This window comes from Acinetobacter sp. CAU_H_S139_7, from assembly GCF_058599305.1.
In genome coordinates, this window is record NZ_CM178651.1 from 173015 (window position 1) to 230685 (window position 57671).

Consider the following 57671-nt stretch of genomic DNA (forward strand, 5'->3'; position numbering starts at 1 on the left):
GCGTTAATCCAAGCTGTTCGTTATAGCTTACCGCAAGCTCAAATTCATGAAACAGCCGCAGTAAACGAGTTTTATGAACGCCTTGAAAAAGGTCCTGAACCTGATTTGGTGCTATTGGACTTAAACTTACCAGGTGCTTCAGGTTTTTCTGCATTGGTACACGTTCGTGCCCAGTATCCATCATTACCGATCATTGTCGTTTCAGCGCATGAAGAGACGTCGATCATTCAGCGTTCAATTGCGCATGGAGCGATGGGGTATATTCCAAAGTCGGCACATCCAAGTCATATTGGCGAAGCAATTCGCGAAGTCTTAGATGGTGAAATTTGGTTGCCACCAAATTTACCCGCTAACATGAACTTTGACCCACGTGCTGCCGATGAAACTGCACTGGCTGAGCGAATTCAATCCTTAACACCGCAGCAGTTCCGTGTTTTGATGATGGTGGCAGAAGGTTTGCTGAATAAGCAGATTGCTTATGAACTTGATGTTTCAGAAGCGACGATTAAAGCGCACGTGACTGCGATTTTCCGTAAGCTTGGAGTACAGAACCGAACTCAAGCGGTCCTTGCGATCAATGCTTTAAATATTGAAGAAAAACGCATGTAAGCTGATCTATTGAATTAAAAAAGCGCTGAATCATCAGCGCTTTTTTTCAGTCTTAAGTTTAAGCCAAGCAGTTTTGTTTGCTGGTGACATCGGTACAAAATAAAGGATTTAAAGCGCATTGCAAGTCATCAATTTGCTCTTCAGAGACATAGCCCTGTTGTTTCAAATAAGCGGCAACGCGGTCATCGCGCAGACTTAAAAAGGCCGCATCATACACGCCAAGATCGACAAATAAAGCCGCCGTTTCCAAGCTGTTGAAACGGTCTAAGTAGATTTCGTTGTCATACATGAGGAAAATATGGTCTTGTGTTCCTTGCGCATCAATACTTAAGCGATCCGCCAAGACTTGCGGTGGTGTTTTAATAAAGAGCAGATCCGACAATTGGTCAAACTGGGTGGCGTCGAGTTGATCCTGATCGGTTTTGACTTTACCGAGCCATGCTTTAAACACCAAAACTGCACCGCCGCGAAGGAGCATGCTCCAAATTTGATGGCGCACATCTTCACTGAGTCCGCTGGATTCGGCTTCCAATGCCAGCAAGAACGGGTCTTCTTGTTGCTGAAGTTTTTCAAATAGACCTAAACCTTGCGGTTGGTAAGCCGCGGGGCGAAACACATCAAAGTCGAGTTGTTCAAACACTTGTAATGCGAGGGGAATAGCGGTGTGATACAGCGTATCTAAGGCCTGAACATGAGTCTCGTTGAGTCTACTTTGTTTAAAGAGTTCGACCCAGTCAATACTGGGTAAAAAGGCATTGGCACTATACTGGCGCAAAAATTGTTGTGATTGATCTGAGCCATGTGGCATTGCTTTAGAAATGTTCATCATAAAACTCCAAGAGAAGGATGATCAGTTTCTTTAGCGAAGGAAGAGGTATATAGGTAGAAAAACTGATCTTTTCTTAGTCCTAGTTATCTGCCAATCCCCTGTGGAGATGAATGCGACTAAAGTCGTAGTTTGTGTTTTTATGCATATTTAGTTTAAATAAAACAAATACTTGAAAAATTGTAACTAAGTATACAAGTGTTCACTAATGTAAGTGGTGTATTTTGCCATAGTAAAAATGGATGTGTAATTTTTAGTCAATATTATTGGGCTTCAAAGAGCTGGAAATGAGCACTTTGGTCGAAACCGTTAAAACTTTAGTCAGTTTGCCATATATACAGGGCCTAAAAAAGACAAAACCCAAGTCAGATGACTTGGGTTTTGTGAGCGAATGTAGTGAATTTATTCAGGATTTGAAATTTTTAAACCCGATAACCATGCTCGTAAAGAGGCTGGTTTTAACGGTTTTTTCAACAGTACGATATTCATATCTTTGACTCGTTGTGGCAGTTCAGGATCTGAGTCAGCGGTAATCAAAGCGACAGGTACATTTTCTTGGCGATTGGCCAAAATAAAGTCCAAACCAATTTTGTCATGATTTAAGTGCTGATCGACCAACCAGACCTGAATGTTTTCTTGTTGAATCATCTCAAAAGCCTGTTCAGGTTCAGTTGCCTTAAACACTTGATAGCCCCATTTGGTCAGTAAAGTCGACATCCCTTCTAAAATGGTTTCGTCATTGTCCAAGCACAAAATCTTATAGGCTTTGGTTTTGAGTGGAACCGCTTGTACAGGCGCTGCCACGACTTTTGGTGGGTCAATGATTTGTACTTCAATCATAAAGCATGAACCTTTGCCATACTCCGAATAGACATGTACCGGGTAGTCGAGCAGGCTGGTCATCCGTTGTACGATGGCCAAACCCAAGCCAAGCCCTTGCTCACCCCACGGTGAGGTATGGCCACAGCGCTCAAACTCTTGGAATAGTTTGATTCGTTGTTCTTCTGCAATCCCGGGTCCTGTATCCCAAACTCCAATTCGAATATGGCGTGGTCTGTCCGTGGAGCGGAGTACACCCACCACCACTTTGCCTTTGGCAGTATAGCGTAGGGCATTACTGACAAAGTTCTGAATAATACGGCGAATCCACTGTGGGTCGGTATCTATCCAGAACTGAGCATCATGTACGCTGAAACGAATACCGCGCTGTGCGGCAATGGATTTAAACTGCAATTCGAGGTCACTGAGTAAATCATGCAGCGGATAAGCCTGACGGTTCGGTTGAATAGTGCCACCTTCCAGACGGGCAATATCCAACAGGGCAGATAGCATGCTTTCTGCACCGTGTAAGGCACGATCAAGCTGTTGTAGCGTTTTACGGTCTTCTTCACTTTGTACACTTTGTTCTAAAGCCGTACTGAACAGACGCGCGGCATGCATCGGTTGCAATAAGTCATGACTGGCCGCGGCAATAAAGCGGCTTTTCGACATATTGGCTTTATCTGCTTGCTCACGTGCCAGTTGTTGTTCAGTTAATGCATCTGCTAACTGTTGAGTTCGGTCTTGGACACGCGCCTCCAGCATGGCTTCATTTTCACGGAAGGCGGTAATGTCGGCAAAGGTGGTGACAAAGCCGCCGCCTTCAATTGGGTTGCCACGCATTTGAATGACACGACCATCTTTACGAATTCGTTCAAATTCATGTGCGCTACCGACTTGCATCCAGTGCATCCGTTTACGCACATGTTCTTCGACCGAACCCGGGCCACATTCGCCGCGCTCTGCGTTATACCGAATCAAATCGGAAATCGGACAACCGACATAGACAATGTCTTTTGGATAATCAAACAGTTTTAAATATTGGTTATTCCATGCCACCAAACACATATTTTCATCGACCACACTCACCCCTTGGGTCATGTGGTCAATCATGGTCATGATCAGGTTTTGATTAAAACGTTGCCACTGTGAGGCTTGGTCTAGAATATTTGCCACTTGACCTAGGGCGAGGCCATTGTTGACCATTGCGGTGGTGAGCAGGGTACGTGCCGATGCAGCACCAATAGTGCCTGCCAAATATTGTTCGGTAAAACGCCACCACATGCCGTTGGCATTGCTGTTTTCATTCAGCACTACATTGTTCTGGGCACAGAACTGTTGAAAAGCGCGCATAGTTGCGCCATCGCCAGTAATCCGTTTGGCTAAGGTGATTAAATCACCAACTTTTAAACGTGCAACATCGTGATGAATGTAGTTGATGTCTGTAGACGTGCTCTGTGTCGGCAGTGGCTTGGTTTCATAATAGAAAAAGCTTTCTGCTTGAATTTGTTCGGCCACGCTGGGACGGAAAATTCGGGAAATCCAAATGTATAAAATAATATTCAGACCGAGTGCCCATACCACCCCATGGGTAAGTGCGGCAAAGGATTCAAAACCGAGCAGAGCTTCAGGACGTAACCAGTTAATGCCCATTGGCCCGAAATTGAGAAAGCTTTCGGTAAAATGTGAATATTCAGCAGGTAAACTGCGCAGTACAGTGGGTAACAGCAGGGTGTAGGCCCACATACCAAAACCCGCCAATAAACCTGCATAGACACCTTGTTTACTGCCGCCACGCCAGTACAGACCACCAATGAGGGCTGGTGAGAACTGAGCCACCGCACTAAAGGCCAACAAGCCAAAGACTGAGAGTTGGTCAATATCATTGAAAAAATGGAAGAACAAAAAACCCAGGAGCATTACGGCTAAAATACAGACCCGACGGGTAAATTTAAGCACCAAGGGTAAGCGCTTATCGTGGCGGGACAGTAAATTGGTACGCCATAAGGCAGGCATGATCAAGTCATTACTGAGCATGATCGACAGCGCCACTGAAGACACCAACAGCATACCCGTAGAGGCAGAGAAGCCGCCTAAAAAGGCTAATAAGGTTAACCAGTCTTGGCCATAACTTAAGGGCAAAGACAAAACCGCTACATCGGGGATCGCTAAGTAACCTGGCGTTGCATGCAGCGCCCAACTGGCAATCGGAATAATGGCAATGATGGTTAAAACTAAATAAACTGCGAACCAGCGGCGTGCCCCGCGAATATGCTTTTCATCACGCAATTCGACCACAGCGACGTGGAACTGACGCGGTAAGCAAATGATCGCGAGTCCAGCCAACAAGGTTTGAATCCAAAATGTATCGGGTACACCAATGAGTTGTACTTGATGGAAAGTCTCCGCGACATCTTTGGAGATTTGATGAATGTTTTCAGGTGCAGCAAACACGAAAAAGAGCGCGACACACAGCAAAGCAAACAGTTTGACAAAAGACTCGAAGGCAACCGCCAACATCAGACCGCCATGCTGTTCTGTATTGGCAATCTGCCTCGTCCCGAAAATCATGGCTAAAATAGCCAAGATACCAGTGAGGAACAGCACACCGTTGGTGGTTGAGGCGATGCTGCCTGCGGTGGGCTCTAAAATCACCGCAGCACTGAGTGCAATAGCGCGTAACTGCAGGGCTAAGTAAGGAATAATCGCAATGACGGCAAGGATGGTCACCATCGAGGCCAAAGGCCCACTTTTACCATAGCGTGCAGCGACAAAATCGGCAATCGATGAAATAGCATGGTGCTGACGGACGCGGCCTAAACGACGCCAAATGTCATAGCCCAGTGCGACGAAAAGTAGTGGGCCAAGGTAGATCGGCAGAAAGATAATGCCTTCACGAACTGCTGCACCTGTTGCGCCATAAAAGGTCCAAGATGAACAGTAGACCCCTAAAGTTAAACTAAACAATAGCATGCGCCCACGCGTGCTCAGGCGGCTGGCGTGTTTCTCACCAAAAAAGGCGCAGATAAAGAGTAAGACGATATAGAGGGCCAATACCCCGATAATGAGCCAGCTGTTCATTTTACCTAAATTTTTTCCATCATCTTGTCCATCATAGCGCATCTCGGATAGAGGCTGCTGGGCTTGTTTAAAATTTACAGACCAAAGTCTAAATTACAACCAATACAGAAGCTTGCTACTTTAGCAAATGTAATAATTCGAATTAAAAAATTGTATCTACGGTTGGATACACACAGGAGTATGGTTATGGATGAGAGACAAGTAGAACAGATTCTACAAAATCCCAAATTCAAGGAAATGGTTAGTCGTAAAAGTAAACTGAGCTGGACACTGACAACTATTATGTTGGTTGTATACGTTGGTTTCATGTTGTTGGTCGGCTACAACAAAGAATTTTTAATGACTTCAGTCAGTGGTGGGGTGACCACGATTGGCATGCCATTGGGTCTAAGCATTATTGTATTGTCTTTTGTTTTGTGTGGTGTGTATTCGTATATCTCGAATAACAAACTCGACGCATTAAATGAAGAAGCAATGCGTGAAGTTGAAGCCATTGCGCAAGAGAAAGGACAGCACTAATGAAATGGAATTCATTGAAAGCGCTTACAGTCGCTGCTACAGCACTGTTGGCTTCGAGCCTAGCACTTGCAGGCCCAGATTTGGGTGAGGCTCAACAGCAAGCGACAAACTGGCATGCCATTATCATGTTCGGTATTTTTGTCGGATTTACTTTGCTCATCACCAAATGGGCAGCAAAACAAACCACCAACACTGCTGACTTCTACACAGCAGGTGGCGGGATCTCAGGTTTCCAAAATGGTTTAGCGATTGCGGGTGACTATATGTCCGCAGCATCATTCTTGGGTATTTCCGCAATGGTTTTCAGTTCAGGCTTCGACGGCTTGCTGTATTCATTGGGTTTCATGGTGGGTTGGCCAATCGTATTGTTCTTGGTGGCTGAACGTCTACGTAACTTAGGTAAGTTCAACTTATCTGACGTAGTGTCATTCCGTTTAGCAGAAAAACCAGTACGTACGCTTGCAGCAGTAAGTTCATTGGTTGTCGTTGCATTTTATCTGATCGCTCAGATGGTGGGTGCAGGTCAGCTGATCAAACTGTTATTTGGTTTGAACTATAACATTGCTGTAGTAATTGTTGGTCTTCTGATGATGGCTTACGTGATCTTCGGTGGAATGTTGGCAACAACTTGGGTACAGATTATTAAAGCTGTAATGCTTTTGTCTGGCGCGACATTCATGGCTTTCATGGTGATGAAAGGCGTAGGCTTCAGCTTCTCTGAAATGTTCACGCAGTCAATTCAAGTTTTCTCTAAAGTACATGACATTTCTTTAGCAGAAGCGGGCAATATCATGGGCCCAGGTAAACTTGCAGCGAACCCAATTGATGCCATTTCTTTAGGTTTGGCTTTAATGTTCGGTACAGCGGGTCTACCACACATCTTAATGCGTTTCTTTACCGTTAAAGATGCTAAAGAAGCACGTAAATCAGTGGTTGTAGCAACAGGTTTCATTGGTTACTTCTACCTTTTAACCTTCATCATTGGTTTTGGTGCGATCCTTTATGTGTCGAACAACCCACAGTTCATTGATGTCGCGAAAATGGCAGTAACGGGCAAACTAGAGCTTGTTGGTGGTAACAACATGGCAGCGGTTCACTTGTCTGATGCATTGGGCGGTGACTTGTTCATGGGCTTCATTTCAGCAGTGGCGTTCGCAACGATTCTTGCTGTTGTTGCAGGTCTGACCTTGTCAGGTGCTTCAGCAATCTCGCATGACTTGTACGCAAACGTATTCAAGAAAGGTCAAACGACTCCTGAATCTGAACTTCGTATGTCTAAAATCGCGACTTTAGGTCTTGCTATTTTTGCAATGATTTTAGGGATTCTGTTCGAGAAACAAAACGTTGCCTTCATGGTAGGTTTAGCATTCTCTGTAGCAGCATGTGCGAACTTCCCAGTGCTTGTACTGTCAATGTTCTGGAAAGGTTTAACCACACGTGGTGCGGTGATTGGTGGTGTGATTGGTCTAGTGACTGCAGTAACACTAATTATCTTATCTAAAGCCGTTTGGGTCGATACATTGGGCATTTCTGAAACGCCAGTGAACCCATTCAATGGTCCAGCAATCTTTGCAATGCCATTGGCGTTCTTCTGCTGCTGGTTGTTCTCTGTGACTGATAACTCAGCACGTGCACAAGCAGAACGTAAAGCATTTGATGCGCAGTATGTACGTTCACAAACAGGTATTGGTATCTCAGGCGCTTCAGATCACTAATCTGAACCTGAAATAAAAAAAGCCCCATTCATTGGGGCTTTTTTTATGGTGTTGACGCTCCTAACTGTGTCAGCTTTGTATATTGAAATGCATAGATCGTGACATTCAGTATTCAAGCAGTACTCAAATTGTTGAACAAAATGAATCGAATGACATGAATAAAAAGCATCGGTTTCAGTCGCTATTCATGCTAAGTTAAAAAAGTGAGAACAAGAACCAATCAAACTTGGCTTTAAAAACAACAGGCTGCATATGCAAGTATTTGTCGAATTTTGGAAAGGCTTCCGTCTACTGCCTTCAGCATGGTTACTGCTGTTGCAATTTATTATGCTGATTTTGGCGCTATTGAGCGGCCATAGCCTGTCCTTACGTGTATTGGTTTGGGGCTTAGGTGTTTTGGTCCTGTTACTCATTGCCAAGGTCATTCGCCAAACCCCCGTGTTTACCATCCTCGGCTTGAGTTTTGTTGGTGGGGCATTGTTCTTTTCCTTACTGATTTTGCTGGGTGCGCGAAATCCGATGCTTTTGGTGATTAGTCATGCCTTTGAGGCGATGGCCTATTTTATTGCGGCCTATGGCTTGCTGCGCTATATGTTTGCAGACCGTTATTTGACCAAAGATGAGCTATTTGCTGCAGGGGCAGTGTTTACGCTTATTGCATGGGGCTTTGCCTTTTTATATAGCATTTGTCAGATTTTGGAACCCAATAGCTTTTTAAATCCCAATGTGGCGGGCGCACAGTCATGGCTCGATTTACTTTTTTTAAGCTTTAGTTTGCAGTCGGCGACAGGTTTGTCTGATCTAATGCCACTGACACCACTGGCTCGTATGATTGCAATGTTGCAGATGTTTTGTGGGGTGATGTATTTGGCTTTAGTCGTCTCACGCTTGATTGCCTTGCAGTATATTCAGCACCGACCCAATGATCATAAAGAAAATTAAACTGTTACAGGATTCGCACTGCCTTATTTTTAAACATAAATTATGATGGAACAGAATCGTTAAATTTTAAGCTATTCATTCTTCACTCTTTATTAGACTCGTCTAATTAACCATTTTGGTTATATCTTTGTACTAAAAATAATTTTCTGGGGGAATTATGCCTTCCATAAAGCCATCGCTGTTTGCAAACATCAAACGGAATGTATTTCTCAGCACTGTCGTGATTCTGGTGCTTTTTCTGGCCTTGATTCTTTTTGACCCAAGTGGTTTTGAGGCTTTAACCAAACATTTAAATCAATGGATTATTGACTCATTTAGCTGGTTTTACGTTTTATCTGTCGCGTTATTTCTGATCTTACTGATCTTTATTGCACTCTCCGATATGGGGAAAATCAAACTCGGCCCTGATCATAGTCTGCCTGAATATAGCAGTGGTTCTTGGTTCGCCATGCTGTTTACCGCAGGGATGGGGATTGGTTTGATGTTCTTCGGTGTCGCTGAACCCGTGATGCACTATGTCAACCCGCCCACAGGGGATGGGCAAACCGTAGATGCCGCACAACAAGCGATGCGGATCACCTTTTTCCACTGGGGATTACATGCATGGGCCATTTATGCACTTGTGGGCTTGTCACTGGCCTATTTCTCTTTCCGACATAATTTGCCTTTAAAAGTTCGCTCTGCTTTATATCCTTTGGTGGGCAAAAAAATCTATGGTGCAACGGGAGATGCGGTTGATACCTTTGCAACCTTAGGCACCATTTTCGGGGTTGCGACCACACTTGGTTTTGGGGTGACCCAAATTAATTCGGGACTGAATTATCTTTTTGGCATTCAGCAAAGTATTGGTATTCAGGTCGGGCTAATCATTTTTGTCACTTTTTTAGCTTCGCTCTCAGTCGGTTTTGGTTTGGACAAAGGCATTAAACGGCTGTCTGAATTGAACTTGGTGCTGGCACTGGTTTTACTGTTATTTGTGTTTTTTGCCAGTTCTTCTATTTATATCTTACAAACCAGTATTCAAAATGCAGGGCAATATGTATCTAATCTGTTCACGATGACCTTCAACCTGTATGCCTACCAACCCAATGGTTGGATTGGCGGTTGGACCATTATGTATTGGGCTTGGTGGATTTCGTGGTCGCCTTTTGTTGGAATGTTTATTGCCCGAGTGTCTAAAGGCCGAACCATTCGCGAGTTCATTGTCGGGGTGTTGTTCATTCCTACAGGTTTTACCCTGATTTGGATGGGCTTCATGGGGAATGCCGCGCTGTTCAGTATTATTCAAGATGGGCACACTTCTTTAATCTCAGCGGTACAACAAGACTCATCCGTCGCACTGTTTGAATTTTTGACCCATTTACCTTTCTCTCAAATATCGAGCCTGATTGCGACCGTTCTGGTGGTGCTATTCTTTGTGACTTCAGCCGACTCAGGCTCATTGGTGATTGATTACTTAACCGCAGAAACAGAAAACTCACCCTTGTGGCAACGGCTATTTTGGACCATTCTGATTGCGTTACTGTCGATTATCTTACTGATGGCAGGCGGACTTTCGGCCTTACAATCGGCCACCATTATGAGTGCCTTACCCTTTACTTTGATTATGTTGCTGGTCTGTTGGGGCTTACTGAAAGCACTGCGTTTGGATGTCACCAAAATGCGTGCACTACAAGATGCACGAATCACGCCACGTGCGATTCAAAATCCACGCAGTTGGCAACAGCGTCTAGGTCTGATTATGCATTATCCACATACCCAGTCTGAGGTCGAAGAGTTCATTGGTCAGCAAGTACAACATGCATTTTCAGCGGTACAAAAGGAATTTCAGCGCCGTCAGCTAGACGTGACCATTCAACCGATTGAGCATGGCTTGCAGTTACGCGTGGATCACCATAATGAAATTAACTTCATCTATCAGGTGGTTGCCCGTGAAACCCAGCCACCCAGTTTTATGGCGGATAGACTGGAGGAACAGCAGTTTTATCAAGCTGAAGTTTTCTTAAGAGAAGGTGGGCAGAATTATGATGTGATGGATTGGACTTTAGATGATCTATTACAAGATATTATTTTCCAATATGAGCGTCATTTACATTTCTTAAATTTAGTCAGAGCCACAAACTAAAAAAAGGACGCTTAAAGCGTCCTTTTTTCAATTCAGTTTCTAAATTGAATTAGAAGCGGAATTTAGCGTTTACGCCAACAGTTTGTGTATCGAGATTCTCAGTATTGTCTTTAGCGTTAGCATTTACATAGCTTGCGCCTACAGCAACTGCTGGAGTGATGAAGTAGTTAACGTTTGCACCCCAAGCTGAATCTGGAGTACCAGCAAAGCTTGATTCAACATAAGAAGCACCAACACTTAACGCAGGTGTTAAGTAAAGGTCAGTTTTTAATTGGTAAGCAGTGTCATCACCATAAACAAGGCCAGCTTCTAAGCCAAGCGCCATGTTAGTACCGTCGATGTTACCTACGTATTTAGTACGTGCAGTAATCGCGTCTTGGTCATCACCGATTGTTACAGTTTCACCAACAGCTTTAACCGCGCCATTGCTCATTACGTTGAACGCATCAAGAGCAAATTGGTCAGCAACGCTAGTATAACCTACAGCAACCAAGAAGTTTGGAGCAGCTAAAGCACCCACTTCAAGTGCATAACGGTCGCCATTGCCATCAGGCGTTTCGCTGTTTTTACCATCGAAATGTGTGTGGCTATAAGACGCACTTGCATATGCTGGAACGAATTTAGTAGGAATATACGCTTCTGCTTTAGCGCCGTAGTTGTGTGCGATGAAATCAGTACCGTCAGTGCCTAATTCAGCATAGTTATATGCCAAAGAAACATTTGAAGCTTGGTTTAAAAAAGCAGCTTCAGCTAAAGGACCTTTAGATGAATCAACATCTTTAAAGTAGAAAGTACCTTGTAAACCGCCAGTAAAATCTTTGTCATTTGCATCAGATGCATCGATGTATTCAGATTGACCTTGTACTTCGAATTGGTATGCTTGAGCACCGGTCATGGCTAATAATAAAGCAGTGGCTAAACCGAGTTTTTTCATGATATTTACCAGATTGTTAACATTGGATTAAACTAATGCTATTCTATTGTAACAATTTATTAAGTCAATGAGCTCTAATGGTATTATATTATTGAGTAATTACTCTAGATGTGTTAGAGGTTAAAAAGTGCTCAATTGAGTGTATCCATGTCAACCAAAAAAAACTTACAGCAGAACAATAAGGTATACCTATTTAGAAAACAGAGAATGCAGGAAAATGAATTGTACTGAACTTGATTTTTAATTGGTAAATTAGATTGAATATATAGATATAAACGGTAAAAAAGTTAAATAAGGTACCTCAAATATAGGCGTTTTTGTGTCCTAAATCTAAAAAACGCCTAAAATTAGCGCAAAAAGCTCGTTTTTTGCTTGCATAATGTACATATCCTCTGAGTATTTGTGATAATTTTCACGATAATTATAGCGTTGTGTTAATCCATAGTGCTTTAGTTGGCTTTACAAGTGAACGGATTTATTTCATAATGATTTTAGCGAATCATTTAACAATATTGTTGTTTTCTGAGAAGCTAATTCTCCTCAAACAGTTTTTGTTTATCTGCCCAACTTTCCCCAAGGTTGGGCTTTTTTTTTATTTAAATTCGCAGATTCAAATCCCAAGTGCGACACATTTGTAGTTAGTTGAAAAAGTTAGGTGTATTCGTAGAATCATTGGACTTTTTCAACTCGCAATTGGAAAGCACACAATGAAGAAATACACCCAACTTTCTCAAGATGAAAGATACGAAATTTATGCTACTTTGAAAAGTAAAAGTTCAATCGCTACCCTTGCTCGGGAGTTAGGGCGTTCACGATCAACCATCTACCGTGAATTAAAAAGAAATACTGGACAACGTGGATATAGAGCTCAACAGGCAGCTAAATTTGCAAGTCAAAGACGGTACCGTCCTTCATCACCCATGACAGCGTTTGCCTTCGCTTATATTGATTATTTGATTGGCTTGGACTGGTCACCAGAACAAATTTCAGGTGCTTTAACACAACGCTGTTGGCTGGATGTACCTTCACATGAGTGGATTTACCAGTACATTTATCAAGATAAATCAAAAGGCGGTAAACTCCATCTACACTTAAGGCATCAGAAGAAATATCGAAAACGAGGTTACAAAAACACGGATCGTAGGGGTCAAATCATTGATAAAACAAGTATTCATTGCCGAGACCAGGTCATTGATCAACGACAACGTTTAGGAGATTTCGAAGGTGACACGGTGATTGGTAAACATCATAAAGGTGCTTTATTAACTCTCGTTGATCGAAAGAGCCTGTACGTACATATTGTTCATTTAGGGTCAACGAGAGCATCCTCTCAAACGATTACTTGTGCATTAGATCGTTTACAGATGAGCCATGCTTATAGTGTGACATTTGATAATGGCAAGGAATTTTCCGAACACAAAAGAATTACTGATGCTGGCATAGATACGTATTTTGCTGATCCTTACAAGTCTATTCAGCGAGCTAGAAATGAAAATACGAATGGTTTAATCCGGCAATATCTGCCAAAATCGTCATCGTTTGATGACGTGTCAAACGAACAAATAGAGCAGATAGAATTTGCACTCAACCATCGTCCTAGAAAAACACTAGGTTGGCATACACCGAGTGAAGTTATGGCTGGTTTTTATACTGTTGCACTTGCCGCTTGAATCCGCCATTTTCGAGATCTTATTTTTTTCTGAATAAAAATATATTGCAATTTAATGCACAATAATGAATCTGTATTTTTCATTAAAAACTTTTATTTGAGCAAAAAAAAACCAACCTCTAAAAGAGGTTGGTTTTTTCAGCCAAAACTTGTGGGAAAATTAGAATATCTGCTGAGGATATACTCTAATTCGCCCCAATACTGTGCATTATGCACTTAAATGTTGCATGTGTAAATATAGGCACTTTAAAAAATGGGAATTAAAAATATTGAATGAAATTCACACTAAACATGAATATTATTAAGGATGGATTGACTCAGCTTTCATAGGTGCGTGAAAGTTTAGCCATGATTATTTGGGGATGATGAAATCTTAAAACGATGTAAAACAAAGAATTAATCACTTAAATACACGATATACTGTTCGTATAATAAACAGTTAATTTAGTTTTCTTTTATTTAGGAATGGGGGCGTGGTTGAAGTATGCGAGAAATACGCTCTGAGTATTTGAGTCAAAAGCTGTATATTGCAATGAGCATTATTATTTTGTCATTGTGCAGCTTATCCATTCCGTTGATAGTTAAAAGTTATCGTGATTACAACAAAACCAACCAAGCTTTAACTGAAATACAAGCCTTACAGGCTGTTGCAGACTTGGCCAATAAGATTTCACGAGAGCGTGCGCCCGCCAATAAACTCATGTCGAGTAATCAACAAGATTTTGCCAAACACGTGCTTGAGTTAAAACTATATCGGCTCACGGTGGATGAGCAGATGAAAAAGACTTTAGAAGTTTTAAAGCACTCGAACCTCCCAAATTTAGATTTAAGTTTAGTTGACCGTTTAGATGAAGCTTTAACACAAGGCAGACAACAGGTAGATGCTTATGCAGCTCTACCACGTGAGCAACGTAATGCCGAGACCATGGATCAAGCCATCCTAAAAATGTTCAATGCTTGGGATCGTAGTCATGATGTTTTAAAAGACGTAATCGCTGTATCTGAAGGCAAAGACACCGCGATTTCAAACTTTTATACCCAAATTTTATTATTAGCGGACTTACGTGATCAGGCAGGTCGTGCTGCATCCAACGTGATGGCGCATGTGACCTTCGAGCAACCGATTCCTGAAACCAATTTAGCGCGTTCTTTACAGACTCGGAAGCAAGTGATGTATTTGTGGGAACTCATTGATACCTTACAGCCCGAGCGTGATAAAACCGAAGAATTTAAAGTGCTGCATCAAGCGGTTTATAACGAGTTTTTAGCCAAAGGGCTATTGATTGTTGAACGCTTAATGAATGAAAGTATTTACCATCGACCGTACTATTTAACGGGGACGCAGTTAACCGAAGCAATCGTTGATAAGTTTTCAACCGTGGTAGAATTACAAAAGTATTTACTCAAATATAGCGTTGAAAAAGCCATCATCGAAAAGCATAAAGCACAAAATATTTTGCTCACAACTGTGGGTATTTCACTGATTTCAATTTTTGCGGCACTGTTTACCATGATCTATGCGCGTAAGAGAGTGTTTAGTCCACTCATTCAAGCGCGTGAAATTCTGTTTGATTTATCCCATTCAAGTATTCGCCCCAACCCGATGGATACCAAAGATCAACCTGCCAATATGTATTCTTTATTTACAGCAATTCAGCAATTAAAACAGACGCTTCAGCAGCGAGATGCGTTGGAGTTTCGACTCAAGAATATTGCGCATTTGGATTCATTAACCGGGGTTGCAAACCGTTATGCGTTGAATGAATACATTAAACTTTTGGAAAATCAGCCGACTCAGTTTTCGGAGACTTGTTTAATGGTGATCGACATCGATCACTTTAAACAGGTCAACGATGTATATGGACATCTGATGGGGGATCAGGTGATTCAGTTTGTGGCCGAAAAATTAAAAGAAAATATTCGGACATCTGACTTGTTGGTACGTTATGGCGGTGACGAATTTATCGTACTGATTGAAAATGTTGGAATGGAGCGCGCTTTAAAAATTGCGGAAAAGATTCGTTCTGAGATTTATGAAGCGAAGTCAGTTGATAATGTACGCTGCCCTGATTTGAAAGTTAGTATTAGTATTGGGGTGGCAATTGGCGCGACCAGTTGGATGGCACTGTTAGAAAAAGCCGATCGTGCTTTGTTTCAAGCCAAAGAGCAGGGGAAAAATAAGGTTGTGGCTTATTCAGTCGATGAAGTCAATGAGTCATATTATATTTAAAAGAACTAGATCAAAATAAATAAGTAAATTAAATAACAGTACAAAAGAATAAATGAGGGGAAAATGGGAACAGGCTGTATTTTTTGTCAGATGACACGAAATGAAATATCTTGCCATATTATTGATAGTAATGATGAATTTATGGCATTTCTCACGATATTCCCCAATACTTTGGGTGCAGCTGTTGTAATGCCCAAAAAACATTACACAAGTTATGCTTTTGATTTGGATGATGATGTTCTCACCGGATTGGTACTTTACACCAAGAAAATTGCGAAAAAGTTAGATGGATTTTTTGAAGACGTTGGGCGTACAGCAATGGTATTTGAAGGTTTTGGTGTGGATCATGTTCACGCTAAGTTATTTCCAATGCATGGTACTAAGCAAGTGCATGAAAACTGGCAAGCTGTGAACTCTAATGTTGATAAGTATTTTGAGCAGTACGAAGGCTATATTTCATCACATGATTTTCAGCGAGCGGATGATGGAGAGTTGGCTTTGCTTGCTGAGCAGATTCGAGCTTTTGAATAATAAGTTGAACGATTGGTATTAATGACTATCGTTTTAGAGCATCTTCCTACTGGATTGCTGGCGTAATTGCTATTGTGTAGCGTTATCTCATTTTTACTGGGTAAAAGTGACAAAACCCATTTGTTTGACTATGCTCAGTCCCTTGAGCATAGTCAAACAGGCGACATTCATGTCGCCTGTCGTGTGATTGGATTTCAGATAAATTCAATCATTAGTGAATAGCTTTGTGTAGGCTTTGATACAAGTTCTTTCTAGCCTCTAGAATTTTAGTTCTATATTCGGCTGTTTTCTGTATATCTACCGAGCCATTTTTAAACAAAGTATAGGAATTGAATTTTCCTAAAAGTTGTCCATAAAATCTTAATTTTTCTTGTTGTTCTGTGTATCCGTGGAGTAATAAAAGACCTTCATTCTTGCTTAAAAGATCGAAGTCATTGAAAAGTGATGTTCTTAAAGGATCAAGTCGTTCTAATATTTTAGTTTGATTTATTGGTGATTTCTTTGCTTCGAACTCAAAGATACTCCATATCTTTAATATTAAATGATTAATTTCTTCAACATCTTTAGAAATATTGGTTAGTAGATTTCGGTTGTATAAAAGATTTTCTTTGGTAACAGAAGCTGAGATGCTCGCTTTTTGATTAAAATACGCTATTACACCTGTGACCAGTGCTCCTAAGCCAATTTTAATGGATGTATCTAATATTTCTAATAAAGTCATAAATGTTAAAATTATGAATAAATCATAGTTTTAGCATAATTATTTTATGAATCAAATTCTTCTTCAACCTCCTTTGAAAAAGGAGGTTGAATTATAAAATCACTTCAACATTGGCTTTAAAAACTTCGCAGTATGTGAAACTTTATTTTTCGCCACTACCTCGGGCGTTCCTTCCGCGATAATCATCCCACCACCTGCACCACCTTCAGGGCCTAAATCAATTACCCAGTCAGCAGTTTTAATCACATCCAAATTATGCTCAATCACCACAATGGTATTGCCCTTATTGCGCAGCTCATGAAGGATATCTAACAGTTTAGCAATGTCATGGAAATGTAGACCAGTAGTTGGTTCATCCAAAATGTACAGTGTTTTGCCTGTATCACGTTTCGCAAGTTCACGTGCCAATTTCACACGTTGCGCTTCACCACCTGACAGTGTCGTTGCAGACTGACCTAAACGAATATAGCCTAAACCCACTTGATTCAGTGTTTCCAAACGACGATGAATCACAGGAATCGCATCAAAGAAATGCATGGCATCTTCAACTGTCATATTGAGAACATCGGAAATATTCTTACCTTTATAACCGACTTCTAAAGTTTCACGGTTATAACGTTCACCATGACAATTATCACAAGGCACATACATATCAGGTAAAAAGTGCATTGCCACTTTGATCATGCCGTCACCTTCACAGGCTTCACAACGACCACCTTTCACGTTAAACGAGAAACGTCCCGCAGCATAACCACGTGCTTTGGCTTCAGGTGTTTGCGCAAACAATTCACGAATCGGAGTAAACAAACCCGTATACGTTGCAGGGTTAGAACGAGGTGTACGACCAATCGGGCTTTGGTCAATATCAACCACTTTATCAAGGAATTGCAGACCATCAATCGAATCAAATTTCTCGGCCGTTAATGTCGTTGCACCATTAAGCTGTGTCGCTGCCAAAGGCAATAAAGTACGGTTAATCAGCGTTGATTTACCTGAACCAGAGACACCTGTGACACAGGTCATCACGCCTAGAGGAATGGTTAAATCCACATTTTGTAGGTTATGACCCGCAGCACCCATCAATTTAATTTGTTCTTCAGGCTTTGGTGGTTCAGTACGTTTTTTCGGTACTTCAATTTTCAGTTTGCCTGATAAATATTGACCCGTGAGAGATTCACTATTCGCAAGGATTTCATCATAAGTCCCTTCAGCAATCACATGACCACCATGAATACCAGCACCAGGACCAATATCGATAATATGATCTGCTGCACGAATCGCATCTTCATCATGCTCAACCACTAATACTGTGTTGCCTAAGTCCCTTAGGCGGACTAAAGTTTCAAGCAAGCGGTCATTATCACGCTGATGCAGACCAATGGATGGTTCATCGAGGACATACATCACGCCCATTAAACCTGCACCAATTTGTGAAGCTAAACGAATACGCTGCGCTTCACCACCGGACAAAGTTTCTGCAGAACGAGAGAGACTTAAATAATTCAAACCCACAGAGACTAGAAAGTGCAGGCGCTCACGAATTTCTTTAAAAATCTTATCGGCAATTTCGCCTTTTGCGCCATCAAGATTTAAATCTTGATAATAACTTTCCGCATCACCAATCGACATTTTAGTAATTTGGGCAATGGTTTTGTCTTTCACTCGAACATGGCGTGAAATTTCATTCAGACGTGATCCGCCGCAGGCATCACATGCCGCATTAGACAGGTACTGTGCTAAATCATCACGAACATAGTTTGACTCTGTTTCACGATAGCGACGTTCTAAATGTGGCAAAATTCCTTCAAAAGGTTGTACACGATTATGTTTGCGACCACGTTCATCGATATAACTTAAATCAACTTTTTCTTTGCCTGTACCGTATAAAAATTTCTTTTTGGTATCCGCATCCAATTCATTCCAAGGTGTATCCAAAGAAAAACCAAAATGCGCTGCCACTTTTTCAATCATGCTGTAATAATACGGACGTTGACGATCCCAACCACGAATAGCACCTTGGCTAATCGACACATCAGGACTTGGAATGAGTTTTTCAGCACTAAAATGGCTACGGGTCCCTAAACCATCACAGGTTGGGCAGGCACCAAAGGGATTGTTGAATGAGAATAGACGAGGTTCTAATTCTGCGACAGCACGGGCACATTCAGGACACGAGTGTTTAGCCGAAAAGACCCGATCTGGGTGTTCACCGTTCATCCAAGACAAAACAGCAATATCACCACCTAAGCGCAGTGCCGTTTCAAAAGATTCTGCAATCCGGTTGCCGAGGTCATCACGAACTTTAAAACGATCCACCACCACTTCAATGGTGTGTTTTTTCTTTTTATCGAGTTCTGGAATTGGGTCGAGATCAACAATTTCACCATCGACGCGCGCTCGGACAAAACCTTGACTTTGTAATTGTTCAAACAAGTTGGAATATTCGCCTTTACGCTCACGCACCACTGGTGCAAGCAGCATCAGTGCTGTTCCTTCATCCAATCCTTTTACGGCATCGACCATTTCCGATACAGTCTGTGCCACCATCGGCAAATCATGCTCTGGGCAAAATGGCGTGCCGACACGTGCGTAGAGCAGACGTAAATAGTCATAAATTTCGGTAATGGTACCTACCGTAGAACGTGGGTTATGGCTGGTTGACTTCTGTTCAATCGCAATGGCAGGGCTTAAACCTTCAATTGAGTCAACTTCAGGTTTTTCCATTTGTGACAAGAACTGGCGCGCATAGGCCGAAAGCGATTCGACATAACGACGCTGGCCTTCGGCGTACAGCGTATCAAATGCAAGCGATGACTTACCTGAACCAGAAAGTCCCGTGATCACCACGAATTTGTCGCGGGGAATATCAAGGTTCACATTTTTTAAGTTATGGGTACGTGCGCCTCGAATACGGATATGACTTTGGCTCATAAAACTATCTCGAAATTGTGCAGATGAAGGAGGTATATGATAACGACTTATGCTTTATTCAAGTGTTAAACATGATTTTATAGCGACAAATCATGTCGGCCAAAAGAAAAGTGATGCTGCTAGACTGTAGCTAGATTTCAGTGTTGAAACAAGTCTCAACGTATCGACATTGGGTGTGACTGAAAACTGAAAGGTATTTATAAGTTGTGTAAAAAAGAGAGGATCACCCATTCGGCGTAGCGCAAAAGTTGAATCATGGCTGTACTATTTTTTGTTTGCCGTACGCCTTCAGGGATAGAGTATTGTCATGGTTGCAGTATTTAGCATGCTAGCGCATAACGACGTTCAAAGATTGAATCGACCGTCTCAAAAGCAAAGGGACGGATAATGTCATGATGGAGACGGGCATAGAAATTGACTTCATGCTCAAGAGTTTGTAAGAAGGCGTCGTAGTCATCTTCAAAGTCTGGTAGGTCGAGTAAGTCTTGTTCTCGACTTAAAACACAATGATATTTCTTAATAAAAGCCAACATCAATTTTTGAATATGTGGATTGGTATAATAAATGAGATAGGTCGCGGCAGAACCGCAGTGTAAACAGCCTTTTTCAAGGTATATTTCTTCGTTATTTAGCCAGCAGCATTGTACGGTAAAAAATGCACGAATGGCTTCAGTACCTAGAGAGTATCAGGAGGCATGAGAACGGCCCTCGAAAGTTAATTGTATAAATGATAATTATTATCATTATTAGAGTTTAGTTTTAAATGTTTAAAATAGCAATCGCGCCTTCTGAAAAAATACGATATTCGGTCAATAAAAAGCCCTGAAGGATTCAGGGCTTTTTGGATCATGTATGCTTTTAAGCGTGATCTAAACCGAGCCACTGTTGCTGTTTATAAGCGCTGTCCCAGAACAACCATTCCAGTTCAGCCCCTTTACGGTAGGCTTTATGCATTTTCTCAATAGTGTCTGCATCGCAGCGTGCAGCCACTTTATCGATGGTTGCAATTACATTACGTACTGCTTGGTTGAATTCTTCACCTGCGTAAGTATCAATCCACGCTTGGTATGGGTTGTTGGCGATAGAGTTACCCACAATGTCTTTACCGACTTCAGCATAAATCCAAAAACAAGGTAAGAGTGCTGCTAACACTACAGGGTAGCTTTCAGACCAAGCGGTTGCCGTTAGAAATGAAGTGTAATGGTGACATGCTAAAGTCAGCGGGGTTTCTTCAAACTGTTGTTTTGAAATATCAAAATTTTTCATAAAGCCATCATGCAAACTGCGTTCTACCACAATCGCTTCTTTAGCCCCTTGGCTAAACTGAATAATGTCGTCAGCCTCATACGCTTTGGCACCACACACCGCTAAAGCACGACCATAAGCCACCAAGTAGTGCGCATCTTGAATCACATAATGACAAAATGCTTCTTTATTAAGTGTGCCAGAGGCCAATTCTTGGTTAAAAGGTAAAGCCAGTGTTTTTTGATATAAGTCGACATTACGTTGCCAAACGTCTTGAGAAAAAGCCATGATTAGATCCTAAGGGAAGCCAAAATATGGGCAAGACTATAACAACAGTTTGCGCGGAACAACAATCCATCTGCGTACATCGGTGAGATAAGTAAAAATTAACGAAGATGTTTTGGTTTCAGGCGCAAAAAGCGTCATAATTGCGACCATAAAACTCAACCTGTTTTTTAAGTTTTCGTTCATCTCCAAATTTTTTATAGGTCGATCTGTCATGATGAAACATTTTGGTTTCTCTATCATTTTTACGATCGTGTGTCTTGCGTTGTCTGCGTACTGGGGTTTTACCCATGGACCAGAAGCGGGCTTAAAGACCATGTTTACTGCTTTGACCATTACTGCAATTTTAGCGGTGATGGAGGTCTCGTTATCTTTTGATAATGCCGTGGTCAATGCATCTGTGTTACGTGGTTGGGATCATTTCTGGAAAACGTTGTTCCTGACTGTGGGTATTTTAGTCGCTGTATTTGGTATGCGTTTAATCTTCCCTGTCGCAATTGTGGCTGTAACTGCAGATATGGGCTTTGTTGAAGTCGTACAATTGGCTTTGAATGATCCAAAAACCTACTCACAACGTCTGATGGATCACCACCCTGAAATTGCTGCGTTTGGTGGAGCATTCTTGTTACTTGTGTTCTTAAACTTCTTCTTAGATGAAGAGAAAGACACGCACTGGTTCCGCTGGTTAGAACGCCGTTTGACCAACTTAGCCAATGTTCCTGCAATGTCGGTCTTTCTTGCACTGATTGCACTTTTGGTGATGGCGGCTAATGTCGATGAAGCTAAACGTCTCGTGGTGACCATGGCGGGAATCTGGGGCATCGTGGTTTACATTGGCGTACAAGTCTTGAGTCATTTGTTGGGTGGTGAACCTGAAGTTGATGAAGACGGCAATGCAGTTACACATGATGCCAATGGCGCAACCACGGGTGTGGTCAAAGCAGGTATTGGTGGTTTCTTATACCTAGAAGTACTTGATGCATCGTTCAGTTTTGATGGCGTAATTGGCGCGTTTGCCATTACTTCCGATGTCGTGATTATTATGTTGGGTCTCGCGATTGGTGCGATTTTCGTGCGTTCGATGACGATTTACTTGGTAGAAAAAGGGACTTTGGATGCCTATGTCTTCCTTGAGCATGGTGCACACTACGCCATTGGTGCTTTAGCATTCATTATGCTGGCAAGTGGTACAGGTCTACATGTACCAGAAGTTGTCACGGGTTTAATTGGTGTGGCCTTTATTGTTTGGGCAGTTATTGCTTCTATTCAATACAAAAAACATCAAGCCGCTTAAAGCAGATTGCTTTAAACCGCAGAAAAGCGCAGCTCAGGCTGCACTTTTTGTTTTTCAGATCAGGAAGGCTTTTATTAAACATAAAATTCATGCCGCTAGTCGGATTGAATAGCCTATAATCTTGATCCAAGATTAATTCAATACAGTCTGTCCTCGTTTATGATGAATGCTTTAGAACGTCGTTCAACTTTTGCCTTAAGCAGTATTTTTGCCTTACGCATGTTGGGTTTGTTCATGATCATCCCTGTATTTTCTGTGGCAGGGCAGACCTATGAATATGCAACGCCTGCGTTGCTCGGTTTGGCTGTGGGGATTTATGGTTTAACACAGGCCATTTTACAGATTCCTTTCAGCTTGATTGCCGACCGTTATAGCCGTAAGCCTTTGGTGGTTTTTGGGCTACTTCTATTTGCTTTAGGTGGTGCAATTGCCGCGATGTCCGACACCATTTATGGGGTGATTATTGGCCGTGCCATTGCAGGTGGGGGGGCAGTGTCTGCAGTGGTGATGGCACTACTGGCGGATGTGACCCGTGAAGAAAATCGTATGAAAGCCATGGCAACCATGGGCATGAGTATCGGAGTTTCTTTTGCTGTGGCTTTTAGTTTGGGGCCGTGGCTTACCGGTTTAGTGGGGATTTCAGGATTATTCTGGGTAACGACTATCATGGGCTTGGCCGCTATTTCGATGTTGTTTTTGGTGCCAAAAGTCACCCGCCATCATCGTAATTATCAACAAGGTTATTTGGCCCAGCTCAAACAAGTCTTAAAAATGGGCGATCTGAACCGTCTGCATGTATCGGTGTTTAGCTTACATTTATTGCTGACGGCAATGTTTATTTATGTCCCATCGCAACTCATCGACTTTGCAAAAATTCCACTAAATTCGCATGGCTGGGTGTATTTGCCGCTGTTGGTTATTAGCCTATTTTTTGCCTTTCCAAGTATTGTGTTGGCTGAAAAATATCGCAAAATGCGAGGCATCTTTTTAACGGCTATTGGCGGCATTATTTTAGGTTTAGGCATCCTAATTTTTGGCTTTGAGTCGAAGTATATTTTGCTCACTGGTTTGGGTTTATTCTTTATTGCTTTTAATGTCATGGAAGCGTTGCTGCCGTCATGGTTATCGAAAGCTGCGCCGATTCAGTCTAAAGCGACTGCGATGGGCCTCAATGCCAGCAGCCAGTTTTTAGGCGCATTCTTTGGTGGTGTCACAGGCGGTCAGTTGCTGCTGTTAAACAATACAGCCTTGGGCTGGAGCATCCTGACTGGACTAGCGATTGTTTGGTTATTGATTAGTTTTGGCTTGGCACAACCACGCTATCTGTCTTCGATGGTGTTGCGTTTACCTGAGCATAAACAAACGGACGAATGGACTTCACAGCTTTTAGCGATTCGTGGTATTGAAGAGGTCGTGGTGATGTCTGATCAGCAAGTAGCGTATGTAAAAGTCGATAAGCAGCAAATAGATGATGCTACACGACAAGATTTAACGCAGTTGTTGGGGAAAGAGGTAGCCATTTAAGCATAACTCTTATAAAGTAAATAATAGAAATAGATAGGAAGTAAACATCAGATGCGCGGTGTAAATAAAGTTATTTTAGTGGGCACATTAGGCCGAGATCCAGAGACGAAAACTTTCCCAAATGGTGGTTCGTTGACCCAGTTTTCAATTGCCACGAGCGATTCTTGGACAGACAAAAGCACAGGTGAGCGTAAAGAGCAAACCGAATGGCACCGTATTGTGTTACACAACCGTCTAGGTGAAATTGCGCAACAATACCTACGTAAAGGTTCGAAAGTTTATATTGAAGGTTCACTGCGTACTCGTCAGTGGACAGATCAAAATGGTCAAGAACGCTACACCACAGAAATTCGTGGTGAGCAAATGCAGATGCTCGACAACAACCGTCAGCAAGGCGAGCAAATGCAAGGCGGAAATGATGGTTATGCACAACCACGTTTCAACAATAACCAAGGTGGTGGTTATAACAATAACAACAACCAAGGCGGTTATGGCGGCAATCCTGCAGCGGGCAATAGCAACAACCAACAAAGTGGTTATGCGAACAATAACCCAAGCGGTTTTGCACCAAAGGCGGCTCCTCAGTCAGCGCCTGCGGCAGCACCAGCAGATATGGATGATGATCTTCCGTTCTGATCATATATAGATATAACTTGTTAAGTTATTTAAGATAATTTTGTTTTAAATTTATTTTAAATTAATTACTTAAACAGAAAAATAGCTTCTTTTATGTTGTAAATAAGGGAGGCTATTTTTTAAACTATAGAAAATAGACCTCTTGCGAAAGTATCGTTTTGCCTAATTTTTGAATTGGCTAAAACCTTATTAAATGTAGCTTTAGGCTGTTTAAATTTTGACTAACGCAATAGGTCTAATGTTAAGTGGCTTTGTTGCACAAAGATTTCATAACTATATGATTTTAAAAGTTTTGATTATTTTTTGATCCAAAATTAAATTTATTTAAATCAGATGCTTACATATTTATGCAACAAAGCCCATATGGATACTGCAACTTATAGTAAAACTAATATGAGCAAAGTCATATTAGTGGGCACATTAGGCCGAGATCCAGAGACGAAAACTTTTCCAAACGGTGGTTCGTTGACCCAGTTTTCAATTGCAACGAGCGACTCTTGGACAGACAAAAGCACAGGTGAGCGTAAAGAGCAAACCGAATGGCACCGTATTGTGTTACACAACCGTCTAGGTGAAATTGCGCAACAATACCTACGTAAAGGTTCGAAAGTTTATATTGAAGGTTCACTGCGTACTCGTCAGTGGACAGATCAAAATGGTCAAGAACGCTACACCACAGAAATTCGTGGTGAGCAAATGCAGATGCTCGACAACAACCGTCAGCAAGGCGAGCAAATGCAAGGCGGAAATGATGGTTATGCACAACCACGTTTCAACAATAACCAAGGTGGTGGTTATAACAATAACAACAACCAAGGCGGTTATGGCGGCAATCCTGCAGCGGGCAATAGCAACAACCAACAAAGTGGTTATGCGAACAATATCCCAAGCGGTTTTGCACCAAAGGCGGCTCCTCAGTCAGCGCCTGCGGCAGCACCAGCAGATATGGATTTCCCTTTTGATTTGTATAATATCTAAATATTGTATGAAGTGAAAAAGAACTTGATTTATATCAAGTTCTTTTTTTATGGCTAGGCAAATTTGGTATTTAAAAAAGAGCTTTATAGAATAAAGATGTTCAGCTAATACGAGTGACATAGCATACTTTTCCTCTCTATAAAAAAGGGACCTCTGATGAGATCCCTTTTTAAAAAGACGAAATGCTAATAAATCATGATAAAGATTGCTGAGGATGAACCATATTTTTGATTGATAGCACATCAGCCAAAAGTTGATCAGACAATAGGTTTTCAGCTTTAATTAAAGCCAATACACTTTGACCAGTTTCATTGGCTTGTTTTGCAATACGAGTCGTTGTTTCATAGCCCAAATATGGGTTGAGTGCAGTAATAATGCCAATTGAATTATCTACATTGGCCTGACAGTGTTCAGCATTGGCACGGATGTTTTCAATACATTTGTATTGGAACATTTGCATAGCTTTACCTAACAAATCGATCGATTCGAACAGTTTAAAAGCAATTAACGGCTCCATCGCATTGAGCTGTAACTGACCTGCTTCGGCCGCCAAAGTAATGGCTAAATCATTGGCAATCACTTGAAAACACACTAAGTTCATGGCTTCTGGGATAACAGGATTCACTTTGCCTGGCATAATTGAACTGCCTGGTTGGCGCGGTTCTAAATGGATTTCATTCAGACCAGTACGAGGGCCACTAGAAAGCAAACGCAGGTCATTGGCAATTTTTGAGAGTTTAGTCGCGGTACGTTTTAAGAAGCTCGATAATAAAACGAAATCGCCCATATCTGAGGTTGCTTCAATTAAATCAGGTGAACTGCTGATCTGCTTTTGGGTAATTTCAGACAATGCTGCGATGGCATATTCACGATACTTAACTTCGGTATTGATCCCTGTTCCAATTGCCGTTCCGCCCAAATTTACAACACTTAAAGCAGACGGCATGATGTCATTGAGCTTGTTTAAATCATTTTGTAAGGTATTTGCAAATGCGCCAAATTCTTGACCCAAGGTCATTGGAACAGCATCTTGCAATTGGGTACGACCCATTTTTAAGATATGCGAAAACTCATCTGATTTGTTCTTAAAACTTTGAATTAAATTTTGGAACGGGCTGTTCAATTGCTCAATTGCAAAAATTAAACCCACTTTAATGGCTGTTGGATAAACATCATTGGTTGACTGAGACATATTAATATCATTATTTGGATGTAAATATTGATATTCGCCTTTTAAATGCTCTAAATGTTCTAATCCAATATTAGCCAGTACTTCATTGATATTCATATTGGTGGATGTTCCCGCACCACCTTGAATCATATCAATTGGAAATTGGTCATGATACTTATAATTAATAACTTGTTCACATGCATACTGAATGGCATTGTATTTATTTTCTTCAAGTTTATTGAGTTTAAAGTTGGCTTCTGCGCATGCAGCTTTAACCATTGCAAGGGCATTAATAAAAACAGGGAATTGATTGAGTTTATTTGGACTTAAATTAAAGTTCTCTAAAGCTCTTAAAGTTTGTACACCATAATAGCAATGAGCAGGAATTTCTTTATGTCCTAATAAATCCTTTTCAACGCGTGTGTTAATCTTAATGTTCATTTAAATAGACTCTAATCTCGAATAAATCGATATTAAAGTGCGTACGGTTTTTTTTCTAATGTAAAAATATATTACTACATGCATTTTTTGCATAATAGATTATAATTGATCAAAGGATGAGTGAAGAATGAGTTATGACTTTAGAAATTCGATGGATTGAAGATTTACTTGCGTTAGAGCAAGAAAAATCGATATCTCAAGCAGCAGCTCTACGACATGTCACGCAGTCTGCCTTTACGCGCAGAATTCAGAATATTGAAAACTCACTTGGTTTCCAGATTTTGAAAAGATATAGTAAAAATATTGATTTCACAGAAGCAGGTCAAGTTTTACTGGCTTCGGCAAAAAACATACAAAATCAACTCACTACAACAATAAAATATTTAGAAAAGAATGTGAAACATGATGAGTTAACCGTCAAGTTTGCAGTGTCACACTCGCTCATTACCCAGTTTTTTCCCCGCTTTATTCATGAATTATCGATGGATATGACGGACTTAAAATTGGAAATTATTGCCTCAAATTTCAAACAGGGGATGCGCTTATTAAAAGATGGCTCGTGTGATTTTTTAATCAGTTATTGCGATAAAAAAACATTAGAACAATTCGATCGTTCTTTGTTCGAATTTCATAAAATTGTTGAAATGGAAATACTCCCGGTGACGGCCTTAGATCATGACGGGACTGCCAAATATTCACTCGATCAGTCATTTCCTTTGTTGTCTTATAGTAAACAAGCATATTTAAGAAACTGTGTGGATGAAGCGATTGAAAATAAGTTGGATTATAGAACTTTATATGAGACGGATAATGCAGGTGATTTAAAAGAGTTGGTGTTGCAAGGTTTAGGTGTGGCATGGCTGCCTAAGTTATTGGTTGAAAGAGAAATCCAAGAAAATAAATTAAAAGTACTGGACGGTAAGCAGTACTATTTATTTCAAGATGTCTATCTGGTTAAACGAGAAATGTCATTTTCAAATAGAATTAATTATATTTGGAATGTTTTAATTCATAAAAATAAATAATTGGATTTTATGGATTATTTTAGTTAATCGTTGTGAAAACTCTTGTTAATAATAAATACGGTGATTTTATGAATAGTAAATAAAGGACTTTACTTACTATTTAAAAATCACCTTTTATTTTCTCTATAAATAATTCTAACTATTATCGGCTAATTGGTTTGCGGGAGGAATGTTGTTCACCATAATACCTTCTTGCTCCGCAAGCTCATCTTTATTGCCCTCAGTACGTGCAATCACGGCAGTTGCAATACTATTTCCAATCACATTGGTTGCCGTACGGCCCATATCTAAAAACTGATCAATCGCTAAAATTAATAGAATACCAGCTTCAGGAAGCTTGAACATAGCCAGAGTGGAGGCAATCACCACTATGGAAGCCCGTGAAACACCTGCAATCCCTTTACTCGTAATCATGAGGGTAAAGAGTATGAGTGCTTGCTGTGAAAAACTTAAATCAATGTTATAGGCTTGTGCAATAAATAACACGGCAAATGCCATATACATCATCGAGCCGTCGAGGTTGAAAGAATAACCTAAAGGGAGAACGAAACTGGTAATACGTTTAGGCACACCGAATTTATCCAAAGCTTCCATGGTCTTTGGATAAGCCGATTCACTACTTGCGGTCGCAAAGGCCAACATGGTGGGTTCACGCACGATTCGCATCAATCTAAAAATATCTTTTTTCAAGAAGATATAGCCGAAAGCAATCAGGAGAGTCCAAAGCACCAGTAATCCCACATAGAACTGTCCAATGAAAATACTATAATCGATAATCAGTTTAGGGCCTTGGATGGTAATCGCGGAAGCAATGGCTGCAAAAACGGCGATAGGTGCAAATGCCATGACATAATCTGTAATTCGGAACATGACCTTACAGAGTTCATCAATTATTTACCAATGACGGTCGCTTCACTATGATGTTGAACATAGGCAAGTGCGGAACCAAAGAAAATTGAGAAAACCAAAATCTGTAATATCTCATTATTGGCCATGGCTTCAGCAAAACTACGCGGGAAAATATGCGTAATGAAGCTTTCTAAGCTCAGACTTGTCGCACTGACACCGATATCAACCGCTGTTTGAGGAACGGTGAGATTCATTCCAGCGCCAGGTTGGAATAAATTGGCTAAGCCCATACCCAGTAAAAGTGAAATAAATGATGCACCAATGAACCAACTCATGGCCTTTAAGGTAATTGATCCCAGAGAAGAGGATTTTCCCATTGAGACAAGACCAGAAACGATTGTTGCAAAAACTAAGGGTGCAATAATCATTTTAATTAATCTTAAGAATACATCGGTCACTATTTTAAAATAGGCGGCAAGTTCTGTGGTTTGTGCAGTCGTTAAAGTGCTATGAAAAGCCCATCCAATCAGTATTCCTGAGATCATGGCAATCAGAATATATTTCAGTAGTTTCTTCTGCTTCATACTTATCGTTCCTTCTTTTAATCTTCTTTTCATCAACTTTTGGCCTTATGTAGCAAGGCATTGATGACATTCCATGTTGATCAATTTATAGAGGCATTGCTTTAGATATTGAGTGCTAAATCGTCGATTGGGGATTTAACTGTGGCAAGTGTTACTTTTTTTTAAAAAAAACGACAATGCAATTTTTAATTCAGTTATGCAAAAAATGCATGAGATGATTATTTAGTTTTACTTGATATAGGTGAGCTGTTTTTAATATAACGACCGAATGTTTGTTTTTTTCATTCTGATTGGTGATAGGAAAGATATTAAATTTCCTGATTCTGTGAGGAAGAGCCAAGGTCAGAAAGAGGAGCCAAAGTTAATAAATACAAGAACTCAAAACCAAGCTTGCACTCTTAATTTTCCCACAGACAAAACCATTGAATTGCCTGTTTTATCTAATATTTTAATAATCAGTTCATGACTTTAAGTTGCTGATATAAATAGATAATTAAAATAGAGGTGTAGCGTGTTGATAACATTGATTTAGCAATATCATGACTTTTCACAGCTCACGTATGAGGGTTTGATGTTTTCATTCTCTCCTTTCGTACATCCACAAAAAATTATCCACGCACAATTCATTGTGAATGCGACAGAATTTCCAAACATGAATTTAGTTCACTTTGGTGTGAGATTAAATCATTTTTATTCATGTGATCATTCAGGTATAAATTAAACCACGCTCTTAACGATAGATCATATTCATCGTTGCTTCTTAGCCTGACGCTCAGAAAAATCTGAGAAGGTTGGAAAGACGATTTGCTAGAAAAATCCAAAAAGAAAATTGGACCCTCTAGAAAGAGCATGAAAGAAATTCAGTTTTATCGCAGAAATATAGGGTAACAGATCGCCATGAGTACAGAGTTTGCATGTTCAATTAAACGCATTCGTTTTGATGAAAACTATCAACCAGCAGATAACACACGTCTAACGACGAACTTTGCTAACTTGGCGCGCGGTGAAAGTCGTGAGCAGAACCTACGTAATACACTTCGTATGATTAATAATCGTTTCAATGCCTTAGCACAAACAGATAACCCGAATGGTGATCGTTATTCGCTTGAAATCGATATTATTTCTGCAAATTTAGACATTGAAGGGAATGGTCAAACTTTCCCAATTATTGAAATGCTGAAAAGCACGATTAATGATCACCACACCCATCAACGTATTGAAGGCATGATTGGCAATAGCTTCTCGTCTTATGTACGTGACTACGATTTTAGCGTGGTGCTGAAAGAACATAATAAAGAGAATTCGACGTCGTATGCACCTGAAGGTTTTGGTGATCTACATGGCAAACTGTATCAATACTTGGTGAACTCAGAGACTTTTAAAGCAGAGTTTAATCAACAGCCTGTGATTTGTTTGAGTGTTTCAACGGCGAAGAAGTATCACCGTACTGCAAATGAGCATCCTGTGTTAGGCGTTGAGTATAAACAAGATGAATATTCACGTACCGATGAGTATTTCCATAAAATGGGCTTACAGGTTCGCTTCTTTATGCCGAAAGGGAGCGCTGCACCTTTAGCATTCTATTTTGCGGGTGATTTACTGCGTGATTACACCGATCTTGAATTGATCAGTGTGATTAGCACCATGGAAACTTTCCAAAAGATCTATCGCCCTGAAATTTACAATGCAAATTCATCAGCGTCCCAAGTCTATCAAGCCAGCCTAGAGTACCCAGATTACTCTTTGACACAAATTGTCTATGACCGTGTTGAACGTGGTCAGCTCGCGGTCAAGCAAGGTAAATGGACGGAAGAGAACTTTATTAAGCCTTATCAAGACATCCTTGAACAATGGGCTGCGAATTACACCGTAGACAGCAACGCTGCTTAATTTAACTGAAATAGAATATTGAAATAGAGATTTAAAATGGCCATTTTATTACCAACATCAACTGCAGGCAGTTTACCGAAACCTTCTTGGCTTGCTGAGCCTGAGAAACTTTGGTCACCTTGGAAACTCGAGGGTGAGGCATTACTCGAAGCGAAACAAGATGCCTTACGTTTGTCATTGCAAGAACAACTCCATGCAGGCATTGATATCGTTAGTGATGGTGAACAAACCCGTCAACATTTTGTGACGACGTTTATTGAACATCTGGATGGCGTTGATTTTGAGAAACGCGAAACGGTTCGTATCCGTAATCGTTATGATGCGAGCGTACCCTCAGTAGTAGGTGCAGTAAGCCGTCAAAAGCCTGTTTTTGTTGAAGATGCTAAGTTTTTACGTAGCCAAACCACCCAACCGATTAAATGGGCGCTGCCTGGTCCGATGACCATGATTGATACGCTGTATGATGGTCACTACAAAAGCCGTGAAAAACTGGCTTGGGAATTTGCTAAGATCCTGAATCAAGAAGCACGTGAGTTAGAAGCTGCTGGCGTGGATATTATTCAGTTCGATGAACCTGCATTTAATGTGTTCTTTGATGAAGTGAATGATTGGGGTGTTGCAACGCTTGAACGAGCACTTGAAGGTCTGAAATGTGAAACTGCGGTTCATATTTGCTATGGCTATGGTATCAAAGCCAATACCGATTGGAAAAAGACCTTGGGTTCAGAGTGGCGTCAATACGAAGAAGCATTCCCTAAACTGCAACAATCTAAAGTTGATATCATCTCACTTGAATGTCAAAACTCGCGTGTGCCAATGGATCTGATTGAACTGATTCGCGGTAAAAAAGTCATGGTCGGTGCGATTGATGTCGCAACCAACACTGTTGAAACACCTGAAGAAGTTGCGAATACACTACGTAAAGCACTTCAGTTTGTCGATGCAGATAAACTCTATCCTTCGACCAACTGTGGCATGGCCCCTTTAGCACGTGAAGTCGCACGTGGTAAGCTGAATGCGTTAAGCGCAGGTGCAGAAATTATTCGTAAAGAACTTTCGGCTTCATACGCAGCAAGCGCGTGATGTGAAAGGGCTATCTATTTGATCAGAAATGGGTAGCTTTTATCTGAGTCAAAGCATGTGTCCGTTCTACTGAGGAATAAAATGATGATTGAAGCAACAGACTTTAGAAATGCAATGTCTTTGTTAACCAGTGCAGTGAGTGTCGTAACCACGGCAGGCATGGCTGATCGTCATGGATTCACAGCATCTGCCGTATGCAGTGTGACGGATACACCACCGACATTATTGGTCTGTATGAATAAAGCATCGCGTTCACATGCACATTTTGTCGATAATAAAATCCTAACTGTGAATGTGTTAGGTGCACAACATCAGCATATTTCGAATGTCTTCGCATCTAAAATGACGTCTGAAGAGCGTTTTAAACATGGTGTGTGGACAGAGCTAGAAACGGGCGCACCTGTTTTAAAGGATGCTTTGGTCAATTTTGATTGTGAAATTGATGATATTCAAGAAGTGGGAACACATACGGTTTTTATGTGCCGTATTGTCGCGATTCAACAAAGCCAACATGAGCAAAGTTTGGTTTATTTTAATCGTGCTTATCATCAGGTGGGGCAGACCGAAACGGCTTAAATTCACTTTTTATTGAACATCAAAGCTTTGAAAGGCCCTTCCAAATCATAGATTTTCCACTGCTTGACTCTAGATTTGACTGTATTGAGCCCATTTGAAAAATCGAAAGGTTTTCATTTAGACCACAAGATAGTGAAAATCGGGCAACAGCGTAGGGAAATAGTAAATCTAAAAATCCGATAAAAATAATAAAAACTTACTGTTTTACCAATTTTAGATTTGTGCGTATTCTCGCTTCATCACTTAAGCACTCTCACAAATCTTTTGAGGACGAATACATGAGTTTAATCAATACTGAAGTTAAAGCGTTTAATGCAACAGCCTACCAAAATGGTGAGTTCATTGAGTTGTCTGAGCAAAACTTAAAAGGCACATGGTCTGTCGTATTTTTCTATCCTGCTGATTTCACCTTTGTGTGTCCAACAGAATTGGGCGACTTAGCCGATCACTATGCTGAGTTTAAAAAACTCGGTGTGGAAATTTACGGCGTATCGACCGATACCCACTTTACCCATAAAGCATGGCACGACACTTCAGATGTGATTGGTAAAATTCAGTATCCCTTGATTGGCGATCCAACTTGGACTTTGTCTAAAAACTTTGATGTGCTGATTGAAACAGAAGGTCTAGCAGACCGAGGTACTTTTGTGATTGATCCTGAAGGTAAAATCCAAATTATTGAAATTAATGCTGGCGGTATTGGTCGCGATGCGTCTGAACTATTACGCAAAGTGAAAGCAGCACAATATGTGCATGCACACCCAGGCGAAGTATGTCCTGCAAAATGGAAAGAAGGTGAAGCAACGCTTGCGCCGTCAATCGACTTGGTTGGTAAAATTTAAATCAACCTCGATGGTTGCATTGTGCTGAGTCATGAGCATGATGCCTGTACAAAATCAGCCCAAGTGGCTGATTTTTTTATGCGGGTTCTTTTAGCTTTTACAGATGGTAGCCTTTGCTGGTGCTGGCAAAGCCTCTTAAACCCTGAATCAAATGCTCAATTAGTTTTTCCATGACCAAACGTTGTCCTTTACGTGAAGCATAGACCAACTGTACGGTTCCAATATTGGAACACCAGTCGGGCAAAATGTGAACTAGGCGACCTGAAGCAATATCTGCCTCTACCGTTAAGTAAGGCAGGTTGGCAATGCCGAGTCCATCCAGAGCCGAGTAATACACGCCTGCGACATCATTACTTTTGACGCGTGGTTCTAAAGGAATAACGATCTGTTCATCACTCTGGGTATGATGCAATAACCATTGATAATCGGACTTTTGCACCCCCAGTGCGAGCGTTGGAAAATCATTCAGCTCGGTGGCAAATTGAATTTCACGGCCTTGTAGCAGATCAGGACTGGCCACCAAACAATGTGTAGTTTTGACCACATCACGGACCACAATGCTTGAGTCTTCATTGGCGCTAAAATTGGTTCGAATGGCAAGATCAATGTCATCATGCAAGACATCGACACGACGGCTGGTTAGCTCCATTTCCACTTGGACTTTGGGATATTGTTTTAAAAAATGATTGAGTAAGCTTCGCACTTGATAGCGCATCATCACAGAAGGGCAGCTGATCTTGATTAAACCTTGCGGTTCACTTTTCTGTTTCAGTAAAACATTGTGTGCACTTTCGACTTGCTGAATGATTTGACGACATTCTTCAAACAGCTCTTGTCCCAAGGGGGTGACTTTAAAATGTCGCGTTGAACGCTGAATTAGGGTCACGTTGTACTTGGCTTCAAGGTCTAAAATGCGGCGACTAAGTTTAGACTTGGTGATGTTCGAGGCATCGCTTGCAGCACTGAAACCGCCGTGCTTGACCACAAGATAAAAATAATAATAGTCGTCAAATGAATGCATGATGGGTTCAAGCCTGTATTGATTTGTGACCGAAGCCAGTCTGTGATGGATGATCTGATACTGTATCATCGCTAACGATTGCGCACGACAAAAAAGCGATCCGAAGATCGCTTTTGCTCAGGTCGAATTATTTCTGAGCCGTATTTTTGCTATAGCTTTGAATCAGGTTTTTATAGTCTGGAATATGCGCTGCAAAGAGTGAACCGAGGCCTTCAATATCATTACGCCAGTCGCGGTGTAATTCACATGCTGCACCAAACCATGACATCAGCTGTGCGCCTTCCTGAGACATGCGATCCCATGCTGCATCACGGGTGATGGGGTTAAAGGTTCCCGACGCATCGGTAATCACAAAGACATCAAACTCTTCTTCCAGTGCTGACAGTGCAGGGAAGGCCACACAGACTTCAGTCACTACACCCGCAATAATCAATTGTTTTTTACCTGTGGCTTTCACGGCTTGAACAAAGTCTTCATTGTCCCATGCATTGATTTGCCCTGGGCGTGCAATATAGGGTGCATCGGGGAACATTTCGACCAATTCAGGGATCAAAGGACCGTTTGGACCATCTTCAAAACTGGTGGTCAGAATGGTGGGAAGATTAAAATATTTCGCGGCAGCAGCCAGTGCCAGCACATTGTTTTTAAATTTGTCTGGGTCAATGTCACGGACCAATGAAAGGAGACCCGCTTGGTGGTCAACCAAAAGAACCGCTGCATTATCTTTGTCTAAACGAATATAAGGTTTCGCCATTTTTCTGTCCTCGTTGTGATTATCAGTCGAGTCTCAAGGCCATCAGTAAGAAGGTTACGGCCTTGAGCTTGAACATCATCATAGGTAGGAAAATGAGACAATAAAATAAGCCAAACGAGATGCTTAATCTTAAAAATAGGAAAATTTGAGCAAAATATGCCATAAAATAAAGAATGGCTTTGTTTTTAAATTGTTTTTTATGTGGGTGAGATGATTTTAGCGGTATTGTCCTATCTGTGTGATTGTGTGTACTAGCGCAGCGCTATAAGAGGGCTGAGGAAAGGGGTAGTATAGATTGCATATTCATCCTATCGATATAGGAGTTCCAAGATGAAAAAAGTAATCGGTGTTTATCGTAATCAAGACATGCATTGGGTTGGTGATGGTTTTCCTGTCAAAAACCTCTTTTCATATGACCGCTTAGGACAAGCAATTAGTCCGTTTCTACTTTTGGACTATGCTGCACCTTACAAATTTGATCCAACCACATCGCAACGTGGTGTGGGTTCACACCCGCATCGTGGCTTTGAAACAGTCACCATCGCTTATAGCGGTGAAGTGACGCACAAAGACTCTAGCGGCGGCGGTGGTACCATCAATACTGGCGATGTACAGTGGATGACTGCGGGTTCAGGTGTGGTACATGAAGAGTTTCATTCTCCTGCCTTTACTGAGCATGGTGGTTTGTTTGAAATGGTGCAACTTTGGGTGAATTTGCCAGCCAAAGACAAAATGACCACACCGCGTTATCAAGCCTTGACCGTGGCGGATATCCCGCGCATCGAAATGGATGACAATGCTGGACATCTACGTGTGATTGCGGGTGAGTTTGGTGGTCATCATGGCCCTGCTCAAACGTATAGTCCCGTCAATGTTTGGGATGGTGAATTAAAAGCAGAGTATGAAACTTTTATCCATGTGCCCGTCACGCATAACACGATTGTGGTGGTACTCAGTGGTGAAGTGCTGATTAATGGCACGCAAAAAGTGGTGGATAGTTCCATTGTGATGTTTGCTCAAGATGGCGAAGCTGCAATTCAACTACAAGCGCTGCAAGACACTAAGTTCTTGGTGTTGACTGGTGAACCACTAAATGAGCCAATTCAAGGTTATGGTCCATTTGTGATGAATAGCAAAGCGGAAATTGTGCAAGCTTTTGACGATTTTAATCGTGGCAAGTTTGGTGAAATCCCCGTTGCTGTGGTGGACTAAAATCTTGTCGCTAAAAAGAAGAAATCCCTACTCGGTCAAGGGTAGGGATTTTTTAGGCGCTGTAGTCTTCTTGTTTTGCATAGTTGGTCATGAATTATTATGTGATGTAATTATCGTTTTTATGCGGGGCGAATATTAGCGCTTTTTCGCTGGTTTGTAAAACGGAAGTTATAAAAATAGTTAATTTATATACTTTGTTTTTAAAGGGTTTATATTTTTATTTAAAATAAAATGTATAAAAAACCTGTGTTTATTTAAGTGACTTTTTAGTGTAATAAAATGTAATTTAAGCAAATATCGTCCTACCAGTGCGGCACATGAAAAAATGTGATTCTGGTATTTTTTAATAGCCCTATTTTTTCGACATTGGGTCATAATTTCAGTCAATATAAGTCAGACTGACGGATCATAATTTTGGATATTGCAGTTATTGGTAGCGGCATGGCCGGTCTTGCTACCGCAAGAATTCTAAAGGATGCTGGGCATAATATTACTATTTTCGAAGCACTGACTGGGCGAGGGATGGATAGCCACAGTACAGAGTTTGAAGGTGGATTGATTGATGCTCCGTTACGTGTCATGAACCCACACTTATGGAAAAATACCTTAAGTCTTGCGACTTATTTAGGCATTAAAACGTATCCAGTACGCACCTACATGGCGTGTAGTTGGTTGTTTGAAGACCGTACAGAAACATGGTTAACCACTACGCGTAGCCGCATTGGCAATTTTCCAATTATCAATAACCGCAAAGGCCTGCAGCAGTATGGATGGCGCTTGGTTAAAGGTATGTTGCAGCTTAAAACCGCGATTGCTAAATTCTTCAAATCTAAAGATCAAGACATTACTTTGGCTGAATTTATCAACCAGCATGACATTGAAGAAGTGTTTTGGCATGGCGCAGTCATGCCTGTGCTCTACACCATCTGTACCTGTAATCCAAAAACCATTGGCGAATGGCCAGCGAAACCGCTGTTGATCTTTTTACGTCAGTTGACGGATGGTGATGCTTTATTGCGTATACAAGGGGGAACACCTGCCTTAGTCGATAAATTGATTGAAAACATCAATATCCAAAGTGGATCTGCTATTAGCAAAGTCACTGAACAAGGTGACAAAGTTTTGGTTGAAAATAATAAGGGCGAACAGCAATTGTTTGACCGTGTGGTGGTGGCAACGCCAACCACAAAAATTGAAGAGTTTTTAGATCCTGTTCAGTTTGCAGATGATATTGCGCTGTTAAAACAGTTCCGTTTTGAGCAAGGCCAACTAGTGATCCATACTGATCCTTCCGTGATGCCACCTAAGCGGAAAGACTGGTCGGTGCTGAGCTATATGATGGACCGTAAGTTTACCCGTCAACAGTTCACGGTTTGGCTTAATTCAGTCGAACCAAGTCTGGTCGGTAAAAACGCCGTGTTCCAAACGTGGCAGCCTGTGACCGAGATTGACCCGAAAAAAGTGATTTCAACAGTAATTTTGACCCGTGCGGTGGTGGACTCGCAAACTGTGGCTTTGAATAAAGAGTTACAACAACGCCATAAGAGTGCTAACCGAAAAGTCTTCTTCTGCGGTTCATGGTCGTGCGATGGTCTGCCTATTTTAGAGTCTGCTGTCACTTCAGCAATGCATATTGCAGAAATTTTCGGTGCGCCATTGCCGTTTGTTGGATTAAAACCTAAAGTTGAGGTTGCCCCACAACTCGGCTACTAAAGCATGAAATGGCTCCAAACCTTACAGCGACATCTGCCCAAACATAAATATGCAATTGATGCAAAACAATTGGGAGATCACGCTGTATTGGCTTGGAGCAATCTTGGTTATTGGGAAAAGAACCCATCCTCCTATCCTGAGGCTTGCCAAACACTGGCAACGCATCTTGCTGATCGATTACAGCTAAAGTCAAATGACCGTGTTTTAGACTTGGGCTGTGGACAGGGCGCAAGTCTATTGCTGTGGCAGCAGCATTACCATGTTCAGCAACTTTGTGCGGTTGAGTTACAAGCTGAATGTATCCAGCGCATACAACACACTTTAAATTCAAATATACACATCATTCAAACGTCATTTTTAAATTTAAATTCAAAGCTATTTTCAGTACCTTTTAATGTGGTGTTGTGCCTTGATGCCGCTTATCACAGTGATTTAAATTCATTTCTAAGATCAACCCATTCTGTTTTAAATTCAAAAGGTCGGATTGGTTTTCACTATCTGATGCTGAGTAATGCATTTTTGAATTTAAATCGTTTTGAGAAACTTCAACTGAAAATGCTGTTAAAGGCAGCCGATGTTCATTTGGAACATCTTCAGTTAGAGACGAATTTGCAGCATTCGATAGAAGCACAAGGCTATCAGCAGGTTGCTATTGAAGATTTATCAGATGCAGTTTTGGCGGGGTTTTCTCGTTATTATCATGTGCATTTAGTCCAACAGGCCGCTCAAAATTTGGATTATTTCAAAATTAAAATGACGGCTAAGCTCTGCCAAAAATTATTTGAACAGGGCATCGTGCGCTATGTTCAAATTACGGCAGTGAAAGACATTTAAAATGAAATAAAAAACCAAAATGCCAGAAACAACAAAGCCTCACTAAAAAGCGAGGCTAAGTATAAAATGGTGCCGGCACACGGATTCGAACTGTGGACCTACTGATTACAAGTCAGTTGCTCTACCAACTGAGCTATGCCGGCAACGTGGTGAGAATAATAGCGGATTTTCTTGAAAACGCAAGCCAAAAAGTGAGCGATTGAAATGCACATGATTTTTTGTGCAAACTTCACCCACCAAAGGGTGGGTGAAAGCTAAGAATAAAATTTGGGGGGCTGTGATGAAACTATTTTTAAATAGGGTTCAGTGAAAACATGGAACTTATTTGCTCCTTAAAATTTGATCGAGGTCTTGGGCACATTCTTCCAACGTAAAAGCCATGTCGAGTTGCATTTGAGGTTTGAGTTCATTGGCCAGCGTTCTCCATTGTTCAATCAGACGAATTGCTTTTTGAATTTTATGTTTGTTGACATCCTTTGCAAGGGTTGGGGTATAACCGCCTCGTTTAGCGTTTTTAATTTGTTTGACATAATTGGTGCTGTTATTCATTCTGACTCCCGAATAGCAGTTTTATTGGTCAATTTTGTGTTTCGCTAGTTATATACCGCAAATGAATTGTGCTTCATAAACATTGCATCTAGATGATCATTGATGATTTATTTTAACCTCCCTTAGAAATTGTTTTAGCTCAAGTTTGAATCAGGTTCAAGCGTTTATTTTTGAATAAATATTTCACTTTGTGGTGCAAATTATCCTATTGGGTGAAGAGTCATTTTTATGAAGCAGACTTTGTGCCAAGTCTAAATAAGAATGTTCAGCATAAAAAAAGACCTTAATCTTTCGATTAAGGTCTTTAAAATTTTGGCGAAAGAGGGATTCGTATTTTTAATTTAAGATAATGAATATAAAATATTATTTTTTAATAAATTAGAAAAATACCCCCATTTATACCCCCAGAAGAGCGATGGTGGTCCTGCATGGACTTCACAGACAATCAAATGATTATATACTAACCATCTAAGCTTATCTCGGCACTATTAAGTTATGATTTTGAGCTTAAAGGTTTACCCATAGTCAGGAAGAGCTTTTCCCACATTGTCTAAACAATAAAGAGTAAATAGCTGATGCATAGTGAATCCATTTTGGCAGTCATTAAGCGTTCAGGCTATGCAGGTCGAATGACAACACACGGTTTTAGATTGCTATTCAGTACAGTCATGAATGAATCAAATCTGTTTAATCCTGATGCTATTGAACGCCAACTTGCTCATGTTCCTCAAAACAGAATTCGTTCCGCTTATAACAGAGCGCAGTACTGGGATGAGCGGGTAAAAATTATGGAGTGGTATGGGGAGCAGGCAAGAAGTTGGATGGATGAAGTGGGTTAATTTTCATTTCATTTTTCCAATTAATTTTATAGACGTGCCTAGCACGTCTTTTTTTATGCTGAAAATTTGAGGGTTTCCTATTGTAAGTGACTATACAACTACTATTTCAACCAAGGTTTAAAGAGTAAAAAAAGCCTATTTAGGCTACTGATGCTGTTTACTAAAAATGGGTATTCAACAACATTGGATGATGTATTGAAGGAATTTAGAGTGAGAGATAGAGTTATAAAAAATAGTATATAATGTTAAATAAATTAGTATTTAATAAATTTTTTTTAAGGGATAGAAATGAATAGCAAATTTCTTTAAGGCCTTATTTTATTGTATTTCATGCATAATATTAATAAAATCGAATAATTTAAGATAAATGTAGTACTTCAGTGGCTGTAGGTGGGCAAAAATAATGAATAAGCAATGGATGGGGCAGACTGAAGCTTTCTATAAAGAGTGCTTCACTTATTTGAAAGCTAAGTTTTCGAATAAAAGGCCGAAAGCCGTGGGGAGTGAAATTTATACTGAACAGCCTATTTATAATGAGACCATTGTTGCGTTAGAACAGATCCATAACGTGCTGACAAAAATTGAAAATGGTTCTGCATATACACGTGAAGATTACGAGGATTCTGTAATAAAAAAAGAAGTCGATAAAACTAAAGAGATCATCGATTTCTTTAAGGTGCTTGGGCTCAGTTCATCTGATGAAATGGCTAGTGCATTTGATAATTTTCATAAGTATTACTATTGGGATTCAAAAATTTATCGTTATAAAAAATTTCTGCATAGTTCGGAAGAAATGAAAGATTGGGACCGTACTGAGCTAAAAATGTGGAGTTTGGAAAAATTTGATGCCACAAAGTTTTTTGATTTTCTAGATCGTTATAAAAACTTCGTTGATTCATCTCTAGTCTTAAGTGATGAAGAAGGACAAAAGTCTGACTTGATTAACGAAAGAATTGTAGAACAAAATGCAAATTATGAAAGACTGCTTTCCAGCTACAACAATTTGTTAGATCAAAAAGTAAAATTTGGGGTGAGTGTATTTGATGTTAATTTACCTAGTAGTTTGAATGATCTAAGTGATCCTGATGTACGGTTTTTTTCGTCTAAGTTTGTAGCTGAATTTGCTCGTTATATGGATAGAGAGTTTAGTGGGGATGATGGCATCTTATTAGTTATTAACCATGCGCATGTGGTGAGCTACAACACATTTGCTTTATCATATTTGGTTATTTATAAGAAAAAAAATTATGATTCCCCAGAAAAACTGGTGGAACATTATTTAAAAAGAACATACACGTTTGCAGGTACACGAAAGGCTGAACATATAAAAGTGATTGATCGAGGGCAAATGATCAAGAAGATCTATCCTTTAGATCATTTCATTGGAGAATTAAAAGGCGAAAAACAAAAAATTGATTTTCGAGAAAAATTCCTGAGATATTTTTTATCGAGTGTTTTTTTGTTGGATGTTGATAAAGGAACTTTTCTTGAAGAGTATGAAAATTATTATTCTATTTTCTTTAATCATTTCAGATATTTTAAAGAAAAAATTTATATTGAACCAAAGTCTCAAAAAGTTCACAGATCTTTGTTTCAGCAGCTGGTTGAGAATAAAGTATTCTTGAGCGATCTGTTAGATGATGGAAATACGGATAATTTAGACAAATATTTTTATTTAAGGGATTTGACTCCTCAAGCCATAGAGCGAATAGAAGTAATTGAGTTTTTGTATCGTCAGCAAGCATCGATTCTGGAATGCGATGAGTACTTATTGGAAGATTTGATTCGAATTGAAAAATTTTTAACTCAACTGATGTTTTTAAGACGTGTGAATGCTTTTGAGACAGAAATGATACAGAAAGGCTTTAATGCAAAGCCTTCCTTTTTGAAACTGACAGTTTTATTTCGACAATTCATTTTAATTTTAGAGATGAGTTGTTTCAAAAATGCAAACCACATGCTAGGGAATTATTCTTCTAGTAAGAGTTTTCAATCTAGGAACTTACGCTCGGAAGCGGTGCGGTTCTTAAAAGAAATTAACAATGACTTTCCGCAGCTAGTCAGAATCGATTCCATTCAAACGATTAAAAATAAGCTACATAATTATCAAAACAGCATCCTTCGGGTTGTAGCAAAAGATGAAAAAGTGGCATTTAAGAAAGCTAAAAAGCATCAGGTATCAATAAAAAACTATCTTGAGCAAGTCCTTCAAAAAGGTGTAATTGTTTTGAGATTTATATTTACGTGTGGAGCGGTAGGGCAATTAGATAAAGCTAAAACATTTAATGCAATGTTCCAAGACTACATTGATAATTTGAAACGCCGCCACACAGCAGGGATACGCTTAGTTGATCATGTCGGAATCTATGTTCCTTATTGTCATGCCCCTTATATCGATGCAACGCTTTTTTTTGAGTACGATGAAAAAAAAGAAATTGAGCCGAATACTCTAAAAAAAGAAGTGGCTGAATATTGGGTTGAGTACGTCTTTAGAAAGAGTGAACAAATTCAAACCTATGTTCAGAAGCAGAAAAAAACCAACAATATGACTAATGCATTTGAATGTTTTAGGGGGGAGCAATTGTCAGCGAGATCGGTAGATGTGTTGCGAATGGAAGGTCCATTAAATGAAGAGTATGTAGAAGTTTTCCCAAATCAAAGAAAAAACAAACAATTATTAATGGAGAGTATCTCTAAATTTTATGCCTATGGTCCTTTAATTTTAGTTGACGATGAAGATCGTAACTTGTTACCAAGGAAAGATTGTTTAATTATGGGGCGAAAACGAAAAAGTCAGGAAGCCAAAGATAAAAAAGAGGGGGGCTCTAAGCCTACCGCAGGCGAAGCTGCGGGTCATAAGAGTGATATTCAAATATCAACTTTGTACAATGTTGAAACAAGTGCATTTGAAACTCCAAAATCGAATGAACAATACTGTACGGAAGATGAGTCCGTTGATACTTCTGGTAGTTATGAAAATTCAAGCAATATGCTTGCCTTAGAGCAAGATAAAAAACTTTTGGAGCCGATACCTAGTGTGGCCCCAGAAATTAAAGTAGAACAAGCTGATATATCAAAACCAGATGTAGGGAATAAGTTCATAAGAAAAGCTGTAATCGCGCGATCTAAAGCCAGAGTTAGAGCTATCGCTAAGCCGATAGTTAAATAGACTGAGTACTTTGTGCGTAACTTCCGCTTCAATCTTTTCTATAAAAATAGGAGAAATTGTAGAATTTCGACAGTTTGCTATAGAAGCAGCGTTTTTAATTTTATGAGATGTCGAGTGAGTGTGTTTTGAGTTTATTGGGCTAGGATATATATTTAATATTATTATTTATTAATTACTTAATCTTCTTCATGAACCTTCATCATCCCCAAATGATGAAGGTTTTTTATTGAGTTCAATATTTCAGTCCATGTGTAAAAAATACTGAGCAGTGATTCCTATGAGTTTAATCAACCATAGGAAATATACTCATGAACGAAGCACAAACCTTACTTGAAATTGAAAACTTTATGCTTAAGGCGACTAAAAGAACATACCGCTGGACTTACTTTAAAGCGGACTATGACGAACTAAAAAGATCAGCTGAAGCGGTCTACGATCCAAAATGTGAATACTGTCCTTTGGTTCAAGCCTACTTTGAATTATTGCCAGAGCATGCATCTTTCGAAAATCTAGAAGTCTTTAAAAACAGCAGAGCATTCAGTTGTTTTCAGAATGAGCTTATTGAAGAGCATGAATCCTTTCTTGATAAATTCAGCAGTAATAACCGTCGCAACCGCAATCGCTTGAAAGAGTATTTTAATAATCTTGTACAAAACCATCGCAAGTTATTGCTGGTCAGGGTTGATCTTTCATATCGATTCAATGCTCAGCCAGATATAAAACAATTTAAACGTGATGTGAATAAATTGGTACGGCGTATTCAGGACAAGGACACTATCTTTAGAGATCAGGTGGGTTATGCCTATCGTCTAGAGCAGGGAGGGAAGAGTAAAGGGTATCACTGTCATCTGCTGGTGATCTATAACGGTTCTTTGCGTAATCGAGATTCGTACTTAGCGCAGTGCATTGGTGAATTGTGGAAAGATAAAATTACAGGAGGGTGTGGACAGTTTTATAACTGCAATCAAGCTAAGCATAAAAAGTATTATCTGGATTTGAATCAATTAGGTATAGGAATGATCGAAAGGCGGAATTTAAAAGAGGTCGAGAATGCTTGGCTCGCCATCAGCTATCTGGCTGATCCTGAAAAAGACAATCAATACTTGAGAGCATCTGTGAAGGTAAAGGGGCAATTTAGTAAAGGGGAGTTAAAGCCTAGAGCGGCAGACCGTTGATCCCAAAAAATCATAGATATACATCATTAACATGAACTGTGAATGTTTATTTCCCCCGACATTCAAAATCTAAGGCTTGCCATACGGTAAGCCTTTTTTCATTTTAGAGGTATATCTTATGAGTAAACATTGTCCTTACTGTTTTTCTGATCAAATCGTTCAAGTGATGAATCAACAGGTAAATGGCTCGGCTGGAACAGGCGTTGCAGCATCAGCCTCCTTTGCCACGATTGGCGCATCGATTTCTAAAACCCTACCTTTACCGCTATCTCCATTGCTTGGTGGAATTGCAGGTGCTGTGATCGGTGGGGTATTCAGTAGCTTATTCGATTCACCTAAACAGCACATTCCGATGTGTTATTACCACTGCCACCACTGTAACCAAAACTTCCAATAAGTTCACAGAGGAGAAATGAACAATGGCACATCAAATTGAACAGATCGCCTATGTGGGCGAAACCCCTTGGCATGGCCTTGGGAATCAACTCAGTCCTCATCAACCGATTGAAGTCTGGGCAGAGCAGGCAGGCATGGATTGGCGGATTGAATCTTCCGATGTGAGTTATATGGCACAGAATGAACGTGGGCAAAGCATCATCATGCCGTATGAGGAACAGCGGGTGCTGTATCGTTCCGACACGCATGCCCCTTTATCTGTGGTCAGTCAACGCTATCAGGAAGTGCAACCGAAACAGATCTTAGAGTTTTATCGTGATTTGACTGAACAATCAGGATTTGAGCTAGAAACCGCAGGCGTGCTGAAAGGTGGTAAGAAATTCTGGGCTTTAGCCAAAACGGGGCAAACATCGGCTTTAAAAGGTAAAGATGTCAGCAATGGCTATATCTTACTGGCAACCGCTTGCGACGGTACACTGGCAACCACGGCACAATTCACCTCTATTCGTGTGGTGTGTAATAACACCTTAGCCATTGCCTTAAAGGGTCAAAACTCAAGTGCAGGCGTGGTTAAAGTCCCGCACAGCACCAAGTTCGATGCTGAGAAGATTAAGCAGCAATTGGGTATTTCAGTCCGTGCATGGGAAGATCACATGTATGAGATGAAACAACTTAGTCAACGTAAAGTCACACAGACTGAAGCAGCAGCTTATTTCGATGCAGTATTTAACAATACTAGTCTGAGTGTGCCTGAACAGGAGGATGGCATTATCCAGTTCTACCGTAATGTGGCGATGCAGGCTCAAAGCAATAACCCAGCAACCAAAGCCGACAACAAGACAGAACCAAATGGCCGTGCCATGTCGAAGGTGATGACCATGTTTAATGGACAGGGCCGTGGAGCAGAACTGAGTTCAGCCAAAGATACCGCCTATGGCTTGCTTTGCTCTATAACGGAATTTGCCGACCACGAACGCAGAGCCATGAGTCAGGATCATCGTTTGGATTCTGCATGGTTCGGTGCAGGTGCTGGACTTAAGCAAAGAGGATTAGAACAAGCCCTCGCGATGATTGCTTAAGTTTAATCAATGAGATGAGTTAATTTATTAGCCTAAGCATCCTTATTTCCATATTTCAAAGACCTTAACCCATTCATTCAAAGCTGTGTCTACGGACACAGCTTTTTTTATGCGCAAAATTTTACAGATAGAGGACATTACTATGAATTCAGCGGTGATTAACCCGAACAATGCAATATCGAGTATCCATACTCCTCGGCCCAAATTGTTTACAGCCAAACGCTTTGTGGATACCAAAAACCTGACGCATGCAGAATGGTTAGAAGTTCGACGCAAAGGGATCGGCAGTAGTGATTGTGCCGCAGCCTGTGGTCTCAACCCGTATATGTCGATGCTGGAACTTTGGATGATCAAAACTGGTCGTATCCAGCACAACATGGATGAACAAACTGAAGGGCATGCCCCTTTATATTGGGGAAAACGCTTAGAACCGCTGGTGGCGGAATACTACAGTATGCATACCCAGTATAAAGTGCGTCGCGTCAATGCAGTACTCCAACATCCAGATCCAGACAAACATTTCATGCTGGCTAACTTGGATTATTCAGTGGTGGGTAATGCAGATGTGCAAATTCTGGAATGTAAAACCGCAGGTGAACATGGTGCCAAACTTTGGCGAGATGGCATCCCGCTGTATGTACTTTGTCAGGTACAGCATCAGCTGGCGGTGACTGGAAAAAAGGCAGCACATGTTTGTGTACTGATCTGTGGGCATGAAACACGTATCTTTAAAGTCACCCGTAGTGAATCGGTGATTCAACATATTGTAAATGCAGAACGTTACTTCTGGGACTGTGTTGAAAAGGATATTCCACCTGATGCCGATGCCAGTGAATCCGCAGCCAAAGCATTGCAACTACTATATCCAGCACATGTGCCACTTAGTGTTGAAGATTTAAGTCATGACCCACATGCCAATCAGTTGTTTGATCAGCTCATCAAAATGAAAGCCGATCTTCAAGATCAGCAAGAACACGTTGATCAACTGAAACATCAAATCCAAATGCTAATGAAAGACAACGAACGTGCGGTGTTTAGCAGAGGTTCGGTGGTCTGGAAAAAAGCAAAAGATACGATCAGTCTCAATACCAAAACATTGATCGAACATCAACCTGAGCTAATACAGCAATATCCACTGCACAAGCAGGGTAGTCGTCGATTCAATATCTTTACTGATGCTGAATCTTGATCTAAGTGCCTGCATAAAAAATCGGCAAAGCAGCCCCTTCGCCCCTCCTTCAAAGAAGAAAGGGCATTGGACAGCTTTGCCAGATCGATTGACCGATGCACAACAGACTCCTGTAGTCATTGCTTGATGTGTCTTGCTTGACGCTATCAAAGAATGACGTAAGAGCAGGTGCTTCAATACATTCGGCTGATCAGTATAAAAATGAATAGAAGGAATATCCCCATGATTAAAGGTTTAGTGATTACACCGCCAGTACTCGGACGAATCAGTATCGGAAAAATTGTAGAAAAGAACGGCAAGCGCCTACCTGAAAAAGATGACCAATTCACCATCACCAGCCAAATCCAGAACAAGGAGGGTTGGGTGAAACATCCTTTAGATGAGCAGCTTCGAGTCAAAGCCCCTAGTCAAAAACTCAGAACCATTCCAGTACGGATGATCTTTAATGATCCCGAACTGAACTTACGTGCGGAATACAGTTTATTTGATCGGCAGACGGGGCGACTTGTTTGTATGGGCAATGGTGAAACCTGTCAACGCTTAACCAATCAAGGCGTAGAGCAACATCCATGTCCATCCCCAGATTTATGTGCCTTGGCACAAGGGGGCTTATGCAAGCCCTATGGTCGTCTGTATGTGAATTTGGATGAGTCGGATGAGTTTGGCAGTTTTGTATTTAGGACCACAGGCTTTAACAGTATTCGGACTTTGTCAGCACGACTCCGTTATTACCACGCAGCATCGAATGGCTTGCTGTCATGCCTGCCGTTGCAATTGACCCTTCGAGGCAAATCCACGACACAAAGCTATCGTACCCCTGTGTACTACGTGGACTTAACCCTACGTGAGGGGATTCACTTACAAGAGGCGATTCAAATGGCTAAGGAGATTGATCAGAAAAGTAAGTTGGCTGGATTTAATCAGCATGCTTTAGATCAGATAGCTTTACAGGGTTATGGGCATTCGCAGTTTGAGGTGGATAGTGAGGATGGCATGAATGTCGTTGAGGAGTTTTATCAAGGAGAGGAAGGTCAGCCAACAGATGAGGATAAAGTGTTTAATATCCAGCAGGGATTGCAAGGGTCGGTTACGGCGTTGAACTGAATTGGACTGGTTAAAACCTTACAGGAATCCCGTATCTCATGAGCGAGTTGCTCGTCACCATGAGATAGGAGTACATATCATGAATGCATTCACAGGCCAGACTTTCCAGATGAATAAAATTATTAACATTAAAGATCTTGTCGAATTTACGAGTATTAGCCGAGCTAAGATCTATGAAATGATTAATAAGAAATCAAAATACTATGATCCTACTTTTCCTCGACCTGTACGTTTAAGTGAATCCCGTATCGGCTGGTCAGCTTGGGAAGTGCACCAATGGATTGAAGATAAGTTAGAGAGTCGTGAATAAAAAGCGTGGAATTCTACTAAAAGTTGGATTTTTTATTAAACTTGATATTGAGAGGAGTAGCTATTCTGAATGTAGTTACTCCTTTTTTCTTATTAAATAGTTTGTTAGGTCGAGCCCCACGAAAATATGATTTGCTCAGTGTAAGCCATTTTGCATTATATCTAGCTTAAACGTTAGGTCATTAATATGTTCTATTAGATTTCTTATGAATAATTTTTTTTTGAAAAATCAATAAAAAAGTAAAATTGTGTGATGGAGTTAATGTTAAATTTTGTTTATTATCTGTGTGTTTTATGTGTGAATAAAAGATCACTTTAAAATCTAATAAAGAAATTATAGATGTAACTAGAAACTTTAATGAAGAGGGAAATGATGAAAAAGGCTTTATTGACACTATTGTGTTTGGGCGTTGTTCAAATGAGTAATGCTGAAATCATTAAAGTGAATGGGGAAGGGGTTGCACCTGTTATTAAAAAAGATTTAAACAGTACACGAAATCAAGCATTTAATAATGCAAAAAAAGATGCTGTGATTACTCTGATTAAACGTATTAATGGCCCTCAAGCCATGAACGAAGCGAATCAATATTTAGATGATATTGTAAAACAAATCGATAGCAGCTACGTGTTAAACCGAGGCAGCAATACCAATAGTAACAATGAGCTAGTTACCCAAGTTAGTCTAGAAATGGATGATCAAGAATTTCGTTCAATTCTCAATGATTTAGGGCTGGCGAAGAAAAGTAGCCGAACGAGTCCAATTATGATTGTAATGGATGAATATTTTGGGGTACCAAAAGATAACTCAAAACCTGTTAAAGAGTTCACATCATATTTTTCTGATCGTAGTTATAGCTATGATGAAGATGCGAGTTACAAAGCTAGCGAAAGTGCCAAAGCCAGTGCTTCAGATTCTTATTCTTCAAAAGGACGTTCAGCTGCTGCATCTGGTTATGCTTATGATAATTACTATGGGGCGGGTGTTGGTGTTTCCGCTCGTTCAGCAAGCCATAATAATTCAGGTAAATCAGCTTCTTCAAGTAGCTACAACGCTAGTGAATCAGCTAAATACAGTCAATCCGAACGACAAAATGATATCCAAAGCTTTGTGAAATATGTGGAATATCAGACTCCAAGTACTAAAGCTGAGCGTGATAATCAAACCTTAAATTCAATTGCGAGTTCTGCTTCACGTTATGATTTGCGGTTGCTCGATTCTGACCGTTTTAGAAGTCAGTATTTGAATGGTCGGAGTATGTCGATTCAGCAACTGATGAGTGATACAGAGTTGAATAAACTCGTAATCGCTGCACGAAAAGAAAAAGCCGATTGGTTTATGGCGGGTAGCTCTTATATTTATGATCGTGGTCGTTCGAGTGCTACTGGGCAATTTGTCTGTGATGGTGCCGTTAGCTTCAAAATTTATTCAGTCGATGATTCAACTTTGATGGGTGGTGAAACCCGTACAGAATCTTCGACAGGTGCGACTACAGATTCTTGTCGTACGAATGTTGCTAAGAAACTTGGCGAATTGGCCGTTAGCCAAGTAGGGCCACAGATTCTGGGTTATGCAAAAAATCGCACTATGTATGGTAAAGAAATTACCATTTTTGTGAAAAGTGTTTCTGGCAATGTTTCTTCTCGTTTAGGTGATGATTTATACATTGCCTTAGATGAAATGGATGGTGCAGAAAATATCGATATTCGCACTCAGGATGGAAAATTGGTCGAAATGACCATGACTTATAAGAGTGAGAAACCTGTTAGTGCAGAATTGGCTAAAGCACTACGTAAAGTAAATCCAACTCTATCAAGTGCTGAGCGTTTACAAGCTGGCAATACGATTACGCTTTGTATTGGTGGTACACAATGCAAATAAAGTTAAAAGCTTTATGTTTAGCTATGCCGATGCTTGTTTCGGCATGGGCAAACGCGAATATTCAAATCTACCCATCGAAAGGAATTTTTGGGCTAGAGCAACCTTGTCGTAATGATCCTAGCAAATACGAAGCGAATGGGTCTTCAATTGTATGTGACTTCAGTCAAGCGATTGACAATGAAAGCATTCGTAAACAAGTTGAGCAACTTTTTGTACAAAGTTTAAAGCAAGGTTTTAATGAACAGATAGTCGATACTATTTCACAAAAAACGAAAAATCGTACTTATATTGCATCACTAGAAGTTTTACGCGCAAGTGAATACATTGTGAGGAAGGATTCTACCGCCGAGATTTTTCTTCCAGTGACCTTAAGTCTCAAACTCACCAATGTGTTATCTGGAGAGGTTATATATAGTGACAGTAAGACCTTGTCACAACCTATTCAGGTACTTGCTACAGAGATTGATTCCAGCGTAACCAAAACAGCAATTAAGCAGAAATTTCAAAGTACTTTGTTGATGCTAACGCAACAAGTGACTCAAGAATTAAAATCAAAACTTAAAGTTTCTGAAATAGAAACTCAAGTGATTGATCAGTGGAAATCTTATCTGGTTTTAGATAAAGGCTTTAAGCAAGGGATTGCTGCACAAGATGAGCTCAGTTCAGCAGATGGTGATTTGATTCGTGTAGTGCATGCAGACAGTGATTATGCTGTGGCTGTACCAGTGTTGATGCAGAGCAGTAGTAAGCACTTTAGTAAAGTTTCAAACAATACACGACAGGCTATGAATAAGCCCAAAGCTTTGGTGGTCGATGTGCTGACTTATCAAGGCGAATCGAAAGATTTAATCGAACAAATTTTTTCTGATGCAGTGGGTGAGCAAGCCTCATTTACTTTAACACCAGTCAATCGGCGTTATAGTGCGATGGCACAAAGTATTAGCGAGCAAACTGGATTAGCGCAAAGTGAAGACATTAACCAACGTGAATTACCTGAATTTTTCATTCGAATAAATGTCATCCCTGTAATTGCTTATCAGCAACAAATTGGAAAAATAACTCAGCAACAGGTTTTTCATAGTGAAGTCTTTGCTGAAATGATTGATCGTTCTGGCCGGGTAATTTACTCCGCACATGCGACCGATGATATCAAAGATGTGATTTCAGATGGAATGGGATTTTCTCTCGAGGCTCGTAAAGAAGTTGTATTGAAAAATGCACTTTTGAAATTAGGCCAACAATTTCAAAAAGGGATTCAATTTACTCGTTCTGATTTAAAAGTCTCTGGTTCAAGTGGTCAGAACATAGTTATTGATGATGCTGGAGAGCGCTTAAGTACAGGAATGAAAGTCCATGTTTATCATTCAGATAAAGCAGCAGGGCGTAATATTTTAATTCCTACATGGGAAGCGACTGTTTTAGAGCGCCAAGGCACGAAAGTTAATGCGCAATTAGATTTTCCAGTGAACAGCATTGATCGTTTACCTGTGCGTTCAGGGGACAGCGTTTTGCTTGATAGCTCTGCCCCAGTGGGAGATTCAAAACAATCTCGTGTCTTATGTTTAGGACTGCATACTGAGCAAGTTGGTGAAATTCCATTTTATGGTTTTGGTCCATTGATTTATCACGCTTTTACCAGTCAATCAAAACGACCATTCTATGCGACAGGTTCAGGCTTTAAAGGACAGACTTTACTAAAAGACTCAGTGATCGCCATGACTGAAAATGCAGGGTTTAAAAAAGATATGAAAGTTAACTTTCATATTCCAACAGATGAATGCTTACAGCCAGTGCTTAAGCTCGAAGTGAAACAAGACAGTATTCGATGTAATGCAGACAAAAGTAATTGTGATGCCACATTAGTTATGGCTAGTGGGGCGCGCAGATTTAACCAAAAGGCTGAAAAAATAGGGGCTTATGGTTTGCAACAAGAAATTGGATTGAAGGGTATTGATTATCAGCATCGTCATGAAATGTATAACATTCAGATGTTTGAGGCTTTACCAAAAATTTTAAATCAAATCGTGCAAAAAGCCGATTCTTCACAATAGGGGTAACAGGGTATGAAAAAAATTGCGATTGTTTTAGCAGCAACTGCTTCAATAAGTGCATCAGGTGTCTATGCGGGTTTTGGATCGTTGAGTAATCTTTCGTCATCATTATCTGAATCTGTAACTGGCGTATCTTCTTCAAATATGGACCTCAATGGTTTTTTCACGCAGGCTAAAGCAACAAATGCAATGTTTATTCAGAGTCGTACGGCTTTAGCTTCATTGCTTGCAAGTAAGCAGGATTCAGATGAATTAAAAGCAAAACAGAAAAGCTTGAAAACGACCTCTGACTTGAAAGAAAAAGAAGCAATTCAAAAACAGATTGTTGCATTATCAGACAGTGTTTTAGAAGCTTCACAAAAAGATGAGGAAGCAACTGTAGCTAAACTTTCGGCACTGAATGCTGAGCAGAAAAAACATTTATTGAATTCTGCAACTAATTTTGCCATAGCAAGCCTAACTGCTCGCGAATTAGCTGTAGGAGCTAAAAAGGTGAGCACCAGTTTAATTGCAAATCCAAGCAGCCTAACTAATACAGGAATGTCTTTAGTTGATGCTAAAGGTATGGTTGGTGATATCACAGGTATTGCTAAAAATTCAACGATGGCTTTGGTGGAATACCCGAAACTGTTTAAAAAAGCGGGTATCGAATTTAAAGTCCCAACAAGTTCGTCAGAAAAACCAAAAACTCTTAGTGATATTTAAAAAAGATTGTTTTGGATTAATCGTTAAATTAATTAAAGAGCCTATTGAGTAGGCTCTTTTTTATTTTTATACCCTTGTGAGCTTTCGATTATTAAGCAACAGTTAGCCCTTGCTAAGAGGTTATTAATAAAGCTATTGAACAGTTAAACAAGCATATCCCAGAAATAAACCAGACAATTGATGACGGCGTTGATCTAAATCGTAATTTATGCTGCTCCGAGTAGGAAACTGTAAAATAGTAAATAAAGTACATGTAGTCCATTGATATCCTTTTATTTGTTATATATAGCTCATCTCAATAATTTTTATAGCTGCAAAAATAGCGGCAAATATTTTTGTTGAATTTACTTATGTTTTTGATATATATGAGTTTATATTTTTTTATTTCGGCACAAATACCCTATACTAATGCTAGTTGTTTGTGGATGTCGTTAAAGTGGATATTACCCCTATAGCACGTGTGTACTCACCTGAGCTTGAAGAGAAATTATTAGAAATAGCTCGTTTAGATGCGCAATTGAATGCTACTGTGCCTGTCACTATGCGTGAGTCGGTAGAAGGTTTACTTCGAGTAGTGAACTCATATTACAGTAATAAAATCGAAGGTAACCCGACTAAGCCAAGTGAATTGATTGCATTGGTAGATGATTCAATCGAACATAAATCGAAAGGGCTTTTGGAAATTAAGCGTCATATTGAAGTTCAAGTAAAACTTAATTTTGAGAATAATCCTCGCGAAGATGTTACGAAGCAAGATTTTATAAAAGCAATTCATAAAGCTTTCTATGCTGAATGTACTCCTGATGAGCTTTTGGTTTCATCCAGCGATAACGCTAAGTTTTATGAAATTGAGCCAGGCGAATATAGGGCTACGGATGTTGTTGTAGGACAGCACAGACCCCCAAAACCAGATTTAGTGCCTACCTACATGAGTTGGTTTGCGAGTGCTTATAAAATTGAATATTTGCATGGCTTAAGTAAGTACTACGCCATGGCTGCATCGCATCATCGCCTTGCTTGGATTCATCCATTTTTAGATGGGAATGGACGAGTAACCCGTTTATTCACCGATTGCTTTATGCGAGGGATAGGTTTGAAGAGTTATGGCCTATGGTCAATGTCTCGGGGTTTTGCTCGATCGAGTGAGCAGTACTATCGTTACCTATCGATTGCTGATAGACCACGACAAGGTGGAGAAGATGATCGTGGAATCCTATCTGATGCGGGTTTAGTAAGTTTTACTGAATATTTTGTGGATGTCGCAATTGATCAAATGACTTACTTCACCAGTCTTTTAGAGCCTTATAAGCTGGAAGAAAGAATCAATGTTTATTTCCAATTGCGCTTTAATGGTGGCTTGTTTGACAGTAAAGGCAAGCCATTAAAAAAACTACCATTGGAAGCGAAAGATATTTATAAAACGCTTTTATACAATGGCCCACATACGCGTAAAGAGTTACAAGATAAGTTGCAAGTGAGTGAACGGAAACTAAGGGATATCATCAGTGAAATGGCGAAAGATCACCTGATCTTTGCTCCACCTAAAAGGCCTTTACAAGTTCGCTTATCACCACATGCTGTTGAGGTTTTATTTCCTTATTTATTTCAATAGCTCTAAAGGGCATAATGAATAAACGATCAATAACGTCAGCACGACATGTACTGACGTTATTTTTTTTATCTATAGAAAATCTATGCTTATTTCAGGCACAATCAAACTAATTTAAAAATGCTATAGCTTTCACGCTTTGGAAATTGCTGGTATGTCGAATAATAATTTTTCTCAAGTTGCAGCCTTCATTTGGTCGGTTGCAGATTTACTGCGTGGTGACTTTAAACAATCGCAATATGGACGTGTCATTTTACCGTTCACCTTGTTACGTCGCCTAGAGTGCGTGCTTGCTGAAAGTAAAGCAGCTGTTGTGGCAGAGCATGAAAGAATTCAGCTGTTGAACCTGCCTGAAGAAGCACAAGAAAAGTTCTTATTACGTGCCACCAATGAATTGGCATTCTTTAATACATCGCCTATGGATTTAGGCAAGATGGGTCAAACCGATATTAAAGCCAATCTCAAAACCTATGTGCAAAGTTTTTCTAAAGATGCACGTGAGATTTTTGAGCATTTTAAATTCGATGAATTTGTCGGTTTACTCGATGATGCAAACTTACTCTATAAAGTCGTCAAGATGTTTGCCACAACTGATCTCAGTCCTGAAGCTGTTTCTAACCATGAAATGGGTTTAGTGTTTGAGGAACTGATCCGTCGTTTTGCCGAAGGTTCGAACGAAACAGCAGGAGAACACTTTACCCCGCGTGACATTGTTCGCTTAACCACATCACTGGTATTTATGGAAGATGATGAAGCCTTAAGTAAAGAAGGCATCATTCGCACCATATACGATCCAACGGCAGGTACGGGTGGTTTTCTATCATCAGGGATGGAATATGTACTGGAGCTCAACCCGAATGCGGTGATGCGTGCTTTTGGTCAGGAGTTAAACCCTGAGTCTTATGCCATCTGTAAAGCAGACATGTTGATTAAAGGTCAGGATGTGAGTCGAATTAAACTTGGCAATACTTTATCTAATGACCAGCTCTCACAGGATAAATTCGATTACATGCTGTCCAATCCGCCTTTCGGTGTGGACTGGAAAAAGATTGAACAAGAGATTAAGGATGAACATCAAGTCAAAGGCTTTGATGGGCGTTTTGGTGCAGGCTTGCCGCGTGTGTCGGATGGTTCTTTACTATTCTTGATGCACCTGATTAGCAAAATGCGTAATCGTGATCAAGCCAATGATCAAGGTAGCCGGATCGGGATTATCCTAAATGGTTCACCATTGTTTACTGGTAGTGCAGGCAGTGGTGAAAGTGAAATCCGTCGTTATATTTTAGAAGCTGATTTGCTGGAAGCGATTATCGCTTTACCGAATGACATGTTCTATAACACCGGAATTGCCACCTATATCTGGGTACTCAGTAACAAGAAAGATACCGAGCGTAAAGGTAAAGTACAGCTCATTGATGGCAGTAATCTGTACAGCAAAATGCGTAAGTCTCTCGGCTCTAAGCGTAACGAGATGAGCGAAGATGATATCAAGACCATTATCCGCAGTTTTGGTGACTTTGAAGTGATGGATGCACGTACACTGGATAAACCCGCTGATGTTAAGTCTAATCGTGGTCGCCAGTCTGCCAGTCCAAAAACAGAAACTGCCAAAACCTTTGCCAGTAAAATTTTTAACAGCTATGAATTCGGTTATCGCCGCGTGACCATTGAACGTCCATTGCGTTTATCGGCACAGATTACGGATGAGGCGATTGCTTCTTTACGTTTTGCACCGAAGCCATTTAATGCGGTGATGCAAAGCATTTATGAGCAGTTTGGTACGACATGGACAGATGCATCCACAGACCAAAGCTATGGTGATTTATCCGAGGTTGCGCTTGAAGTGCGTGCCTTGATTAAAGCTGAATATCCCGAGCTGAAAGAAAAAGACATTAAAGATGTACTGGATAGTAAAATCTGGTTATTCCAAAAAGAACTGATGCACAAGGCTCAAGCCTTACAAGCGCACATTGGCACGGCGCAAAGTGACGACTTTAACCAGTTTGATG

43 protein-coding genes, 1 tRNA gene and 2 pseudogenes (2 of these 46 running past the window's edge) are annotated in these 57671 nt (G+C 40.4%); 33 read left to right on the forward strand and 13 right to left on the reverse strand.

Translation table 11 applies throughout. The features are described 5' to 3' along the window. Positions 1–609, forward strand: the 3' portion of a protein-coding gene (locus AC4MC0_RS00805; RefSeq protein WP_004691689.1) for a response regulator. Its footprint begins 42 nt before the window's first position; only the last 609 of its 651 coding nucleotides appear in the window; its start codon lies beyond the left edge, outside the window; it ends in the stop codon at positions 607–609. A 58-nt stretch (positions 610–667) separates the two neighbouring features. On the opposite strand, the gene AC4MC0_RS00810 is transcribed toward AC4MC0_RS00805, so the two are convergent. Both AC4MC0_RS00810 and AC4MC0_RS00815 read right to left on the reverse strand, forming a co-directional pair. Continuing rightward, on the reverse strand, positions 668–1435 hold the full coding sequence (locus tag AC4MC0_RS00810) for a hypothetical protein (protein WP_094148468.1): 768 nt from the start codon (positions 1433–1435) through the stop codon (positions 668–670). 402 nt (positions 1436–1837) lie between these two features. Beyond that, entirely contained in the window at positions 1838–5335 is a 3498-nt protein-coding gene (locus AC4MC0_RS00815; protein ID WP_094148493.1) for a PAS domain-containing hybrid sensor histidine kinase/response regulator, read from the reverse strand. Positions 5336–5521: 186 nt separating this feature from the next. Between AC4MC0_RS00815 and AC4MC0_RS00820 the strand changes: the two genes are divergently transcribed. The 4 genes from AC4MC0_RS00820 (at position 5522) to AC4MC0_RS00835 (ending at position 10636) form a co-directional block, all read left to right on the forward strand. Beyond that, positions 5522–5854 carry a DUF485 domain-containing protein gene (locus AC4MC0_RS00820; protein WP_004691685.1) on the forward strand — a complete coding sequence of 111 codons (333 nt, stop codon included), beginning with the start codon at positions 5522–5524 and terminating at the stop codon, positions 5852–5854. Next, positions 5854–7569: a cation acetate symporter gene (locus AC4MC0_RS00825; protein ID WP_004691683.1), complete on the forward strand. Its 1716-nt coding sequence runs from the start codon at positions 5854–5856 to the stop codon at positions 7567–7569. The genes AC4MC0_RS00820 and AC4MC0_RS00825 overlap by 1 nt, the downstream gene beginning before the upstream one ends. Positions 7570–7821: 252 nt before the next feature. Then, on the forward strand, positions 7822–8511 hold the full coding sequence (locus AC4MC0_RS00830; RefSeq protein WP_094148467.1) for an ion channel: 690 nt from the start codon (positions 7822–7824) through the stop codon (positions 8509–8511). A gap of 157 nt (positions 8512–8668) precedes the next feature. Then, entirely contained in the window at positions 8669–10636 is a 1968-nt protein-coding gene (locus AC4MC0_RS00835; RefSeq protein ID WP_491887216.1) for a glycine betaine transporter, read from the forward strand. A 49-nt stretch (positions 10637–10685) separates the two neighbouring features. Here the strand turns inward: AC4MC0_RS00835 and omp33-36 are convergent, their stop codons facing one another. Next, positions 10686–11570, reverse strand: coding sequence for a porin Omp33-36 (gene omp33-36 / locus AC4MC0_RS00840; protein ID WP_094148465.1), 885 nt, complete (start codon positions 11568–11570; stop codon positions 10686–10688). A gap of 707 nt (positions 11571–12277) precedes the next feature. On the opposite strand from omp33-36, the gene AC4MC0_RS00845 reads away from it, so the two are divergent. From AC4MC0_RS00845 to AC4MC0_RS00855, 3 genes are all read left to right on the forward strand, one after another. Next, the gene (locus AC4MC0_RS00845; RefSeq protein WP_005401265.1) at positions 12278–13240 is read left to right on the forward strand and encodes an IS30 family transposase; all 963 of its coding nucleotides are present in this window, start codon (positions 12278–12280) and stop codon (positions 13238–13240) included. A 483-nt stretch (positions 13241–13723) separates the two neighbouring features. After that, positions 13724–15469, forward strand: a complete 1746-nt coding sequence (locus AC4MC0_RS00850; RefSeq protein WP_094148464.1) for a GGDEF domain-containing protein — start codon at positions 13724–13726, stop codon at positions 15467–15469. Positions 15470–15532: 63 nt separating this feature from the next. Next, positions 15533–16000: an HIT family protein gene (locus AC4MC0_RS00855; RefSeq protein WP_094148463.1), complete on the forward strand. Its 468-nt coding sequence runs from the start codon at positions 15533–15535 to the stop codon at positions 15998–16000. A gap of 211 nt (positions 16001–16211) precedes the next feature. On the opposite strand, the gene AC4MC0_RS00860 is transcribed toward AC4MC0_RS00855, so the two are convergent. From AC4MC0_RS00860 to tenA, 4 genes are all read right to left on the reverse strand, one after another. Next, entirely contained in the window at positions 16212–16721 is a 510-nt protein-coding gene (locus AC4MC0_RS00860; protein WP_491887217.1) for a hypothetical protein, read from the reverse strand. A gap of 99 nt (positions 16722–16820) precedes the next feature. Next, positions 16821–19652: an excinuclease ABC subunit UvrA gene (gene uvrA, locus AC4MC0_RS00865; protein ID WP_094148462.1), complete on the reverse strand. Its 2832-nt coding sequence runs from the start codon at positions 19650–19652 to the stop codon at positions 16821–16823. A gap of 320 nt (positions 19653–19972) precedes the next feature. Then, positions 19973–20317, reverse strand: coding sequence for a hypothetical protein (locus AC4MC0_RS00870; protein WP_094148461.1), 345 nt, complete (start codon positions 20315–20317; stop codon positions 19973–19975). 193 nt (positions 20318–20510) lie between these two features. Further along, positions 20511–21185 (reverse strand): thiaminase II, encoded by a 675-nt coding sequence (gene tenA, locus AC4MC0_RS00875; RefSeq protein WP_004691671.1) that lies wholly within the window; start codon positions 21183–21185, stop codon positions 20511–20513. 211 nt (positions 21186–21396) lie between these two features. Here tenA and AC4MC0_RS00880 point away from each other — a divergent pair, with 211 nt between their 5' ends. The 4 genes from AC4MC0_RS00880 to ssb (AC4MC0_RS00895) all read left to right on the forward strand — a co-directional run bounded on the left by AC4MC0_RS00880 (position 21397) and on the right by ssb (AC4MC0_RS00895) (position 25614). Next, on the forward strand, positions 21397–22476 hold the full coding sequence (locus AC4MC0_RS00880; protein ID WP_058870674.1) for a DUF475 domain-containing protein: 1080 nt from the start codon (positions 21397–21399) through the stop codon (positions 22474–22476). Positions 22477–22635: 159 nt separating this feature from the next. Beyond that, positions 22636–24000 carry an MFS transporter gene (locus AC4MC0_RS00885; protein WP_094148460.1) on the forward strand — a complete coding sequence of 455 codons (1365 nt, stop codon included), beginning with the start codon at positions 22636–22638 and terminating at the stop codon, positions 23998–24000. Between the two features lie 51 nt (positions 24001–24051). Further along, entirely contained in the window at positions 24052–24636 is a 585-nt protein-coding gene (ssb, locus tag AC4MC0_RS00890; RefSeq protein WP_004691666.1) for a single-stranded DNA-binding protein, read from the forward strand. Between the two features lie 363 nt (positions 24637–24999). Then, positions 25000–25614, forward strand: a complete 615-nt coding sequence (gene ssb / locus AC4MC0_RS00895; RefSeq protein WP_491887218.1) for a single-stranded DNA-binding protein — start codon at positions 25000–25002, stop codon at positions 25612–25614. Positions 25615–25807: 193 nt separating this feature from the next. Here ssb (AC4MC0_RS00895) and AC4MC0_RS00900 read toward each other — a convergent pair whose 3' ends face one another. Then, the gene (locus AC4MC0_RS00900; protein WP_234304369.1) at positions 25808–27226 is read right to left on the reverse strand and encodes an aspartate ammonia-lyase; all 1419 of its coding nucleotides are present in this window, start codon (positions 27224–27226) and stop codon (positions 25808–25810) included. Positions 27227–27360: 134 nt separating this feature from the next. Between AC4MC0_RS00900 and AC4MC0_RS00905 the strand changes: the two genes are divergently transcribed. Continuing rightward, positions 27361–28251 carry a LysR substrate-binding domain-containing protein gene (locus AC4MC0_RS00905; protein WP_491887219.1) on the forward strand — a complete coding sequence of 297 codons (891 nt, stop codon included), beginning with the start codon at positions 27361–27363 and terminating at the stop codon, positions 28249–28251. Positions 28252–28386: 135 nt separating this feature from the next. Here AC4MC0_RS00905 and AC4MC0_RS00910 read toward each other — a convergent pair. After that, a pseudogene (locus tag AC4MC0_RS00910) lies at positions 28387–29684 on the reverse strand (dicarboxylate/amino acid:cation symporter). An 897-nt stretch (positions 29685–30581) separates the two neighbouring features. On the opposite strand from AC4MC0_RS00910, the gene AC4MC0_RS00915 reads away from it, so the two are divergent. From AC4MC0_RS00915 to ahpC, 4 genes are all read left to right on the forward strand, one after another. Next, entirely contained in the window at positions 30582–31574 is a 993-nt protein-coding gene (locus AC4MC0_RS00915; protein WP_491887220.1) for a DUF1852 domain-containing protein, read from the forward strand. Positions 31575–31610: 36 nt separating this feature from the next. Further along, positions 31611–32657 (forward strand): methionine synthase, encoded by a 1047-nt coding sequence (locus AC4MC0_RS00920; protein ID WP_005401562.1) that lies wholly within the window; start codon positions 31611–31613, stop codon positions 32655–32657. Positions 32658–32741: 84 nt separating this feature from the next. Then, entirely contained in the window at positions 32742–33233 is a 492-nt protein-coding gene (locus AC4MC0_RS00925; protein ID WP_005401563.1) for a flavin reductase, read from the forward strand. 278 nt (positions 33234–33511) lie between these two features. After that, the gene (gene ahpC, locus AC4MC0_RS00930) at positions 33512–34075 is read left to right on the forward strand and encodes an alkyl hydroperoxide reductase subunit C (RefSeq protein ID WP_004691631.1); all 564 of its coding nucleotides are present in this window, start codon (positions 33512–33514) and stop codon (positions 34073–34075) included. 97 nt (positions 34076–34172) lie between these two features. Here ahpC and AC4MC0_RS00935 read toward each other — a convergent pair whose 3' ends face one another. Together AC4MC0_RS00935 and ycaC are read right to left on the reverse strand one after the other, a co-directional pair. After that, a complete protein-coding gene (locus tag AC4MC0_RS00935; RefSeq protein ID WP_279745660.1) occupies positions 34173–35096 on the reverse strand; it encodes a LysR substrate-binding domain-containing protein in 924 nt (307 codons plus the stop codon). Positions 35097–35223: 127 nt separating this feature from the next. Then, positions 35224–35850, reverse strand: coding sequence for an isochorismate family cysteine hydrolase YcaC (ycaC, locus tag AC4MC0_RS00940; RefSeq protein WP_491887221.1), 627 nt, complete (start codon positions 35848–35850; stop codon positions 35224–35226). Positions 35851–36180: 330 nt separating this feature from the next. Here ycaC and AC4MC0_RS00945 point away from each other — a divergent pair, with 330 nt between their 5' ends. From AC4MC0_RS00945 to AC4MC0_RS00955, 3 genes are all read left to right on the forward strand, one after another. Further along, entirely contained in the window at positions 36181–37062 is an 882-nt protein-coding gene (locus AC4MC0_RS00945; protein ID WP_005401567.1) for a pirin family protein, read from the forward strand. Between the two features lie 414 nt (positions 37063–37476). Further along, positions 37477–38775, forward strand: a complete 1299-nt coding sequence (locus tag AC4MC0_RS00950; RefSeq protein WP_005401568.1) for an FAD-dependent oxidoreductase — start codon at positions 37477–37479, stop codon at positions 38773–38775. Positions 38776–38778: 3 nt separating this feature from the next. After that, positions 38779–39609: an SAM-dependent methyltransferase gene (locus AC4MC0_RS00955; RefSeq protein ID WP_063454609.1), complete on the forward strand. Its 831-nt coding sequence runs from the start codon at positions 38779–38781 to the stop codon at positions 39607–39609. A 67-nt stretch (positions 39610–39676) separates the two neighbouring features. On the opposite strand, the gene AC4MC0_RS00960 is transcribed toward AC4MC0_RS00955, so the two are convergent. Both AC4MC0_RS00960 and AC4MC0_RS00965 read right to left on the reverse strand, forming a co-directional pair. After that, a tRNA-Thr gene (locus tag AC4MC0_RS00960) sits at positions 39677–39752 on the reverse strand. A gap of 178 nt (positions 39753–39930) precedes the next feature. Next, on the reverse strand, positions 39931–40158 hold the full coding sequence (locus tag AC4MC0_RS00965; protein ID WP_004691623.1) for a hypothetical protein: 228 nt from the start codon (positions 40156–40158) through the stop codon (positions 39931–39933). Between the two features lie 511 nt (positions 40159–40669). On the opposite strand from AC4MC0_RS00965, the pseudogene AC4MC0_RS00970 reads away from it, so the two are divergent. The 13 genes and pseudogenes from AC4MC0_RS00970 to AC4MC0_RS01030 all read left to right on the forward strand — a co-directional run. Further along, a pseudogene (locus tag AC4MC0_RS00970) lies at positions 40670–40997 on the forward strand (tyrosine-type recombinase/integrase); the annotation flags it as partial. A 403-nt stretch (positions 40998–41400) separates the two neighbouring features. Beyond that, positions 41401–44166, forward strand: coding sequence for a hypothetical protein (locus tag AC4MC0_RS00975; RefSeq protein WP_491887222.1), 2766 nt, complete (start codon positions 41401–41403; stop codon positions 44164–44166). A 308-nt stretch (positions 44167–44474) separates the two neighbouring features. Continuing rightward, on the forward strand, positions 44475–45341 hold the full coding sequence (locus AC4MC0_RS00980; RefSeq protein WP_491887223.1) for a YagK/YfjJ domain-containing protein: 867 nt from the start codon (positions 44475–44477) through the stop codon (positions 45339–45341). A 118-nt stretch (positions 45342–45459) separates the two neighbouring features. Then, positions 45460–45738, forward strand: a complete 279-nt coding sequence (locus AC4MC0_RS00985; protein ID WP_005400084.1) for a hypothetical protein — start codon at positions 45460–45462, stop codon at positions 45736–45738. A gap of 22 nt (positions 45739–45760) precedes the next feature. Next, positions 45761–46816, forward strand: a complete 1056-nt coding sequence (locus AC4MC0_RS00990; RefSeq protein ID WP_242760085.1) for a DUF932 domain-containing protein — start codon at positions 45761–45763, stop codon at positions 46814–46816. A gap of 142 nt (positions 46817–46958) precedes the next feature. Further along, positions 46959–48005 (forward strand): YqaJ viral recombinase family nuclease, encoded by a 1047-nt coding sequence (locus tag AC4MC0_RS00995; protein ID WP_491887224.1) that lies wholly within the window; start codon positions 46959–46961, stop codon positions 48003–48005. 222 nt (positions 48006–48227) lie between these two features. Then, positions 48228–49109, forward strand: a complete 882-nt coding sequence (locus tag AC4MC0_RS01000; protein ID WP_491887225.1) for a recombination directionality factor — start codon at positions 48228–48230, stop codon at positions 49107–49109. A 79-nt stretch (positions 49110–49188) separates the two neighbouring features. Then, entirely contained in the window at positions 49189–49419 is a 231-nt protein-coding gene (locus AC4MC0_RS01005; RefSeq protein WP_491887226.1) for a helix-turn-helix transcriptional regulator, read from the forward strand. Positions 49420–49788: 369 nt separating this feature from the next. Continuing rightward, positions 49789–51297 carry a hypothetical protein gene (locus tag AC4MC0_RS01010; protein WP_227556774.1) on the forward strand — a complete coding sequence of 503 codons (1509 nt, stop codon included), beginning with the start codon at positions 49789–49791 and terminating at the stop codon, positions 51295–51297. Continuing rightward, complete coding sequence (locus tag AC4MC0_RS01015) at positions 51288–53348, forward strand: hypothetical protein (protein WP_227518643.1); 2061 nt, start codon at positions 51288–51290, stop codon at positions 53346–53348. Before AC4MC0_RS01010 ends, AC4MC0_RS01015 begins: the two co-directional genes overlap by 10 nt. Before the next feature lie 12 nt (positions 53349–53360). Further along, entirely contained in the window at positions 53361–54053 is a 693-nt protein-coding gene (locus AC4MC0_RS01020) for a hypothetical protein (protein WP_078389510.1), read from the forward strand. Between the two features lie 436 nt (positions 54054–54489). Next, positions 54490–55665 carry a Fic family protein gene (locus AC4MC0_RS01025; RefSeq protein ID WP_491887227.1) on the forward strand — a complete coding sequence of 392 codons (1176 nt, stop codon included), beginning with the start codon at positions 54490–54492 and terminating at the stop codon, positions 55663–55665. A gap of 151 nt (positions 55666–55816) precedes the next feature. After that, positions 55817–57671, forward strand: the 5' portion of a protein-coding gene (locus AC4MC0_RS01030) for a type I restriction-modification system subunit M (RefSeq protein ID WP_491887228.1). It continues 479 nt past the right edge of the window; the window shows 1855 of its 2334 coding nt (coding positions 1–1855); the start codon lies at positions 55817–55819; its stop codon lies beyond the right edge, outside the window.

Excerpts from the sequence above, each read along its gene's own strand:
- AC4MC0_RS00980 (WP_491887223.1), top strand. The coding sequence starts at position 44,475 with ATGAACGAAGCACAAACCTTACTTGAAATTGAAAACTTTATGCTTAAG.
- AC4MC0_RS00995 (WP_491887224.1), top strand. The coding sequence starts at position 46,959 with ATGAATTCAGCGGTGATTAACCCGAACAATGCAATATCGAGTATCCAT.
- AC4MC0_RS00935 (WP_279745660.1), bottom strand. The coding sequence starts at position 35,096 with ATGCATTCATTTGACGACTATTATTATTTTTATCTTGTGGTCAAGCAC.
- AC4MC0_RS00835 (WP_491887216.1), top strand. The coding sequence starts at position 8,669 with ATGCCTTCCATAAAGCCATCGCTGTTTGCAAACATCAAACGGAATGTA.
- AC4MC0_RS00820 (WP_004691685.1), top strand. The coding sequence starts at position 5,522 with ATGGATGAGAGACAAGTAGAACAGATTCTACAAAATCCCAAATTCAAG.
- AC4MC0_RS00830 (WP_094148467.1), top strand. The coding sequence starts at position 7,822 with ATGCAAGTATTTGTCGAATTTTGGAAAGGCTTCCGTCTACTGCCTTCA.
- AC4MC0_RS00885 (WP_094148460.1), top strand. The coding sequence starts at position 22,636 with ATGATGAATGCTTTAGAACGTCGTTCAACTTTTGCCTTAAGCAGTATT.
- AC4MC0_RS00850 (WP_094148464.1), top strand. The coding sequence starts at position 13,724 with ATGCGAGAAATACGCTCTGAGTATTTGAGTCAAAAGCTGTATATTGCA.
- AC4MC0_RS00965 (WP_004691623.1), bottom strand. The coding sequence starts at position 40,158 with ATGAATAACAGCACCAATTATGTCAAACAAATTAAAAACGCTAAACGA.
- tenA (WP_004691671.1), bottom strand. The coding sequence starts at position 21,185 with ATGGCTTTTTCTCAAGACGTTTGGCAACGTAATGTCGACTTATATCAA.
- AC4MC0_RS00845 (WP_005401265.1), top strand. The coding sequence starts at position 12,278 with ATGAAGAAATACACCCAACTTTCTCAAGATGAAAGATACGAAATTTAT.
- AC4MC0_RS00825 (WP_004691683.1), top strand. The coding sequence starts at position 5,854 with ATGAAATGGAATTCATTGAAAGCGCTTACAGTCGCTGCTACAGCACTG.
- AC4MC0_RS00905 (WP_491887219.1), top strand. The coding sequence starts at position 27,361 with ATGACTTTAGAAATTCGATGGATTGAAGATTTACTTGCGTTAGAGCAA.
- AC4MC0_RS01005 (WP_491887226.1), top strand. The coding sequence starts at position 49,189 with ATGAATGCATTCACAGGCCAGACTTTCCAGATGAATAAAATTATTAAC.
- AC4MC0_RS00815 (WP_094148493.1), bottom strand. The coding sequence starts at position 5,335 with ATGAACAGCTGGCTCATTATCGGGGTATTGGCCCTCTATATCGTCTTA.
- AC4MC0_RS00990 (WP_242760085.1), top strand. The coding sequence starts at position 45,761 with ATGGCACATCAAATTGAACAGATCGCCTATGTGGGCGAAACCCCTTGG.
- AC4MC0_RS00975 (WP_491887222.1), top strand. The coding sequence starts at position 41,401 with ATGAATAAGCAATGGATGGGGCAGACTGAAGCTTTCTATAAAGAGTGC.
- AC4MC0_RS01010 (WP_227556774.1), top strand. The coding sequence starts at position 49,789 with ATGATGAAAAAGGCTTTATTGACACTATTGTGTTTGGGCGTTGTTCAA.
- AC4MC0_RS01000 (WP_491887225.1), top strand. The coding sequence starts at position 48,228 with ATGATTAAAGGTTTAGTGATTACACCGCCAGTACTCGGACGAATCAGT.
- AC4MC0_RS00920 (WP_005401562.1), top strand. The coding sequence starts at position 31,611 with ATGGCCATTTTATTACCAACATCAACTGCAGGCAGTTTACCGAAACCT.
- AC4MC0_RS00925 (WP_005401563.1), top strand. The coding sequence starts at position 32,742 with ATGATTGAAGCAACAGACTTTAGAAATGCAATGTCTTTGTTAACCAGT.
- AC4MC0_RS00955 (WP_063454609.1), top strand. The coding sequence starts at position 38,779 with ATGAAATGGCTCCAAACCTTACAGCGACATCTGCCCAAACATAAATAT.
- AC4MC0_RS01020 (WP_078389510.1), top strand. The coding sequence starts at position 53,361 with ATGAAAAAAATTGCGATTGTTTTAGCAGCAACTGCTTCAATAAGTGCA.
- AC4MC0_RS00945 (WP_005401567.1), top strand. The coding sequence starts at position 36,181 with ATGAAAAAAGTAATCGGTGTTTATCGTAATCAAGACATGCATTGGGTT.
- ssb (WP_491887218.1), top strand. The coding sequence starts at position 25,000 with ATGGATACTGCAACTTATAGTAAAACTAATATGAGCAAAGTCATATTA.
- omp33-36 (WP_094148465.1), bottom strand. The coding sequence starts at position 11,570 with ATGAAAAAACTCGGTTTAGCCACTGCTTTATTATTAGCCATGACCGGT.
- ssb (WP_004691666.1), top strand. The coding sequence starts at position 24,052 with ATGCGCGGTGTAAATAAAGTTATTTTAGTGGGCACATTAGGCCGAGAT.
- uvrA (WP_094148462.1), bottom strand. The coding sequence starts at position 19,652 with ATGAGCCAAAGTCATATCCGTATTCGAGGCGCACGTACCCATAACTTA.
- AC4MC0_RS00985 (WP_005400084.1), top strand. The coding sequence starts at position 45,460 with ATGAGTAAACATTGTCCTTACTGTTTTTCTGATCAAATCGTTCAAGTG.
- ahpC (WP_004691631.1), top strand. The coding sequence starts at position 33,512 with ATGAGTTTAATCAATACTGAAGTTAAAGCGTTTAATGCAACAGCCTAC.
- AC4MC0_RS00915 (WP_491887220.1), top strand. The coding sequence starts at position 30,582 with ATGAGTACAGAGTTTGCATGTTCAATTAAACGCATTCGTTTTGATGAA.
- AC4MC0_RS00860 (WP_491887217.1), bottom strand. The coding sequence starts at position 16,721 with ATGACTTTATTAGAAATATTAGATACATCCATTAAAATTGGCTTAGGA.
- AC4MC0_RS00855 (WP_094148463.1), top strand. The coding sequence starts at position 15,533 with ATGGGAACAGGCTGTATTTTTTGTCAGATGACACGAAATGAAATATCT.
- AC4MC0_RS00900 (WP_234304369.1), bottom strand. The coding sequence starts at position 27,226 with ATGAACATTAAGATTAACACACGCGTTGAAAAGGATTTATTAGGACAT.
- AC4MC0_RS00880 (WP_058870674.1), top strand. The coding sequence starts at position 21,397 with ATGATGAAACATTTTGGTTTCTCTATCATTTTTACGATCGTGTGTCTT.
- AC4MC0_RS01015 (WP_227518643.1), top strand. The coding sequence starts at position 51,288 with ATGCAAATAAAGTTAAAAGCTTTATGTTTAGCTATGCCGATGCTTGTT.
- ycaC (WP_491887221.1), bottom strand. The coding sequence starts at position 35,850 with ATGGCGAAACCTTATATTCGTTTAGACAAAGATAATGCAGCGGTTCTT.
- AC4MC0_RS00810 (WP_094148468.1), bottom strand. The coding sequence starts at position 1,435 with ATGAACATTTCTAAAGCAATGCCACATGGCTCAGATCAATCACAACAA.